The sequence below is a fragment of the Paenarthrobacter sp. NPDC058040 genome (assembly GCF_042885775.1).
In the GTDB taxonomy this organism is placed as follows: domain Bacteria; phylum Actinomycetota; class Actinomycetes; order Actinomycetales; family Micrococcaceae; genus Arthrobacter.
Window position 1 is genome coordinate 1 of record NZ_JBHVRN010000019.1, and the last position, 56,551, is coordinate 56,551.

The following is a 56,551-nucleotide window of genomic DNA, read 5'->3' on the forward strand; positions in this document are numbered from 1 at the left end:
GCGGCTATCCGGGCCATGGCCTACGACAGCGAGTACACCCCGGTCGTGCGCGCTCTTGAATGTCTCCGCGGTGTTTCAACGCTCACGGCCTTCGGTCTGGCCGTGGAAATCGGTGACTGGAACCGGTTCACCGGCCGGACGATCGGCGCTTATCTTGGCCTGGTGCCCAGCGAAAATTCATCCGGCCAGCACCGTTCCCAAGGCTCGATCACCAAGACCGGCAATACCCACGCACGCCGGCTCCTCGTCGAAGCAGCCTGGCACCATCGCCGTTCCTATACCCACCCTTCCCAAGCACTGCGTTCCCGTTGGGAAGCGGCAACCCCTTGGGCCAAGGCCCGCGGACGGGCGGGTAACAGACGACTGCACGAACGCTGGCTCAGCTACCAGGAACGCCGGAAACGTCCAGTCGTCGCCAACGTCGCGGTCGCTCGCGAACTCGCCGGCTGGTGCTGGTCACTGGCCAGCGAAGCCCAACGCACCGCGCAGCACCAAAACCCCTAAACGTCCGGGACCTCACCACCAGGGGGCCACCGGGTAAACCGGCAGCGCGTGGAGTGAACTCGCGACCCAACTATGAGCAACCTTTCAAGGCCACGCCCGACCCTAGAGAAGCGATAGCCTCCAGCCGGACACCTCGTCCTGCGGTAACCAACCCGCGCATATTAGTCTGACCACGCCGTCGCCCAACGACACGCTGGACCCCCACCCAGAGAACTCCCGGACCAAAAAGGAAGCGACCCCGGACCCAAACCGAGGCCGCTTCCCCACGCCCATTGACAAAAGAAACTACATATTAGTTGGGTTAAACGAAGCGGTCGCGGCCAGCCCGGTAACCGAAGAACGCAGCCAAGGACCCGACCACCAGGAACAGGATCCCTGCGGCAGCAAAGCCTCCCGTTGCTTGGTGGAGCTGCCCCACCATCAGGGTTCCCGTGGAACCCAGGCCATAGCCCACGCCCTGCATCATGCCGGACAAGTGCGCGGCCGTGTGGGCGTCCCGCGTGCGGACCATGATCATGGTCAGGGCCACGGCCGTGAGGGAGCCCTGTCCGAGTCCGAGCAGCCCGGTCCAGACCCAGATCAGCTCACTCGGACCGAAAATACTGAGGGCGAAGCCACCGCCCGTCATAAGCGCCACCACCGCGTTGATGACCCGCTGATCCTTGAACCTGGTTGCGAGCGCCGGCGCGAACAGCGAGCCGAGCATCTGCAGCACGATCGACACCGAGACGATCAGCCCCGCCGTGCCGCCGTCCACACCCCGGTCACGCAGGATCGGTGCGAGCCAGGCGAACACACTGAACGACATCATCGACTGCAGCACCATGAACGCCGTCACTTGCCAGGCCACCGGGGAGCGCCACACGTTCACGCCACCGTGGACGGCTTGGTGCTGCACCGAGGGCTGGCGGATTGCCAACGGCAGGAACAGCAAAAGCACGACGGCGGCAGGCACCGCCCAGAACCACAGCGCCGATGTCCAGTGGCCGGTTGCCGTAAAAACCGGATACGTGAAGCCGGCGCCGAGGGCTGCGGAGGCGCAGATGGCCGTGGTGTAGAGACCGCCCATGAGGCCCAGCCGGTGCGGGAAGTCCCTTTTGACCACGCCAGGGAGCAGCACATTGCAGAGCGCGATGGCTGCACCGCAAGCCGCCGTTCCCAGCAGGAGGCTTGGAAGGTGGCCAGCCCCAGGCAGCTCACTCGGGCGGATCAGGAGGCCCGCTGTCAGGACGGCCATGGCTCCGAGGAGCACCCGTTCTGCCCCGAACCTGCGGGCCAGTCTTGGCGCCAGGGGCGCGAAGACGCCCAGCAAGGTCACCGGCACAGTGGTCAGGACCACAACAGACCAACCCGGCAGACCGGCGTCGGACGTCACTTCGGGGAGTACCGCGGAGAAGCTGGAGAAGACGGTCCTCAAGTTCAAGCCAATGAGGATCAGGCACACCGCCAGGTAGACCAGGCCGCGTTTGCCTCGGATCTCCGTGGGAGATGCCGCGGGTTCTTCGTCGATTTCGGCGTCCACGGCAACCTCGGGCAGGGCACGTGTCCCCGCGGACTTCTCGATGTGCTTCTCAGTATTCACGGGCTTCTGGGAGGAGGTCACACGTCCTATTCTGTCAGTCGCCGTCTAAAGTCACTCCACGGTGACCATCACCGACGGCCAGCCTGAAGCCCCGTCAGGCACTGGATCGGCGCGCTTGTCAGTCTGGACTTCGCCTGTGCCATCGGTTGCCCGGGCCCTGACGTAGTGGATGCCCGGCGTGGCGTCCCACTCATAGGACCATTGGCGCCACGTGACAGTGGAAGCTTCGGCGGATAGGGTCGCTTCCGCCCATGCGCCGTCATCGATCTGGACTTCAACCTTGGTAATGCCCCGTGTCTGGGCCCACGCGACACCACCGACGGCAACTTTCCCCGCGGGCATCTTGGCAAAGGACGCAGGCACGTCCACTCTTGCCATCGTCTTGATGGGACCCCGCTCGGACCACCCCCGATCGGTCCAGTAAGCCTTGGCATCCGCGAAGCGGGTGACTTCCAGCTCAACCACCCACTTGGTGGCGGAGACAAAGCCGTACAGCCCCGGCACAACCATCCGCACGGGATAGCCATGTTCCACAGGAAGCGGTTCCCCGTTCATGCCAATGGCCAGCATGGCATCGCGGTCATCCCGCAGGACCTCCAACGGAGTGGAGGCGCTGAAGCCGTCAATCGACCTGGAAAGCACCATGTCCGCGCCATCCTTGGGTTTGGCCCTGGTCAGGACATCCCGGATGGGCAGGCCAAGCCACTTGGCGTTTCCGGCCAGCTTTCCGCCGACGGGGTTCGAAACACAGGTCAACGTGATGTGCGATTCGATGAGGGACGCATCCAAAAGGTCCTGGAAGTTAAGGGTGACCTCTTCTTCCACCATTCCGTGGACCCTCAATGTCCAGTCGGCGACGTTGATTTCCGGGACGCTCAAAGCCGTATCGATGCGGTAAAAATCCTTGTTCGGGGTCAGCCAGGGCGTCACTCCCTGCACCGGGGACTGGACGTCCGGCGGGACCGCGGCCGAGGTCTTGGCTGGCGCCGGCAGCCGGAGGGCATCCCGTGCTTGCGCGATGTTGCTCCGGGCGGAACTGAGCAATCGACCTCCGCCGGCAGCGATTCCGGCCGCCACCGCGGTGATCCCGGCAGCAGCGAAGAAACGACGGCGGCTTGTGCCATGGCTGCCAAGCCCGCCATCGGTGTCGGCTGCTTTGGCATCGGCAGTCTCCGGAGAAGTGTTCAACTGCCACAACGGCACCAGCAGAAGACGCAGGGCGACCAGGCCCGCGACAGTTCCCAGCACTGAAGGGATGGAGTTCGCTGGTCCCACGCCCGCGCGGGTCAGGACGCAGGCCACAATCACTGCTCCCATGAACAGCACGCCCACAACGCCCAGCGCCCACTTCCGGAATGCGACGATGCCCAGCACACAGGCCAGCACCGCGATGGTCAGGCCCATGCCCACGAACAGCGCAGCCTTGTCATTGGTACCGAACGTGGCGATCGCAAAGTCCTTCATCCACGGCGGCGTGAAATCGATGAACGTTGACCCCAGGGCGAAGAGCGGGGTTGCCCTGGCGGTGAAGAACGCGCCGATCAGCTCCGCAACAGCGAGCACGACGGCGGCCGACACGATGCCTGCCAGGGCGGCCATGACGTTGATGCCTTTGGTTGGGTGTGGGAGCTTAGCCATGTCAATGATTCGGAGCGGCCCCGTGCAGGGATTGGTCAAAGTATTCTGGAAGGGACATGAGTGAGACCCCAGAATCCCCGCGCCCCATTACTCCCGGCAGCCAGGCCTCCTTTGGCACCTACGGAGGCCGTCCGGTCAGCTTTGTGCGCCGCGGCACCCGCCTGCAGGGCCGCAGGCAGGCTGCGTGGGAAGAGCATGCCGAGCGGTGGGCCATCCAGGTGCCCCGCCACGTCGCCAACACCTCGGTCCACCCGGACTACATCTTCGACTCCGAGGCCGTGTTCGGCCGCAAGGCTCCCCTGATCGTCGAGGTTGGCTCCGGACTGGGCGATGCGGTTGTCCATGCCGCGGAGGAGAACCCTGACAAGGACTTCCTGGCAGTGGAGGTTTACACACCGGGCCTGGCCAACACCATCATGAAGATCAATGCCCGTGGGCTGACCAATGTGCGCGTGGTGGAAGCCAACGCTCCCGAGGTCCTCGAATCCATGCTTCCGGCCGGTTCGGTCAGCGAACTCTGGGTCTTCTTCCCGGATCCGTGGCACAAGGCCCGCCATCACAAGCGCCGCCTCATCCAGCCGGCGTTCGCTTCGGTCGCAGCGAAGGCCCTCGAAAAGGGTGGCTACTGGCGCATTGCTACCGACTGGTCCAACTACGCCGTGCACGTCCGTGAAGTCCTCGCTGACTCCACGGAGTTCGAAAACATGCACGAAGGCGAGCGCAGCGGCGAGGAAAGCCCCCTGACGCACGTCTGGCAATCCGGCGTCGAATCCGTGGTGGGAGGTGCGCCGGTCAAGGAAGGCCGGGCACCCGTCAGCACCGAACACACCGGTCCGAACGAGGGCGTGGATAACGAAGGTGGCTGGGCTCCGCGGTTTGAGGGCCGGATCCGGACCAGCTTCGAGAACAAGGCGCATGAGGCCGGGCGCATGATCTTCGACCTCACGTACCGCAAAATCTAGCGAACGGATTTCGGGGGAACCATGAGCTACCAACCGCCGGCTGAGTATTACCAGCAGCCGCCACGGACGCGCACGCTGGGGCTGGGCGCAGGCATCACGAGCATTGTGGCCGCCGTGCTTTCCCCTGTGGCTGCGGTGGTGAGCATCCCGTTGGGCATCGCAGCGTTCGCTTCGTCGATCAGCCGGTTCAATCAGGGGAACGACGCCTGGTGGGTCGGTGCCCTGGTGTTTGCCGGTGTGGCGGTGCTGCTGGCCATCGTGGCCATGGTTTCCGGGTTGGTCGCTGTGTTCCGGGGTGGGCGAATGAACGCTGGCCGGATCACAGGGATTATTGGCCTGTCCATCATGGCCGTGAACGTCTTCGGGGTGTCCTTCCTGGTGATCCTGCTGCTCGGTTCCGGACAGGGAGGCTGACATGCCCCAAGTGCGTGCCGAGCGGTTCATCCGATTGGATCCCGAGACAACCTTCGCCCTCTCCCAGACCACGGGCGCTTTCAGGCTTAAGTGGGATCCGTTCATCTCGGCCCAGTCCTTCGTCGATGGCGCAGCGGCTGCCGGGAAGGGTGTCCGCACCCGGACCGTTTCCCGAATGGGCCTGACGATGGTCACGGAATACGTCTCCTACACACCACCCCGTAACGTCGGAATGACCATGGTTGCGGGACCTTGGTTCTTCCATAACTTCGGAGGGGGCTGGCGGTTCACCCCGGAAGACGGCGGCACACGGGCCGTGTGGAAGTACACGTTCTCCTGCAGGCCGGCATGGCTGGCGCCCCTCGCTGAACGGATCGGCACTCTAGTGCTGGGCCGCGAGATCGAACGCCGGATCGAGGCCTTCGCGCAAGCCTGCGAAGACCCGACACTCGTGACCGAGCTGCAGGCCCAATCAGGGCACGGAGATTGACGCCACCGTCTTGTCCGAATCGTCCCTGAGCTCCACCCCGGCAATACCCGTTAGCTGAACCGGCGTGGCACCGGTGATCTTGATGCGCCCACTCGGCGTGGCCGTCCAGCCGCACGTGCGTTCCTCGGCTCCGTCACGGCCCTTGACCCACAGGTACAACGTCCCTTCAAGGGGCATGCTCCGGCCTTCAACGTCCAGCTCCGTCCCCCACGTTTTCTTGACCATGCCCACGGTCAATTGCAGGCCATCTCCCGACTGCACGGAATAGGTGGCGTCAGGCTTCGGTGGCTGGTTAAGGAGTGGACCTGCCAGGAAGCCCAAGGCGAGGCAGGCTGCGGCGACCGCGCCAACCACAGCCGCCCACCGCCGTCGTGATTTCCGCCTGCGGGCCGAAAGGTCAACCAGCAAAGTCTGTGGTGCCGGTTCCAACGGGGCGCTGGCGCTGCCCGCAGCGGCGAGGGCAACGGCGTCGGCTGCGGGGACGGCGTCGAGCAACGCCGGGAGGCTTTCGAGTTCCTCCAACTCCTGCCGACACGTGGCGCAACTCCGGAGGTGGTCCTCAAACGCGCGGGCCTCGTCCGCTTCCAGGCCGCCCAGGAGGTAGGCGCCCAGCAGTTGGTGGACGGATTCGCCGTTCATTTTTCCACCCCCATTTCATCAAGGATCGTTCGGAGGGCCTTCACTGCGTAGAAAGCCCTGGATTTCACGGTGCCGGCGGGAATGTTCAGCTGCAACGCTGCCTCCACCACTGTGTGCCGCTGGTAGTGCAAGGCAACCAGGACTTCACGGTGTTCGTGGCTGAGCCGCAGCAAGGCCTCCTCCATGAGCACGCGGTTGAGGAGTTCGTCCACGCGTTCTGTGGCCACATGGTCCGGCAGGTCATGCTCGCCCGTTTCAGTGGGGCGGCGTTGGGCCTTCCGGTAGTTGTCGATGATCACATTCCTGGCGGTCCTGAAGAGGTAGCTGCGCAGGCTTCCCGTGATCTGCGGGGCGTGCTGCCACACCTTCAGGATGGTTTCCTGCACCACGTCGTCCGCCAGGTGGGCGTCCGGCGTGCAGCTCAGGACGAAGCGTTTCAGGGCCGTGCCGTGGTCGCGGTAGATCGCTGCCACCACATCCTCGTCCAACGGCATGGCCACCTCCTTCGCTTTGTCATCCCATACGACGCCCCACGGCCCAAAAGGGTTCACTGTGAACCATTCTTCACCCCACGGCGTCGTACGGGTTAGCGCCGACCCGCCCGGCCGGCTCTAACCAAGGAGCTAGGGATGAACAAGCAACTCAGCATGGGAATCGGGGCATTGGTCCTTGCCGCCGCGTTGGCAGGATGTGGCGGAAGCCCCGGAACGTCCACCTCATCGTCAGCGGCGCCCGCCGCGACTTCCTCCGCCGCCGCTTCCAGCCCGGCCGCGGCTGCCGAGATGAAAGTGGCCTCTTCCAGCGCTGGCCAGATCGTGGTCGACAGCAAAGGAATGAGCCTCTACTTCTTCACCAAGGACGTCAAGGACTCGGGGACCAGTGCGTGCACCGGAGCCTGCCTCGCAGCCTGGCCGGTCTTTACGACGACGGCGGACACCCCCACAGTTGACGGCGTCACCGGCAAGCTGGGAACCATCGCGACGCCTGACGGGAAGAAGCAGGTCACGCTTAATGGCATGCCCTTGTACTACTACGCCAAGGACAAGGCCCCCGGAGACGTGACGGGCCAAGGCGTGAGCAACGTCTGGTACTTGGTCAGCCCGAGCGGCGAAATGGTCAAGGGGGCGGCCACGGGGTACTGATTGGTGATCAGCGCCTCGCATTTCCGTAGAGCTGCCGGACCAGGTGTTCGATGTCCGGCTCATGAAGGGATAGATCGGCGACGTCGGCGCTGCTGGAGATGGCGGCAAGGACGGTGGCAGCGGAGAGCTGGCGGGGGTCGAAAGTGATGCTGTGCCGGATTCCATCCGCCTCGATGCCTTGGTGCACCGCGCCCTCGGGAAGCGTCAGGAGTCCGGCCGAGTGCACCGGGGCGGCGAGATCAACCACCATGGTCCGCACGGCTCCGGCCACCTCGGACAAACCGGTGAGCGGCCCATCGTAGGCGATGGCGCCGTCGTCAACTACCAGTACCCGCTGGCACAGGCGCTGGATGTCGCTCATATCGTGTGTTGTCAGCAGCAGCGTGGTGCCGTTCTCCCGGCGCTCTGCGTCGAGGAATTGGCGAAGTTTCTCCTTGCTGATCATGTCCAGGCCGATGGTCGGTTCGTCCAGGATCACCAGTTCCGGCCGGTGCAGCAAAGCCGCTGCCACCTCGCCGCGCATGCGCTGCCCGAGGGAAAGCTGCCGCACCGGCGTGGAAAGGAACTCCCCCAAATCCATCTGCTCGGCGAGCTCGCGGAACCTGGGCCTCCAATCCGCCTCAGGCATACGGTGCATGGCACCGAGGATGGGGTACGAGTCCTGCAGCGGCAGGTCCCACCAGAGCTGCGACCGCTGGCCAAAAACGACGCCGATCTTCCGGGCCAGCGCCTTGCGCTGAGGCACCGGATTGAACCCGCAGACGGATACGCGGCCGGACGTTGGTACCAGGACGCCAGTAAGCATTTTGATGGTGGTGGACTTGCCCGCACCATTGGCTCCGATGTACCCCACTGCCTCACCCGGCTCCACAGAGAAGTCGATGCCCCGGACCGCGTGCACGGTCTTCTTGCGTCGTCGGAACCGCCCCGAGGACTCCATCACCTGGAACTCACGGCTCAGCTCTTCCACTTCAATAATTGGCATGTCAGCCTCCTGCGCCGGTGTACTTTTTGATGGCTGCCCGCCAGAGGAGCAGCATCAGCCCGCTCAGGACGACGGCGGTCGGCAGGCCCAGCCAACCCGTCCAGGCCGGGATTCCGGCTGGCCCGTCCAGGTCGAGTATCACAAGGCTGGGGGCGTAGGCCACGAGCGTTGCCGGGATGACAAAGGTGAAGAAAATCTGGACCGGGAAGAACAGCGCTGCCCCGGGCATTGAGGCCACGTATCGCCCACCATAGGTGAAGGCATTGGCGAATTGCCTGCCATCGAGGATCCAGAACTGCATCGCTCCGGCGCCGAGGAAGAGCGCACAGAAGATCATCGCTCCCGCAAGGGGTGTAATGGTGGCCAGCAGTACTTTTGCCGGGTCCCACTGGACGTCCGCGAGCAGCAATGCCACTACCAAGGCGGCGGCCCCAAACAACAACCGGCCAACCCTTCGCAATTGGAAATCCGAGGTTGCGAGCTGAAGAAGGACAGGAAGGGGCCGGACCAGCAGCACCTCCAACTTCCCGGACCTGATGGCCTCCGACATGGAGTCGGTCTCCCCCATCAGCAAGTCGCCGAGAGCGAACGCAACGGAAGCAAGCCCGAATACCAGAAGCGTCTGGGCCAAGGTCATGCCCCCGAACGTGGAGACGTTGTGAACGATCGCGTAGAGCTCCACGAATTCGGTCAATCCCAAGAGGACCTGGCCGGCGACATCAGAAAGGAAGCTGCCCCGGTAAGCGAGCTGAGAGCGCAGCCGTGCAGAGATGAGCAGCCTGAGGAGCAGCAGGTTGGTCACCGGCGCGTGGGGGTCGCGGGGTCCGAGGCGATTAGCCACCTTGTACCACCAACCTCCGCGAACCGAAGCGGAGCATGAGCTGGACGATGACCAGCAGCACAGCCAGCCACAGGAGTTGCACGCCAACCAATGCGAGGCCCGCTCCGCCCTCGGTCCGTCCGGCCAGGATGTCCACGGGCGTCTGGAACATCGACGGGAACGGCGTTGCCCGGGCGAAGTCGAGCAGCCACCCCGGGAACCATGTCACCGGGACCAGGAACCCGGACAACAGGTTCATCACCACCATGTACAGCATCCAGAAGCCCCGGATTTCGAGCACCCAGAAAGACAGGAGATTGATGGCGAAGAAACCAAGAAAGTTCAGGGACACAGCAGCCAGGATCGACACGAACCCCAGCAGGTACGGCCCTGGAGTGTGCGGCATCGCCAGCCCTGTGATCAAGGCCCCAACGATGAGCGGTGGCAATCCCCGCGGTAGGACGTCGAAGGCGGCGCGGCCCAGATCTTGTGCCCAATAGGAAGCGGTCAGGTTGACCGACCGGGAAAGGTCGACGGCGATGTCCCCGGACTTTACGCGACCGGCCAGTTCGGCGGAGCCAAAGAGCCCCAAGGGTGCCAGAAGCGCTTGGCCCAGCCACACGTAAGTGGCTGCCTCCGTTGCCGAGTATCCTCCGATGGCGCCACTCGTCGTCGAAATGGCGCTCAGCAGCAGCGATGCGCGGATGAGTCCGAAGATCGAGTTGGTAAAAGCGCCGGCGACGGCGGCAGTGCGGTAGGTGGAATGGCGCCGGAAGGACGATTTAGCCAATTCCCAATACGCACGCACTGGACGAGTCTAGTACGGTAAACAATCCCCGAACCCGGACGAGTGATCTCGTCGGCACGGCTTGTTCGCGGCCCAGCGGCTGGACGGCAGGCATCCGGAAGCGTGCGTCAAAGCGATGAAGGAGCAGCACGCGGAAGAAGTCTGCCGCCCAGCCGCGGCGAACGGCCTACGCCTCCACGAACTCGTCAGACTCTTCGAATTCCACGGCGGCGATGATTTCCTTCGTCTCCGGGTGGATCATGAAGGCTTCGTCTTCGTCCTCGATCATGATGTAGTCGCCGTGGTCGGTGGAGAAGTGCCATGCCAGGGTGGTGATGCCGTCGTGCTCGTAATTGGGATCGCCCATGGTGATCTTCTCCAGGGCGTAGCCAGCCACGTCGCACAGTTCGCGGATGATCACCTCGAACTCAGGAGCGTTGGCTAGGGCTTCTTCCTCCGCTTCGGCACGGCGCTCTTCCAGGTCCGGAATGAGGGCCACCCGTTCGGCGATGTGTGCTTCCAGCTCCTCATCGTCAAGAACCAGCAGGTCGGGCTGGCTGCGGAGGTAGTCGGCGTTGAGGTCCACGATGTCCTCTTCTTCAAGCAGCGCCTCGAACTCGCCGTCGAGCTCATCCAGCATCGCCACCTGTGCGGGAGCGGCCTCGGATTCGTCCAGTTCGCCATCCAAGTAGGCCTCGGCTTCGTCCTCCGTCAGTGCGTCGAAGGCCTCTGACGTGCGGTTGAAGAGGTCCAGGTGTCGCTTGGCGCCCATTCCCACAAGTCCGGCGCGGACGAAGGCGTCGACTTCTTCACGCTCGGGGGCGGTGAACACGTACTGGGCAAAACCGCCGGCCAATGCCTGAGTCAGGTAGAAGTCAACAAAGTAGCTGTTGAGTGCAGCCGGCGCGATTTCGTCACTATTGAGGAGCTCCGCGTACATCTCATTCACTACGTTGACGTTGGAATCCACTACGTCCCCATTGCCGGCTTCGAAGGCGGTCTTGTTCAGGACGACGGGGTACTCGTTGGTAGTCATGGGAAATCCTCACTGCTGAAAGCTGATGGTGCTCCGGACTCCTTCAACGTACGCGTGGGAATGGCGCCGCAAACAAGGTTGAGGTTAACGGTGGGCGAAGTTTGGGGGCTGCTCCGGGCTGACTAAGATTGAGCAGATAACCTCCTGCCGAAAGTAGCGCCCTGCATGCCGTCCCACCCCGATGACAATTGGGAACTGGCCATACAAACACCTGCCATTAACGACCGCTCCCTCGCGGCCGGGCTGGCCTATGCCATGGGCAGCCGCGTCACGGGAATTACGTTCGACTCAGCCACCGGGCTCCTGCTGGGCAAGGTCCGGGGGAACGGGCCCCAACCCTATTCAACGTCGGCAAAACTGGTCCGGAAACCCAGCGGCTGGAGCTGCACAGTAGGCATCTGCAGCTGCCCCGTCCGCAAGGATTGCAAGCACGTCGCGGCCCTCCTTTTCACTGCGGAAGACCATCCGAGCATCCGGGCCCAGCTCCTGGCACAGGCACCCGGGATGCAAACTGCCCGTGCGGACCAGGCCGGGTCCCGCCCCGCGTGGGAACTTGCCCTCAACAGGCTGATCGCCAAGCCGGGACCAACGCAAAGCCCAGCAGGAACGCAGCTTGCCCTGCAGTTCGAAGTGGAAGAACCGGCAGCCCACTTCTCCTACACAGGCCGGCGGGATCCCGTGCGCAGTGTCCGGCAGCTCAAGGTTCGTCCCATGATGATGGGCGCCAAGGGCAAGTGGATCCGTGGCGACGTCTCGTGGAACAACCTCAGCTACGTCAGCTTCCGCCGGGAGTTCAACGAGGCGCAGGTGGAGTGGTTGCAGACTTTCCTGGCCGCCCACGGCTCCCCCAACGGCCGCCAGCAACCATCCGGTGCCATGTGGTTGAGCCTGAACGACTTCACCGGCAAGAATCTCTGGACCCTCCTTGATGAGGCCACGAAGGCCGGCATTCCGCTCATTCACGCCGCTGGGAGCGAGCCTGTCCGCGTCGAGTCCCGGCCCGCCGTCGTCGGACTGAGTTTGGCGCGCCAAGACGCGAACGGAACCACGGGCGGAAAGCACGACGGCGGCCTGCAGCTTTCGCCGTCGGTGACCGTGGGTGGGGAGGAGGTTGACGCCGGAACGGTTGGCTTCCTGGGCAAGCCCGCCAACGGGATCTTCTTTACCCAGTCCGGGGCTGAGACGCTGCCAGGGGTGACGCCGCAGAAGAACCTGATCACACTGGCCCCGATCGACGGCGGCATCAGCGATGAGCTGCTCGAGTTCGTGACCGACGGCTCCACGCTGGAGATTCCGGCGGAGGACGAGAGCCGGTTCCTGACGTCGTTCTACCCGAAGCTGCGGCAATCCACGCCCGTCCAGGCTGCCGATGAGTCCGTGGAACTGCCCACGCTGGCGGTGCCCACGCTGTCCCTTCTGGCGAACTACGGTAACGACCACAAGGTCCGGCTCCACTGGGAGTGGCACTACACCTCGGGCACCCTGGTCACGGCGCAGCCGTTGTGGCGGCATCCCGACGACCGCGGCTACCGCGACGATGCTGCCGAGGCACGGATTCTTGAATCGCTCGGGCACCCGTGGGAGATCGTTCCTGCCTTGGCCGAATCCGCCACGGGTGGTTGGGGCGCGCCACGGCTCACGGCAACTGCCGAACTGAGCGGCCTGGACACTCTGGCCTTCACCGAAGAGGTGCTCCCGGCCCTGCGGGAACTGCCCGACGTGGTGGTTGAGACCTCCGGAGACATCGCCGACTACCGCGAGGCGGAAGAAGCTCCGGTGGTGTCCATTTCCACGAAGGAATCGGCGAGTGGCGACTGGTTCGACCTCGGCATCGTCATCACCCTCGAGGGGGAGCCTGTCTCCTTCGCCGCGGTCTTCTCAGCCCTCGCCGCCGGACAGACCCGCATGCTCCTGCCCAGCGGCGCCCACTTCTCCCTGGACCTCCCGGAACTCCACCAACTCCGCGACCTCATCGACGAAGCCCGCTCGCTGCAGGACAACCCGGACAACAAGGACGGCACCCTGCAGATCAGCCGCTTCCAGGTGGGTCTGTGGGACGAATTGGCCCAGCTGGGAATCGTGGATGAACAGGCGGCGGCGTGGCGTGAGTCGGTAGGCGGACTGCTCGACGACGCCGTGACCGGGCTGCCGCTTCCGTCCGGCCTTAACGCTGAGCTGCGTCCGTATCAGCTCGAAGGATTCAACTGGCTCAGCTTCCTGTACAAGCACAGCCTGGGTGGGGTCTTGGCCGACGACATGGGCTTGGGCAAGACCGTGCAGGCCATTGCGTTGATGTGCGCGGCGAAGGAACTGGCTGTTTCCAACGGGAATGACAGGGCTCCGTTCTTGGTGGTCGCACCCACCAGCGTGGTGAGCAACTGGGCCTCGGAAGCGCAGCGCTTTGCCCCGGGCCTTGTGGTTCGAACGGTGTCCGAGACTTTCGCCAAGAGTGGCCTGCTGCCGTCGGAAGCCATGGCGGGGGCCGACGTCGTCATTACCTCCTATGCGTTGTTCCGCATCGACTACGACGCGTACGCCTATTTCCAATGGGCCGGGTTGATGCTCGACGAGGCCCAGTTCGTGAAGAACCACCAGTCCAAGGCGTACCAATGCGCGCGGAAACTGCCGTCCCGGTTCAAGCTGGCCATCACCGGTACTCCGCTGGAGAACAACCTCATGGAGTTCTGGGCGCTCACCTCGATCGTGGCGCCCGGGTTGTTCCCCAGCCCCAAGAGGTTCGCCGAGAACTACCAAAAGCCCGTGGAGAAGAACGGCGACTCGGCGCAACTGGGCAAGCTCCGCCGTCGAGTCCGTCCACTCATGATGCGCCGCACCAAAGAGCAAGTCATCAAGGACCTGCCGCCCAAGCAGGAGCAAGTCCTTGAGGTGGTGCTCAACCCGCGCCACCAGAAGGTCTACCAAACGCACCTGCAGCGTGAACGGCAGAAGATCCTGGGGCTGATCGACGATGTCAACAAGAACCGCTTCACGATCTTCCAGTCGTTGACGCTGCTGCGGCAGCTGAGCCTGGATGCTTCGCTGGTGGATTCGTCGTTGGCCGCGGTGCGCTCGTCCAAGCTGGATGTGCTGTTCGAGCAACTCGAGGACATCATCTCCGAGGGACACCGGACCCTGATCTTCAGCCAGTTCACCGGCTTCCTGGGCAAGGTCCGCGAGCGGATGGATGCCGAGGGAATCGAATACTGCTACCTCGACGGCAGCACGCGCAACCGCGGCGACGTAGTGAGCGAATTCAAGAACGGAACCGCGCCGGTGTTCCTGATCTCGCTCAAGGCCGGTGGTTTTGGGCTCAACCTGACCGAGGCCGATTACGTCTTCCTGCTGGATCCGTGGTGGAACCCCGCTTCCGAGGCGCAGGCCGTGGACCGGACCCACCGCATTGGCCAGGCCCGGAACGTCATGGTTTACCGGCTGGTTGCGAAGGACACCATCGAGGAGAAGGTCATGGCGTTGAAGGCCAAGAAGTCGCAGCTGTTCGCGGATGTGATGGAGGGCGACGCGCTGGCCGGTGGTTCGTTGACGGCGGAGGACCTGGCGGCGCTGTTCGCGGAGTAGGTGCGGCTTTGCGGGCTGTAGAATTTCCTCTGGCCCCGCAAATATGTGGTTGCTGACACATCACCAGGGGGAGCCGCAGTGGCCATTCTGCCGTTTTCGAAGCATGCAACTTCTAGAAATTCGTTACGGGCCCTTTCCGCTGCATTCCTGACTGCTGGCCTAACGGTGGCGGCGCTCGTTGTAGCTGCCGTTCCGGCGCAGGCTGATGTTCGCGTCGCTGACATCGTTACCGGAAGCGGACCGGATAAAACGGTTGTGAACCCGATGACGAACAAGGTCTATGTCGCCCACCTTGGAAGCCACTATGTCTCCGTCATCGACGGTTCCACCAACGTCGCCACGAGCATTCCTCTGGGCGGCGGAACTTGGGCCTTGGCCATAAACACGGTCACGAACAAGATCTACGCATCTGTTGGCGGCAGTAGCGTCGTGATGATCGACGGTGCGACGAATGCAACCTCCGTCGTTGCCACAGGTCAGCAGATAGTCGCTTTGGCGACTAACGAGACCACCAACCAGATCTTCGCCTCGGATCCTGGCGCCGACAACGTGCAGATCATCGACGGGACAACCAAAGCGAAAGCGACGATTCCAGCGGGGACGAACTCGCGTGAACTCGCCGTGAACCCAACCTCAAACAAGGCCTACGTTGTCGATCCAGACGGCAATTCGGTGTACGTCATTGATGGGTCTAGCAAGACGTCAGAGAAGCTCCCGGTTGGTTTGCTCCCCACTCAAGTAGCTGTGAATCCACGCACCAACAAGGTCTACGTCACCACCGAAGGAGAGTCGGGAACCACGGGCCCGGGCCTGACGGTTATCGACGGGGCCACCAACACTACGGTGAACATCGCCCTCCGAAACACCCCGGGCGATGTGGCCATCAACAAGACCACCAACAAGGTCTATGTCTCGACGGGCAGTGAGCTGTCAGTCATCGATGGCTCTACCAACTCACTGTCCCGCATCAGCTTCCCCTTTGATGTCGATCATCTCCTGGGACTGGGCGTCAACGAGACGACAAACAAGGTGTACGCAGCCAATGAATGGCAGGCCAACGCCGTAGTCCTCAACGCCAGCACCGGGGTTTCCGCGGCGATCCCCACCGGTTCGTACCCGCAGATGGTCGCCGTCAACGAAGCCACAGGGTTGGCCTATGTGCCCAACCAGGGCTCGGGCACAGTTTCCGTCATCGACGGCGCAGATGCTCCTCCCACGTTCACTGCAAGCCAGCCCCCTGTAGCCGGGATGGTTGGTTCTGCCTACAGCTACACGTTCCGGGCCAAAGGCTCCCCGGCACCGAAGTTCACTGTTTACGCAGGTTCATTGCCTCCTGGCCTTTCCTTGAACCAGCAGACCGGTGTCCTGTCAGGTATCGCGAGCAAAGCCGGCACCTACAAAATTCAGATTGCCGCCACCAACGGAGTCAGTCCCTCGGCCTTCACCAAGTGGTTTACGATCACCGTGAACCCCGCCAAGAACGATTTCAACTCCGACGGCAAAGCAGACACGCTCGCACGCGACTCAGCCGGGAACCTGTGGCTCTACGCCGGAGACACTGGGGGGCACTTCTTACCCCGGACCCAGGTTGGCTCGGGCTGGAACGCCATGACCTCGCTAGTGGCACCCGGCGATTTGAACGGCGACGGCAAGCCAGACGTAATGGCCCGCGACTCCGCCGGCGTTCTCTGGCTGTATCCCGGCAACGGCTACGGCGAGTGGTACCCACGCATCCAAGTAGGCGCGGGCTGGAACGTCATGACCTCCATCCTCGGACCCGGCGACTTCAACGGCGACGGCAAACACGACATCCTGGCCAGGGACACCTCCGGCGTCTTGTGGCTCTACCCCGGCAACGGCGCCTCCGGTTGGCTCCCCCGTGTCCAAGTCGGCTCCGGCTGGAACGCCATGGACAAGATTGTTGGCCCCGGCGACTTCAATGGCGACGGCACGCACGATGTGATTGCCACAGACACCGCCGGAACGCTGTGGCTCTACCCCGGCAACGGCGCCTCCGGTTGGCTCCCCCGCGTCCAGGTGGGTTCAGGCTGGAACTCCATGACCGCCGTCGTGGGTCCCGGCGACTTCAACAGCAACTTCCCGCCGGATGGGACCGCTGACCTGCTGGCCCGCGATACCGAAGGTGTCCTGTGGCACTACCCCGGCGACGGCAGGGGTGGCTGGATGCCACGCTTCGCTGTGGGTTGGGGCTGGGGCGCCATGACGGCAGTTCTATAAGAGGTTCGACGGCGGTCTCCCGGAGGTGGGAGGCCGCCGTCGCGCTTGCGTCGCGTCCCTGCGTGCTTTACATCCGCGCCTTCAATGCCTGAGCTCACTGCGCAGTAGTAATAGACTGCTCTCATTCCAGGAAATCGAAGCAATGGCCCCAGGTGACAATGAATAGACAGGCAGAGAGTTCATTCGAGCTGCATGCCTGGGTGGACGAAAGCATGCGAACTGTAAGCGTCAAAGAGCCCGTGTACATGCTTGGCGCAGCCGTGGCTGATCCATCCTCTTGTGCTGTCATGCGTGATGACTTGCGCGCCATCCTGACTGGCGGTCCCAAGCTGCATTGGAGAGACATGGACAACCGGACCAAGAAGCTGTCCATCGATCTTTTAGGCAGCTTGGACGCAGCTCACATCGTCGTCGTGGCGGCCCCGCTGGAACCCCGGCGACAGGAGCGGGCAAGAGCAAAGTGCATGGAAAGGCTGTTTTCGGAACTCGGTACCTTGGGCGTTTCGTCGGTGTTCCTTGAGTCCCGCACTCCGTCCCTCAATGCGCGCGATATGCGTCTTGTCGATAAGCTGCGTGGTCGAAGGGTTATGCCTCAAACGCTTCGAGTGGAAATACGACTTCCCTCGGAAGAACCAATGCTCTGGATACCAGACCAAGTTCTTGGCGCCATTGGGGACGCTGAAGCAGGCGAGGCTAAATGGCTCGGAGCGTTCAGGGGCAATATCAGCCAGCACACCATCTGAATCGGGCGCAGAACGCGAAAGCCAGGTCCCGTCAATCGGCGGGGATCCTGGCTTTAACTTCCCAACCCCCCAGCAGGAGGCGGGCTACATCAATCGAACCCTAGCGCGCATGAACTGTCAAGGCGCCGCGTCGCCACAGCTTGACACTTGCTGGCGTCGCTTCAAGTCCGCCAAACCTCCGGCGAACACCGAGACGCCAATCGTCGCACCCACCACGGGGTTGGCAATCATGGCGAACGCCCCACCGATCATCACAGCCACTGCCGCCGCCAACAGTTTGGGTTTCAAAAGAGTCTCCAATCATCCTGTCCCTGTTCAAAGGTGATGTCCCCCTCACATCCGCCTGCTTGGTTGTGACGAACGTGGGGGAAACGTGACGGCTCAGTCGTCCAAACGAACCCCGCGCAGCATCAGCATTGTCCCGCCGACGGCCACTGCGGAAGCCAGGAACACTCCCGCCGCACCAAGCCCCACGGCAACCACGCCGATTGCACTCGGCAGGACCACTTGGCCCACGCGGTTTCCGGCCAGCCGCAGCGCCAGGGCACGCCCCCGCTGACCCGATGGTGCCTGCGCGGAAAGCCAGGACATGGTGAGCGGCTGACCTATGCCGAGTCCCAGCCCGAGGAACGCCATGACGACGAACAGCAGCCATTCAGGCATCGGAATCGCGGCCACAGCCAAGGAAACCGTGGACACGGCGAGGCTCAGCACCAGCAGTTTCAATCTGCCCAAGGTTCGGGAGACCCGCCCTAAACCGAGCCGGGAAACCATGGAGAAGATGGCACGCACTGTCAGCATCAGGCCCACGGTGGCTGCGGAGATGCCGCGTTCGGCCCCGAGAGCCGGCAAGTAAACGACGGTCAGATCCACTACCGCCAACACCGTGGCGCTGGTTGCCAAGGCACGTGCCACGCCGGGCGCCCGCAGCAGTGAAAAGGCGCTGCCCCGCGGCCCTTCCGTACCTCGGGCGGAACGCTTCCCGCCGGCCACTTTCGAAGACACCAGGAACGTCGCACCGAACAGCGCCATCCCCATGGCTACGGCAAGGATGAAGATCGCCTGCGTATCCGGCCGAACAGAGGCGCCGCCAACCAATGAAATAGCCAACGGCCCCAGCGCCTGCCCAAGGGATGCGGCGAACGTCAGATACCCGAATGCCGAGTCGAGACGCGAGGAAACGGCATTGTTCGCCACCACGGCTTGCTGACCCACAACGCAGGCCAACTGGCCGGCGCCCAGCAGCGCAGTGCCGGCGATCAGTGCCGCAACGGATGATCCCCAGAGCAGCAGGAACGTAGAGCATAGAAGCACGACGGCGGACCCCGCCGCCATGAGCCGACGCTCACCGAGGCGGTCCACCAGTCCGCCGATCGGCAGGGCGAGCAGCAACGGAAAAACGGCATAGCTGGCCGCAAGGACACCGAGGGCGAAAGGCGGCACGTCGAGTTCCAACGCACGGTATGTTGCCGCTGGCCGCACAAGGAAGGTTATGGCCTGGATCAACGCCGAGTGGATGAGAAGTGCGGTGGAGGAGCGTCGTCCGAGTTCACCGATCATTCGACGTCAAGACCTTTGTCTGAGATCACGCGCAAGGTTTCGTCCCGTGCGCCTATGACGTGGTCGAACGCAATCTTGGCCGCTTTGTCCGGCTGCCGGGCGGCGATGGCCTCAACCAGCAGACGATGATTGGCCAGGGCTTCGTCGCGACGTTCCGGTGCATTGTTGGTGAAGTACCTGTAGCGCTCCACGTGGCTGGCCACCTGCTCATGCAACCGCTGGGCCCAGGAGTTGCCGGCGATGTCCGCGATGGTGGCGTGCAGGGCAACCCCATACTTCATGGCTTCGTCCGCGAATCCGACCATCGCCGCGTTGCGTTCAAGGATGCCCCGCAGCTTTTCGACGTCGTCATCAGTTGCTCGCGCACACGCTTCCCTGGCCATCAAAGACTCCAGTGCCGCCCGGACGTCGTACAGCTCGGAGATGACGTTCTCGTCCAGCTGCGGCACGAGCACTCCCCCGGTGGGCTGCTGCTCCAGGAGGCTCTCGGAGATGAGCCTGCGAAGGGCTTCGCGGAGGGGTGTCCGGCTGACTTGGAGCGCTGCGGCCATCGCGGGCTCGTAGATCCGAGTCCCGGGCTTGAGTTCAAGGTTCAGGATCTGGCGCTTGAGCTCGCTGTAGACGTGGTTCGCTCCCGTGTTCCGGGCCGGTGATTCTGCCATTGCGCCGCCAAAGAAAGAAGGTGTACTTGTATACATCTATACACGTAGGCCCTCAACCAGTGCAACGAAGGGGATCACTTCGGACCAACCCTGATCGACCCCGTTCGAGTCCCTTGTGACACCCCAAGCTGCCCCATAATCTCGGCTTGCCGGCCTTCCCAAGGATGCCGGGCAGCAATCCACTCAAGCCCCGATGACGAGGTACCCGTATGCCGATTCGACGAATCCGAAGGCCTGTCGCCGCCCTGGCCGCAGCCGTCACAGCAGCCACGAGCCTGGCGCTCCTGCCCGCAGCCCCCACTGCCCAAGCCGCCGACGCAACTCCGGTGACGATCACCCCGAATCCGGCCAGCCGCAGCGAGGCGTTCGAGGGTTGGGGCACCAGCCTGGTCTGGTTCGCGAATGCGACGGCGGGCTACTCCCCTGAGTTGCGGGAGGAGCTGTACCAGAAGGTCTTCGGCGAGGACGGACTCAACCTCAACATCGCCCGTTACAACGTCGGCGGCGGCAACGCATCGGACGTTGCCAATTACCTCAACGACGGCAGTGCTGTGGAGGGATGGTGGAAGCCTGCCGCTGAAGCGCAACCCGGCCAGCCGGCGTCGAACCTTTACAACCCTGACGGCAGCGTTGACAAGACCCAAGCCAACAAGCTCGCGTTCCTGAGCGCGTGGAACCCGGACGACCCCGCCTCCTACAACCCCGACGCAGACCAGAACCAGCGTTGGTGGGTAGAGCGCCTCGCCGCAGACCAGCAGATCACCCACTGGGAAGCCTTCAGCAACTCGCCGCCCTGGTTCATGACCAAGAGCGGATACGTGTCCGGCCAAGTGAACACCAGCAAAGGCGAAAACCTGCTGCCCGAAGCGGAAGGCAAGTTCGCCGCGTACATGAGGCACGCCGTCGAACTTCTGGAAGCTGGCAGCGGCATCAAAGTGGATACCATCGATCCGTTCAACGAGCCGAACTCCGGCTACTGGGGCACGGATATCAACGCAGCCACGGGCAAACCGCCCACCACGTACACGCAGAAGCAGGAGGGCGCCCTGATTTACCCGGCCGCGCAGGACCGCGTCACCAAGCTGCTCGCGGCCGAATTGGAGAACAGCAGCACGGATGCCGTCATCTCCGCAATGGACGAGACCGACCCCACCAAGTTCATGACCAATTGGAACGGTTACAGCCAGGCGGCCAAGGACGCCGTTTCGCAGCTCAACGTCCACACCTATGGCACCAACGACCGCAGGCGGGTCCGCGATCTGGCCAACGCCACGGACAAGCCCCTGTGGATGAGCGAAGTGGGCGGATTCTGGGCCGGGAACCCGGCGCTCGGCGATTCCACCAGTGGTTGGGACCGCTCCAACATCACCAACGGCCTGGGCATCGCGAGCCGCATGGTCAACGATCTCCGCGAACTGGAACCCAACGCCTGGGTGTTCTGGCAGCCTGTGGAAGACACGTACAAGCAGGAGAAGGGTGACAAGGGCTGGGGTTCGATCTACGTCGATTTCGACTGCAACTACGCCGGACGCGAGGGCTACTCCAACCGCCGGCTCAACGACGGCGCCGCCCTGGATGCCGCCAAGTGCAAGGTCCTGACCAACCAGAAGTACAACACCACCCGGAACTTCACGCACTACATCCGCCCCGGCGACTTCCTCATCCAGAACAACGACGCCAAGACCGCCAGCGCCCTCCGCGCGGACGGCACCGGCGCCACGCTGGTCCACTTCAATGACACTCCGACGGCGGAAAAGGTCACCATCGACCTCAGCCGCTTCGGCAGCATAGCGCCCGGCGCAAAAGTCACACCCGTGGTCACCACCAAGTCGCCCTTGGATGACATCGAGAAGAACGCACTTGTTGCCGGCGAGCCGGTCGCTGTCGATGCCGCCGCGAAGTCCGCGACGCTGGAGGTTCCTGCCGCATCAGTGGTGACGTTCGTCGTCGACGGCGTCAGCGGGGTTTCGGACGACGCCGCACCGGTGCAGGACGGCCATAAATACCACCTCATGGGTGAGGCGAGCGGGAAGTACCTGACGGCTGGTTCCGCAGCGGCGTCCATCCAGGACCTTGGTACCGATGCTGCAGGTGTTGCGCCGCAGATCTGGAACTTCAAGGCCGTTCGCTCGGACGACGAATTCGCCAATGACCGCCGCTGGGTGGTCTCTGCTTCGGATGGTCGCATCCTGACGGGCACCGGAGGTGTACTGAATGGGACCCAGACGGGGTCTGCTTCGCTTGCGGCTCTTTCACTCGATCAGGCCAAGGCCACTCCTTCTGCACAGTGGATGGTCACGACGGAAAACGGTAAGCAGTGGACGTTGGTGAACGCCGGTGCCGCGATTGCCCTGCAGGTTTCCGGCAGCCAAGCCGGAGTGGGGTTGGCTTCCTCCACGGGAACCACGGCAACGGCACTGGCCAGTCCGCACCAGGCGTGGGCGTTCACGGACATCGCGGACCTGAAGCTGCTGGGGGTCGCTCCGTTGGAGGCGAGCACACCCGTTGGGACGGCCCCCGCCCTGCCAACCACCGTCACGCCCGTGTACAAAACAGGTCCGGGCAAGCCGCTGCCTGTGACATGGAATTCCGTCGATCCAGCACTGTGGCAAAAGGCCGGGAAAGTCACGTTGTACGGTTCCGGCGTTGATCCATACGGCCAGACCTTTGAGGCAGTACTGACCGTCACAGTTGGCGACTACATCGCGACAGATCCGGCGTCCGTGACGGTTGGCATTGGATCTGCGCTTGCCGCCGTGCAGGCTGCGGCTCCGCCCACCGTTCCCGGCCAAATCGCAGACGGCCCGGCACGCAATGCCCTGGCTGTCGCATGGGATTGGTCTTCGGTGTCCGAGTCCGCCTTGCAGTCCGCTGGCACCTTAACCGTCCCGGGCAAGGCGGGGTCCCTTGATGCCGCCCTGACCGTCATCGTGGTGGACAGAGTCCCCGTAGCCAACATCTGCAAGGACGATGCCGCCACCACCGTCACCGCGAGCTATACAGAAGGCTCGTACATCGCCACGAACACGTGCGACGCCAACAGCTCCACCCGCTGGTCCAACTGGGTCAGCGGTGGCCGGACCGGGGACTCGCTGACCTACGGACTTGCCCGCGACTACACAGTCTCCGCGGTGACCGTCACCTCCGCCGAGAAGGCCGCGCAAAGCCTCAAGGTCCAGTACCAGAACGCTACGGGCGAGTGGAAGGATACCTCGGCAGGAGTCATTACCGGGCTCTCGACCACGCAGCCGGCGATCGTCCGATTCGATCCCGTGACAACGCGGGGCATCCGGGTTTCTTTGGTCACCACCGGTTCGTACACGAAGGTTGCCGAGGTTGCCATCTCCGGTTCACGTTTGGCCGAAGCCGGGCTCGCCGATCTCGGCCGGCTCCTGGTCAACCAGGCATCAGTGGTCGGGTTCGCTCCCGGTACCGCCGCTTACCGGGCGTTGACGACGTCGGCGACTCCCGCCGTCGTTGGCTACCCGCTGGACACCAACGCGAAGGTGACAGTCCAGCAAGCAACAGCGGAAAGCCCGACGGCGGTGGTCACCGTGACGGCGCCCGACGGAACCGTGAAGGAGTACCGCGTGGACGTATCCACGGGCAAGGAAGGGTGCAAGAACGACGGGTGGAAGACCAGCCCTTCGCCTGTCTTCACGAACCAGGGGCAATGCGTGAGCAGCTTCGCGGCGGGTAAGTAGCCCTGGCGTTGTAGCGAGGCCCCCTCGGGACGTGTTCCGTGAGGGCCTCGCTGCCTGCCTCAGTTCCGCACCCAGCGGTACGGCGTCGTCGTCGATACCTTGACCAGGCCCGAGCGTTCGAGGATCGGCCGGGAGAACTCGGTGGAGTCGCTATTGATGAGCGTTTTGCCCTTGGCCAAAGCTGATTGGGCCCGGCGGGCGGTCAGGGCACGGTAGATCCCGCGGCCCCGCCACTCAGAACGTGTGGCACCTCCCCAGATTCCGGCGAAGTCCGTGCCGGGAACGGGTTCCAGACGGCCGGCGCTGATGATGCGGCCCTCCGCTTCTGCGACCCACAATTCAATGCTCTCGTCCTGAGCGAGCCGGCGAAGCAGGGCGTTGGCCATCTGGTCCGAGACCGGCTCGCCGAACACCTCGTCCTGCATGGCACTCATGGCCCGCACGTCAGGTTCGTTCAGTACTTGGCGCAGGGTCACGCCGTCGGGAAGTGGCACGTCCGTGCTTAAAGCGCGAGCCTCGCCGATCATGATCGACTCCGGCGGATCTGCGGTGAAGCCGTTCTCCAGGAGTGCTTCGTGGAGTCCGGGGGCATGATCATGGCCGCGGGACTTCCATTCCACCTTGGTGATTTCCGGATCGCCCTCGAAGTAGGCCACGGCGTCCGAGACGAGCCTGAGGACTCCGCCTGCGTCGGCCCCGCCCAAGTCCCGGTACGTGATGAAACCCCGGCCACCCAGGAACGTCACCAACCGAAGGGGTCCGTGCTCGGTGACCGTGAGGGCACTCGGGGTCTCCGCGTCGGTGCGAAGTTGTTCGTCGTAGGCAGCAAGAAGGCGGGCTGTGAGGTCGGGCTGGGTCATTCCGAGAGCCTACCTGCGCCGAGGCCGAACATTCTGCTGGATCATTCCTGAATCATCAGCCGTCCACCGCGTCAGTTCAAGGTTGGCGCCGGGTGAGGGACGGAATGATCCAGCAGAATGTCGTTGAATCGGTTGAGCAGATCGGCCGGAGCCCGCCTCCCGTCGGGGAACACGAAATCCCCGTCCTCGTACCGAACGCGCGCGTCCCCTGAAGCACCTCCCGCACCGGCAAGAACCACGACGGCGGCATAGTCGCCGTCGTGCGCAGTGCCCGCGGTTCCCACCCATGGAATGGTGAGTTCCGAGCCCATCGGGTGCACGCCGGGGCGGACGAAGGTACCGGAGTCATCAAGGACATTGCCGAATCCGGGCACAGCCTGGACCGAGCTCACCACGGACGATGCCGCATCCACCGGCCATCCACCGATCCGCAGCGAAGCCGGCAGGCCCCCGGGACGCACCCGGACCAGCCGCAACTCAACAGCACCACGAGTCGCGGAGACCACCGTCACGGAAGGCCCGGGAGTTGCCGTGCCAGAAGCGCCGCTGCCGTGGTCCGGGCCGGCGTCGGGATCGGGCTGGATCCAGTTGGCCGTGAAGCGCGAAGCACCTACCAAGATGCCATCCGCGGAGTACGTGCCGAGGTGCTCAAAGCCGGTCCGGTGCGTCAGCGCGCCGCCGGGGCCAACAAACACCACGGCGTTGTCCAAGGACTCCGGCGTCAGGTCCGGGAACGTATGCGTCGAGTAACCCATCCGGGCATACAACGGAGAATCCGCCAAAGCTTTTCCGGGGACAGCGTGGTCCGTCCCGTGGTTCCGGATCCGGACAACCCCGTCCGCCCGGGTGCCGTCAACCTGCCATCCGGGCGCTGCGATGAGCCGCTGGGTATCGGCAACTTCCACCGGCAAAGGGGCTTCCACCGAAGTCCACGCCGGATGGTCTGCAGGCAGGGCGAGGCCAAGCATCCCCTTGGCGGCCCAGTACGGCGAGCCGAAACCGGAGTAAGCCTGCTTCATGCCTGGGAACTCGCCGTGGAAGCCAATGGACAAGAGCCCGTCCGACGTCATGGAACCATTGCTGGCAAAGTAATCCAACATCCCCGAGGACGCCCGGCGCGCCAAGCCGGGAGCCAGGCGTGTGTGCCCGGACATCTCCCCCACCCAGAATGACGCCGCAGCGGCGAACCGGTAGATCAGGCTGCGGCCCTGGATCAGCGGAGCACCGTTCGCCCCTACCAGGAACGAAAAGTCGTCGAGGAAATCAGCCAGCCGGTCGCCGTCGAGCTTTTTGCGGGCTGCGACGCGCGGATCGTCAGGCGCCATCAACGCCCAAAGCTGCGGGTACACCTGGAAGGCCCACCCCACGTAGTGGTCGTATGCCCGCTCCGGGCCATCGGCGAACCAGCCGCCACCGCGGTAGAGGGAATCGTGGATGGCGAGCCCGGCGTCAATGTCCTCGTCGGAGTACCGTCCGCCGACGGACGCCAGGAACGTCTCCACCACAATTTGGAACCATACCCAGTTGATGGGTGGGTATTCCTCGCCGATCACGGTTTCGAACCAGGCGATGAGTTGCTCCTGCACGCGCTGCGACAGCTTGTCCCACAGCACGTCGCGGGTCAGCGCCAGGCCAACGGCCAACGACGCCGCCTCCACCTTCGCCTGCCCCAACTCGCCTGGCGTCGGCCACCGGTGGGGATTCGCGGGGTTGGTCCCTGCATCGAGCCCGGCCGCATACCACTCGGCGATCCAGCCTGTGCCGGAAGGATCTCCGGCAATCCGGAACGAAGCCAGGAGGAACGTCCGGGCGAAGGCTTCGAGAGAGTCACTCCCCCGGCCATACCGGCTGTTCGGCCCGGGCAGGTAGATGTTGGCGTGGTCCTGGGAGCCAAAACGGTGGACAGAGCGGAGCATGTGGTCCGCGTAGGCACACCAATGGTCGCGGGTGAGGCCGGTGTACGGGGAAAGGGAGTGATCCAGGGGAGGCAGGACAAGGGCCATCAGAGTGAACCCTCCAAAACGGCGCGCGGGGCACCCAACGACGAGTCCCGCACAATCAGTTCCGGGTTCAGGTCGATCCGGTGGACGGGCCGCATCCTTCCTTCGGCCAGCCGGGCAGCCATGAGCTGAACCGCTACCTTGCCTACATAGCTCTTGGGCGGCCGCACCGCGGAGATGGCGGGTTCGGCGAGGTAGGCGACCTCGTCGTCATAACCAACGATTGCCATTGAACCCGGCACGTCCACGCCGCGGTCCACGCAGTGCTGCACGAACGGCACGGCCTGCGTATCGGAGTGCACCAACATGGCGGTGGTCCCGGAAGAACTGCACAGCTCGAGGACGCGATCGAAGTGCTTGGCCCGGTCGCCGTTATCCATCTTGGCCGAGTCCTCGTGTATGGACTTGTCCAGGGGGATTTTCAGCGCGGCCATGGCTTGCTTCCAACCACGGACAACGTGCGGGCTGGTGGGGCTGGAGGAATCGGTGAGGCAACCGATCATCCGGTGCCCTTCCTGCCACAGGTGCCGCACAGCCATCCCCGCACCGAACGCGTGGTCCGTCGCGACCCACTCCAGCTTGTGCGCGGGAATCTCCGAAGGCGAGCGCCGTTCCGCCAAGACCACGGGGATAGGCAGGGCGTTGAGCCAGCGCAGCAGTTCTTTTCCGTGCTCTCCGCCCATGTCCGGAGCGACGATGAGCCCGTCAATGTTTTGGGTGTCAAGGAGGGCCTGGACGTGGCGCCGGTTGTCGGCGGCATCGTAGGCGGAGCCGCGGACCAGGATGCGGAGGTTCTGCGCCTCCGCTTCCCCGCGGGCGCCACTGATGACCTGCGGCCAGTAGTAGTCCAAGGACGGAACCACCATGCCGATGGAGTAGCTGTGGGCTGCGGCCCGGCCGGCTGTGGAGCGGTCCAGCGGGCTGGGCAAAGTCGCGCCACCGTGCACGCGGGACACGAGGCCCTCGTCGGCCAGGATGTTCACGTCGCGTCGGATGGTCAACTCGCTGACGCCCAGCTTTGCGGCGATATCGCGGACGGTGATGGCTCCGTGCGCCCGGAGTTCGTCCATCAACCGTTCCCGGCGTTGCAGCGAGAACAGCGACTTCCCGCCGGATTCCTGGCCTGGTTCAGTGCTCATGATGTTGCCTCCACGGTGAGGGTGAATGCGCCGGAAGCGCGGGTTTCGGCGGGCATGCGGAAACGCAGCCGTGTTAGCTTTTCGCCCCAGATATCGCCCAGCAGCGGATCGTCCAGGTGCCATTCGTCCACCAGTACGACGGCGGTTGCGGGCTTCCAGCGCAACTGGACTCCGCGGCCACCCGCCACAGTGGGGATGCCCTCGGGGGTGATGGTCGCCGTCGCGTCCTGGCCCAAGCGGACGGTGCCGGCTACGAGGTAGGTGATGTCGACGTCGTGCGTTCCATCAGGTGGAGGCGACGGCAGGTTCCAGCGGTCATCAATAACCACGGTCCCGGCCTCCCGGTTCAGCAACGACGTGCGGATCCACTGCTCGGCGTGACCCAGTCCGTAGGCAAGGCCGAGCCCGAGGGCCAGCGTGGGCTCCTCGGACGTTGGCTCTTGGAGGATGGTTGCCGCGAACTCCGGGCCGGTCCCTTGCTCAAAACCGAACGGCGCCGGGACGTTGTGCCAACCGCTCTGCATGGCCCTGATGTTGTAGCGGTCCGGCCCGAATGTTTGGGCGGTGTACGTGGGTTGCCCGGCGTCGACCAGAAGGGGCACGCCGTCCATGGCGACCACTACTGAGCCGACGTCGCGGTGGTTGTGATGCTCGCCGTTGTGGCCACCCTTTGCCGCAAGAGTGAGCCCGTCCAGGGAACCAGGGTCCTGGCGCGCAACCATGATCTGGACGGAAGGCAGCCACGTCCCCCAACTGGGTCGCATTTGTGCGCGTTTTGAGCCCTGAAAACGCGCACTATTGCGACCCAGTTGGGTGAGGACGCGGCCAAGTCCGGAAGCTGGGTCGGGTTCGGGGCGGGTGAAGGAAGCGGCGAGTTCGGCGGCCTGCGAATCCCCAAGGCGCCCGGCCCAGCCGTGCAGCATGTCCCACGGGAGCGAAGCGGCGGCCCGGGCGGGTCCGTCGGCGACGTTGAGGAACCACGATCCCCCCAAGTGCATGCTGCTTGGGAACGCTACCAAGGCCCGGACAACCGGCAGGTCCGGGCTCAGCACACCCCCGCTCGCTTCCTCCAACAGGGCAAGGCCTTCCAGTGCCCGGCCGGCCCCGTTCCACCAGTAGGCAAAGCCTTCGTCAATGGCCCCGTCGGCCGGGATGGAGGCGAGGAACCGGTCCAGCCCTTCGATGCAGCGGGCTATGACCTCCGCCTGCAGTTGGGCATCGTCCACCAACAAAAGCGCCGCAGCGATGATGTTCGAATGAATCCAAGGATTCCAGTTGTGCACGTCCCCATGCAGGCCAAGCCAGTGCCAATCCAGGCGGTCCAGGAAGGGCCGGATCACACGCTGGTGGGCTTCCAACCGGATGCGTTTCCTGAGGCCGGGCGCCCGCTCATCCAGCTGAGACCCGAGGACGTGGTCCAACCAGGCGAGCTGAGCCACCACCTCCCCGGCACCGAGATCCAGGTACGGGCGCAAGCGGTCAGGAACCACCTCGCCTGAACGCTCGAACACGTCGTCGTGCGCTGCCCAGCTCCAGGAGCTTTGCTCGCAGAGGAGGAATGCGCCGTCGATCACCTCGTCGAGCCAAGCCTCGCCGGCGTCGGGGCCAGCGCCGGCGTCGGAACCAGCTCCGGCGTCGGGACCAGGCATGGCAGCCATCACGACGGCGCGCGTCAGCCGCTGCTGCCGGGCCACCACGAGTCCCTCGTAGGCCGTGCGGTTTCCGTCGCGGAAGTAACGGGCGTAGTGGGAGACCATCGGCTGGGGCCAGGGGCTGCCCTTCTCCGCTTCAGCCTGGGCGCGCAAGTCCATCAGGGGACGTGCAGCGGAGGGCTGCCATCCGGCGACGGACGCTGGACGGATGGTGAGCCGGGCGCGGCAGCCGCGGAGCGAGGAGAGCAGCGCGGGGACCGACGCTGCAACGCCCCACGCGGCTCGCAAAGGCTGGGCGTCAACGGCGACGCTGCCAACGGGTGTTGCCATGGGATTCTTCTCTCAGATGTTCGAATGTGATCGTTTTAGATCAAGCTCGATTGAGTTGAATGAACTGTCTTGTTCATGAGTATGTACTGATTATTAGATGTGATGCAACACATAAATAACCGGTCGAACAGGCCGGCCGAAAATCGAAGGGAGGGTCCCTGAATGTCGCTCAAGCCCCAGGCACTGCTGGTCATGAATAGCGGAACCTTCGCTGACCAGTTCGATTCCGCACGACTGGAGCGGCTGGCGGAAATGGTGGATCTCGGCGGGCAGCTGTGGACGGATTCCTTGGATGCACCCGAACTCGCGGGTCGTCTGGAAGAGGTGGAAATCCTCCTCACAAGTTGGGGTGTACCCCGCCTGAACGCCGAGCGCCTGGAACGCATGCCCAAGCTCAGGGCAGTCTTCCACTGTGCAGGGACAGTTCGCAGCTTCGTGAGCGAGGCGCTGTGGGACCGTGGCATCACCGTCACCAACGGAGCTGACGCCAACGCAATCCCGGTGGCGGAGTTCACATTCGCTTCGATCGTGCTCGCGGGCAAGAAAGCACACGTTCTTTCCAACGATGCCCGCACGTTCCGGGACGACTGGGATTACGTCACGGCCCGGGGCGAACTCGGCAACATCGGCCGCGTGGTGGGAATCATTGGCTTCTCCCGCATCGGCCGCCGCGTGGTCAACCTCGTCCAGCAACTCCAGGACGTAACGTGCCTGGTCAGCGATCCCCACGCCGATGCGTTGGAAGTCGCAGAGGCAGGCGGAACCTTGGTGACGTTGGACGAACTGCTGCGGAAGTCCGACGTCGTGAGCCTCCATGCGCCGGCCCTGCCGGAAACGCGCAACATGATCGGCACCCGCGAACTGCAATCCATGAAGGACAACGCCACCCTCATCAACACGGCCCGCGGTTCACTGGTGGACACGGCAGCGCTGGAAACCGAATGCAGCACAGGTCGAATCACCGCCCTGCTGGACGTCACCGAACCCGAACCGCTCCCCGCCGGCTCGATCCTGTATGACCTGCCCAACGTGATCATCACCCCGCACATCGCCGGCTCCCTCGGAACCGAAACCCGGAGGATGTCCGACGCCGCCCTGGACGACCTTGAACGGTACCTCGCCGGCAAGGACCTTCTGGCCCAAGTGGTACACGCGGACCTGGGCCTGAGCGCCTAAGTCCACGGAAGCAAACCGCCGCAAGTGCGGCAGACTTAAACCCAGTACTAAGGAGAACGCAATGAAGCGCACAACCCTCGCCGCGATCGCCCTCGCGGTGACCGCAGGGCTTGGACTCGCCGGCTGCTCAGGCGCAGCGGGCCCCGCCGACCAACCGGCGGCAAACGGGAAAACCAAACTGACCGTCTCCGTCTGGAACTACGAGGGAACCCCGGAGTTCAAGGCACTGTTCGACGGCTACGAGGCGGCCAACCCGAACATCGACATTGAACCCGTGGACATCCTTGCCGACGATTACCCCCAGAAGGTCACCACCATGCTGGCCGGCGGGGACACCACGGACGTCCTCACCATGAAGAACGTCATCGACTACTCCCGCTATGCCAGCAACGGCCAGCTGCAGGAGATCGGCAACGTAGTGGACAAGGTGGGCAAGGACAAGCTCGCGGGCATCGACGCCTTCGATGTCAACGGCAAGTACTACGCCGCCCCCTACCGACAGGACTTCTGGCTCCTTTACTACAACAAGGACCTGTTCAAGGCGGCAGGCGTGGAGGATCCCCAGGACCTGACCTGGGACGAGTACACGGCCTTGGCCAAGAAACTCACCACCGAGGCCAACGGCAAGAAGGTCTACGGCACGTACCACCACATCTGGCGCTCGGTAGTGGAGGCCATCTCCGCGGCCCAGAACGGCAAGGACCAGAACAGCGGCGACTACGGCTACTTCGAGGACCAGTACAACACCGCCCTGGACCTGCAGAAGAGCGGCGCAACCCTGGACTTCGGCACTGCCAAGAGCCAGAAGACCAGCTACCGCACCATGTTCGAAACCGGCCAGGCCGCCATGATGCCCATGGGCACCTGGTATGTCGCAGGCATCCTGCAGGCCAAGAAGGACGGCAAGACCAACGTCAACTGGGGCTTGGCTCCCATGCCGCAGAAGAACGACGACGGCAAGGTCACCACGTTCGGTTCACCCACGGCTTTCGCCGTGAACAAGAACGCAGTGCACTCCGACGAGGCTAAAAAGTTCATCGAATGGGCCGCCGGTGAAGAAGGCGCCAAGGCCATCTCCAAGATCGGAGTGGTCCCTGCCCTGCAGAACGACGCCGTGAAGGACGCGTACTTCAAACTTGACGGCATGCCCACGGACGAACTCTCCAAGAAGGCCTTCACCCCGGACACCACCGCCTTGGAAATGCCGGTCAGTGACAAGTCCGCAGCGACGGACAAGGTCCTCAACCAGGAGCACGAGCTCATCATGGTGGGCGAGCGCTCCGTCACGGATGGAATTGCTGAAATGGGCAAGCGCGTCAAAAGCGAAGTCCTCGGCCAGTAAGGCTCCTCAATGAGTGCAGAAACAATCTCCAAGCCCGTTGCCCCGGCTGTTGCCGGCCGGGGCAACAGGAAGCAGGCCAGGCGCAACACCCTGATCGGTTGGACGTTCATCCTCCCGAACTTCATTGGCTTCCTGGCCTTCACCCTGATTCCCGTCCTCGCGGCCTTCGCCCTTTCCTTCATGGAATGGACGTCGTTCAGTGCCCCCAAATGGGTGGGTCTGGCGAACTTCCAACGGATGTTCGCCTCCGACTCCTTCTGGATCGCCCTCCGCAATACTGTGGTCTACGCGCTGGGACACGTCCCGCTGACCATGGCCCTGGCGCTGATTTTGGCGATGCTGCTGAACCGGAAGCTCAAGGGCATCGGCTTCTTCCGGGTAGCCATCTTCTTCCCCTACATCACCTCCCTGGTGGCTGTCGCCGTCGTCTGGAACATGTTGTTCAGCCCGGACAACGGCCCCATCAACCAGTTCCTCCACGCAGTCGGCATCGCCGATGCGCCGGGCTGGACCTCCAGCTCAGACTGGGCCCTGCCTGCAGTAATCATCACCAGCGTGTGGCGGGACATGGGCTACTACATGGTGCTGTACTTGGCCGGACTCCAGGCCATCCCGACTGAACTCTACGAAGCCGCGGAAGTTGACGGAGCCAGCGCGTGGCAGCGCTTCTGGAACGTCACCATCCCATCCCTGCGGCCCACCACATTCTTTGTGGTGGTGATGCTGACCGTATCCAGCTTCAAGGTGTTCGACCTGATCGTGGTCATGACCAACGGTGGCCCGGGACGATCCACCACGGTCCTCTCCCAGCTCATCTACCAGGAGGGCATCGGCGAAGGTAAGTTCGGGTACTCCTCGGCCATTTCACTGGTCCTGTTCATCATCGTGCTGACGGTTACCGTCCTGCAGTTCAAGATCCAACAGCGGAGGGAACGCTGATGACCAACATGGCCGAAGATCTCAAGGCCGAGGCACAGTTCGCCGGGTCGGGCCTGGCACCCGCCGCGGAAGACCGCCGTCGGACTGTCCGCAAGCGGTCCCCGCGCGAACAGAAGAAGCGGACCACCAACGTGGTCATCTACGGCGTCCTCGTGGTGCTGGTGGTGGCGCTCATGGTGCCGTTCATCTGGATGATCTCCTCCTCGCTGAAGGAGAACAACCAGGTCCTCTCGGTTCCCATCCAGTGGATCCCCACCGAGTTTGTGTGGAGCAATTACACGGACATCTGGACCCGCATCCCCATGATGGGCTACCTGCAGAACTCGCTGTACCTTGCCGTGATCATCACGTGCCTCCAGGTGCTCACGGGCTCGCTGGCCGCCTACGGGTTCTCGAAGGTCCGTTTCCCGGGCCGCGACGTGCTGTTCCTGGCCTACATCGGCACCATCGCCGTCCCGTGGCAGGCCTACATGGTGCCGCAGTACATCATGATGCAGCAGCTGGGACTGACCAACAGCTTCAATGCGTTGATCCTCCTGCAGGCGTTCGGCGCGTTCGGGGTGTTCCTGATGCGCCAGTACTACATGACCATCCCGGACGAACTCTGCGAAGCCGCCCGCATCGACGGCCTCAGCGAGTACGGGATTTGGGCCCGCGTGATCCTGCCGTTGTCCAAGCCGGCGCTGGCCAGCCTGGCCTTGCTCACGTTCGTGAACACGTGGAACGACTACATGGGTCCGTTCATCTATCTCACGTCCAACCGCCTCTGGACTGTCCAGCTGGGCCTGCGATCCTTCGTGGGCCAGTTCGACGCCGAGTATGCCATGATCATGACCGGCTCGGTGATTTCCGTGATCCCGATCCTGATCATCTTCCTGATCGGCCAGCGCTATTTCATCCAGGGCATCGCGACCAGCGGAATGAAGGGATGAGTGCTGTGGGATCGCCGCGGAAGCGACGCTGGACAGGGCCGGGTTTCGAAACCTTCGGCAGCATCTTCGGTTTCGTCTACACCTTCCTGGCCGGGAACGTCCTCCTCGCGGTGGCCAACGCGCCGCTGGTGCTCTGCCTCGCTTTGGTGGCAGACCCGGCGGCGGGCTGGTCGTTCTTCCTTGCACTCTCGGTCACCATTGCGCCATCGCTCGCCGGCGTCTTCGCGGCCTTCCGGTCCCTGAACGACGACGGCGGCGCGGTCACGCCGTTTGCCGCCTTCCTTTCCGGGTACAAACGCAGTTTCACGAAGGTCGCACCGCTCGGCCTGGGTGCCGTGGCCCTGCTGCTGTTCCTCGGCGTGGACCTGGTCATCATCCAGTCCCTTCCGGGCGCCGCGCTGTTGGTGCCGCTCATTGTCGTAGTAGCCGCCGTGACGGTGAGCCTGACCGTGACGGCGATTGCCGGCGTCGTACTTCTGCCCGAGGCGAGGCTGAAAAGCGTCCTCAAGGCCGCACTGTTCCTGGTGGTGCAGCGCTGGTACCTGAGCCTGGCGATGCTGGTGCTCCTGGGCATCATCGTGTCCGCGGCCGTCTTGCAGCCTGTCCTGGGCATCGCGCTCGCGCCGGCGCCGCTGCTCTTCGTGATCTGGAGCAACGCCTCGTACGCATTCCACTCCGTGCTCCGCACCCCCCTGGCTTCCTGAGGACCTACGTGTACACCTTCGCAATCGGCGATCGGGACTTCCTCCTGGACGACGAACCTTTCCGCATTCTCTCCGGTGCCATCCACTACTTCCGGGTACACCCGGACCTGTGGGCGGACCGGATCCACAAGGCACGGCTCATGGGGCTCAACACCATCGAGACCTACGTGCCGTGGAATGAACACGCCCCTCATCGTGGTTCTTTTGTTGCCGATGGCGGGTTGGACCTCGGCCGGTTCCTGGACCTGGTGGCGGCCGAGGGCATGCGTGCCATCGTCCGGCCCGGCCCCTACATTTGCGCCGAGTGGGACAACGGCGGACTGCCCGCGTGGCTGTTCACGGACCCCTCCGTTGGTGTCCGGAGCAGCGAGCCCGGGTACCTCGCAGCCGTGACCGGCTTCCTGGAGTCGGTGTTGGCCCTCGTGGAGCCGCGGCAGATCACACGCGGCGGGCCGGTGATCCTGCTGCAGATCGAGAACGAGTACGGCGCCTACGGGAAGGACAAGGCGTACCTGCAGCACTTGGTTGATGTGGCGAAGCGTTCCGGTGTGGACGTTCCCCTGTTCACCTGCGACCAGCCGTTCGGGACGATGATCGAGGACGGATCACTGCCGGAGCTGCACAAGACCGGGACGTTTGGCTCGCGTTCTGTTGAGCGGCTCGCCTTTCTGCGGGAACGCCAGCCCACCGGGCCCCTGATGTGCGCCGAGTTCTGGAACGGCTGGTTCGACAACTGGGGCACCCACCACCACACCACCGACGCCGGTGCTGCCGCCGCCGAACTTGATGCGCTGCTTGCCGCGGGGGCGTCGGTGAACGTCTATATGTTCCACGGCGGCACCAACTTCGGATTCACCAACGGGGCGAATGACAAAGGCATCTACGAGCCGACCATCACGTCGTACGATTACGATGCTCCGCTGTCCGAAGACGGTCATCCGACGGAGAAGTATTTTGCGTTCCGGGATGTCATTGCGAAGCATTTCCCAGTGCCTACGGAAGTCCCTGCCGGGCGGCCTTCGCTGGAGGCCTCCGTGGTCACGATGGACCGTACGGCTCCCCTGACCCCGGTTGCGTTGTTAGCTGTGGCCGGTCCTGTTCCGCCGGTCGAAGTCACCGGCCAGTACCGCGGGCTCTACACGTACGAGGTTTCACTGGAACACGGAGGAGTGCTGACGTTCGCCGGGATCCGTGACCGGGCGCAGTTCTTCCTCAATGACATTCCCCTTGGTGTGTTGAGCCGCGAACTGGGCGAACGCTCCGTGGTGATTCCTGGCGGCGGCCGGCTAAGGGTGCTGCTCGAGGACCAGGGGCGGGTGAACTACGGCCAGCGGATCGGCGAAGCAAAGGGGCTGATTGGACCTGCCTTGTTGGATGGCAGCGAGGTGCTTGATTGGGAGATCGGCGCCATGGACCTGGCATCCCTGGACGGGTTCCGCGCTGCCGCTGTGCCCTTGGATGGCCCAGCTGTTGCGGGCCCGTCCATCTCCTTCGGCACTTTTGAGGCTGACGGTCCTGGCGACCGTTTCCTCCGCCTCGACGGATGGACCAAGGGCAACGCGTTCATCAACGGCTTCAACCTGGGCCGCTACTGGAGCCGCGGACCCCAACGGACCCTCTACGTCCCCGGCCCACTGATCCGGGAAGGTGCCAACGAGCTCGCCATCCTGGAACTGCACGGAAGCGCGACGCGCGAGGTAAGTTTCGCCGTCGGACCTGACCTTGGCCCCACCGAAAAGTAAAACGCTCTCTCACCAAACGCCCCCTTCAGCCGATCGCTCTCTCACTTGAAGAGAGAGCGATCGCGTTTAAGGGGTGTTAGGTGAGAGAGCGTCCGAAGGGGGTGGGTGCTACTGGGCGCCGCGGCAGAGCTGGCCGTACTTGCTGCCGGCTTCCTGGAAGGACTTGGTGAGGTCCCCGAGCTTGGCCTCATCCGGGTTTTCCTTGGCTTGTTCGTCGAGGTAGTCCAAGACGGAGGTCACTACAGGCTTCATATCGTCGGAGGCCACGCCCTCAAGGGGACGGATGGCGTTGGCCACTCGGTTGGCTGCCGTCTTGTTCGTGTCCTGGCCGAGTCCTGATACGGCGGCCGTCATTCTGTCGCAGGTCTGTGCCGTGGTCAGCTGCGGTGCTGAACAAGCGGAAGCCGAGGCAAGCAGCCCGGCAGCGATCAGGACGGTGGTGAGTTTCTTCATGATTCCCTCAATGGTCGGCGTCCCTTCGATTGTAAAGGGCGTTTCAGGCAGCCAGTTGCACGGTTGGTGCGACGTGACACGATGCCTGACCATGCTTCGCGCTGGCCTAGGCTGGGGGACATGGCGATCATCCACAAAGCAACCCTGTCCCCCACCAAGCTTGAACTCATCGCTGAATACCTGCCCACGCAGCCGTGGTTCATCCAGGACGGCGAACCGGAGCTCATCGGTGCCTACCGCTTTGATGACCCTGCCGGCGAGGTGGGCATCGAAACCCACGTAGTTGCCGCAGGCGAACGCGTCTACCAGGTTCCCCTGAGCTACCGAGGACACGAACTCGGTGGCGCCAACGAGTGGCTCATCGGCACCATGGACCACTCGGTCCTGGGTAAGCGGTGGGTCTACGACGCCTGCGGAGACCCCGTCTACGTCAAGGCCCTCGCCACCGCGATCCTCACCGGCCAGCCCGAAGCAGCCCTGCTGGTTGACGGCGAGTCCGAACCGCGCCCCAGCACCGTGACCGTCAAAGGCAGTGGAAAGCTCGATGGCGACCTGCCCGCGTTGAGCGCTTCGGCGCCGGTATCGGGCAGCGGCGTCACGATCATCGATGCGGGAGCGCTGCGGTTGAAGGTTAACCGCGTTGTGGACCCCGCCGCCGATGCTTCCGCCAACACCGCTGCCGCGCCGGAGCTGCACGCCGAACTCGCCCTGCATGGCTCGTGGGCAGGTTTGGACAACCCCGTGGAGCTGGCCTCGGTGGTCCGCAACTGAGGCTTGCCGTCCGACCTGTTCGTGACAGTGGGCGGGGCGTAGGCTGGCACACGGGGCCATCTACTCCGTGAGGGGTTCATCGTGTACACAGCCAAGTCAATTGTTCCCGCAGTCCAGGACCTCGCCGCTGAGTGGGTTAAGCATGCGGCGGAGGGTACGGCTGCCCAAACTGACGCAGTGGTGGACTGGGCGCTGGCCCGGATCAACCACGCCGACGTGCCCTCCGTGGTGCACGGCGTGATGATGACGCTGACCGGGAACCGCAAGACCGCCAAGCGGGCCAGGCGTGCGGCCGAGACGGCAGTGAAGCGGGCAACCCGGGCCCTCCGGCGCAGCAAGCCCGGAAGCAGGTCCGGTGGGGCTGGCTGGGTGGCTTTGATCGCGGCGGTCGGCCTATGCGTTGGAGCCGCCCTGGCGTGGCGGATGATGGTGCCGCAGGATGAGCCAGCTCCTGTTCCCGCAGGCTCCGCTTCGGGTGGCTCCGTCCGTCCGGGCCCGGCCTCGCCGGACCAGGACGCCACGAACATGGACAAAGTTCCCTTCAACCCTGTTCCGCCGGTGGAGTGAACTAGATACCCTGGGCTGGCCCGTTGTCATTTCGGCGGGCGCGCCTCCTGAGCACCAATCTGCCCAGGAGCAGATACGCGCCGCCACCGGCAATGAGGAACCCAGCCACGCCCACAATGAGGATCTGGGTGATGATTCCCGTGATGACCAGCGCGAAGCCGGCAAGGACGGCCAAACCACCCAAGACTATGCGGGCCCCCGTGCCCCGCAGTCGACCGGACCTGAGCTGAAGGTCCAAGTCCGGGTCAGTTGCAGCGAGGCCACGCTCCAACTCCTCGAGGCTCCTGCGCTCTTCATCGGACAACGACACCGGAATCCATCCCCATTCAACGCCACCGGCGCTTACATTCCACCCTGAAGCACGTGCCCTGCTTGCCGTGCCATGCCTTTATTATCTGTCGATTCCGGGGCGCTAGCCACAGGCCCGCCCTTCCGTCACCGCGACACTGTGACAAGCTAGGGAAGGGACTCCCCACAGCATGACGTACGGACAACCAACTGGAAGGCGATTCTTCCCATGGCACGACGATCTGCAAAAATCCCGAACAGGCCGACTCTGAAACCGTCGCCACGACGCGGCCGCACGGCTTGGCTGGTCGTCATGGGACTGCTCGCGGGCATTGCCGGCGGCGCCTTCGCCTGGCGCATGTTTGCCCCGGAAGGAGAACCTGAAAAGCGACCGTTGCCGGCGGATGATGCCCAGCCGCAGGACCTGGTGGTCCCGACTGAGCCGGTGGAAATCTCTACCCGCATGCGGCCGGGCGAATGGACCGAAGAGTCCCTCTTGGAGCACATCGAGGACTACAAGCAGCAGATCCGGGACATGGGCGCGTCCGAATCCCAGATCATCACTGAGGTTGAACGCACGGAAGAGGGCGCAGCAAAGGTAGTGGTCAGGTGGGACAGGTCGGCCTAGTTTCTGGCCGCTAGCGCTGGCCCTCTCCCGGCCGCGGTCGCCATACGACGACGGCTTGGGACCGGGCGCGCGGGCGCTGGCCACGGGCAAGGCTCACGACGTCGCCGGCTGCCCCCGCCGCGAAGATCCGAGCGTCCACGGGCGCACGGCGTCGCGAAAGTTCCTCAGTGAGTTCAGCCACTCGGTATTGGAGCGCCGCCACCTGGTTCTCAAGGTCCAGGATGCGCTTGATGCCTTCCAGGGAGACGCCCGACTGCGAGAGGCGCTGCACTTCCCGCAGCTTGTCCACATCGTTCTGCGAATATCGGCGGGACTTTCCCGGAGCACGGCTGGGCGAGACGATGCCCAGGCGGTCGTACTGGCGCAACGTCTGCGGATGCATGTCGGCAAGCTCCGCAGCGACGGAGATGACGAAGATCGGCTGGTTGACGTCGATGGCCATGACCATCTCCTTACAACCGGGCCTTCGCGGCCAGGTCGCGACGCGGGTTGGCGTCGGAGGTGGCAGCAGCAAATGCCTTCACGGCCTCCTCCGCTTCCTTGCTCAGGTTTTGGGGAACCGCGACGTCGATGGTCACCAGCAGGTCGCCGGTCGCCTTGGACGTCTTCACGCCCCGGCCCTTCACACGCAAAGTGCGGCCTGCGGGTGTGCCCGCCGGTACGCGCAACTTGACCGTATCGCCGTCGAGCGTTGGTACTTCAATCGTGGCGCCGAGCGCTGCCTCGTCGAACGTGACAGGCACGTGGATGCGGATGTTGTCGCCGTCGCGCTGGAAGAAATCGTGGGGCTTCACGCTCACCGTGATGATGAGGTCGCCGTTGCCTGCCGGGCCAACGTTGCCTTTGCCGCGCTGACGGACCTTCTGGCCGTCCTTGATGCCGGCGGGAATCTTCACGTCGATCACGTTGCCGTTGCTCTCGCGCAGGCTCACCGTGGTGCCCTTGATGGAACCGGCGAAAGAGATGGACGTGGTGGCCGTGCGGTCCGAACCCTTCTGCGGGGCCCGCTGGAAGCCGGTCTGGCCGCCACCACCGAATCCGCCACCGAACAGGTCGGCGAACTCCGGCGGGATCCCACCGCCCTGCGGCTGGCGTGCACCTGCTCCGCCGCCGAAGAGGCCACCAAACAGGTCCTCGAACCCACCGTTGGCCCCAGCGCCGCCACGGCCACCGGCGCCCGGAGCGAACCGGGCACCGCCCATGGCGCGGATGGCGTCGTACTGCTGCCGGTCCTCGGGGCTCGACAACACCGAGTAAGCCTCGGAGATGTCCTTGAACTTCTTCTCCGCGGCTGCATCCCCCGCATTGGTATCAGGGTGATACTGCCGGGCGAGCTTGCGGTAAGCCTTCTTGATATCCGCGTCGGAGGCGTCCTTGGCGACACCAAGGATCGCGTAAAAATCCTTTTCAACCCAGTCCTGGCTGGCCAAGAGCGTTTCCTTTCGTTGTGGGAACGAGATGGCAGTTCATGACAATGTTTCACTCAAACACTGTCACGAACTGCCATCTCGAAGGGGTACTAAGCGGGAACCGCGACGATCACTTGGGCTGCCCGCAGGACACGCTCGCCTGAGCGGTATCCGGAGCGCAGCACCTGGCTGACCGTGTCAACCTCGATGTCCTCGCCAGGCTGCTGGATGAGTGCCTCGTGGATGGTGGGGTCGAATTCGACGCCCGTTTCCGCGATGCGTTCCAGCCCGTACGTCTTCAGCGCGTTCTCCAGCTTGGTGGCGATGGCGGCGAAGGGGCCGTCTTCGAGGTCACCGTGCTGGCGTGCGGCGTCGACGTCGTCCAGCACCGGGAGCAGGGAGTTCAGGACGCCGATGACGGCCATCTCCCCCGCTACGGCGCGGTCGCGTTCGACGCGCTTGCGGTAGTTGACGTACTCAGCCTGCAGGCGAAGGAGGTCGTTGCGGAGCTCCGCTGCCTGGGCTTCTGCCGCGGCACCGGGGGCTACCGACTCTTCAGCCGGAACCTCTACGCCGTTGAGGATTTCCTCAGCCTGGGAGAGGGCGTCGCCGTCGGTGGGAGCGCCAGCTTCGCCTTCAGGGTGGCGGGCCGCACCGGTCTCCGGGTCAACCTTGCGGTTGTCCCGGATCACCGGCTTGCGCTGCTCGTTGCCTTCAGAGTGCTCTGCTTCGTTGCCGTGATGAGGCATGGTTACTTCTTCGCTTCGTCTTCGTCGATGATTTCGGCGTCGACGATGTCCTCGTCAGCTGCCTTGTCACCGGCCGGAGCACCTTCAGCGCCGGCGCCGGGGGCGTCAGCTGCTGCAGCCTGCGAGTAGATTGCCTCGCCGAGCTTGGTCTGGGAAGCCTGGAGCTTCTCGAACGCCGTCTTCACGGCTGCGTCGTCGGTGCCCTCCAGCGCGGACTTGAGGGAGTCGACGTCGGCCTTGACCTCGGTCTTGACCTCTTCAGGCAGCTTGTCCTCGTTTTCGGCGATGAGCTTCTCCACCGAGTAGGCGAGCTGCTCGGCAGAGTTACGGGTGTCCGTAGCTTCGCGGCGTGCCTTGTCCTCTGCAGCGTGCTCTTCGGCTTCACGGACCATGCGGTCGATGTCGTCCTTGGACAGTGCCGTGCCACCGGTGATGGTCATGGACTGTTCCTTGCCGGTGCCCTTGTCCTTCGCGGACACGTGGACAATGCCGTTGGCGTCGATGTCGAAGGTGACCTCGACCTGCGGGACGCCACGCGGTGCCGGGGCGATGCCGGTCAGTTCGAACGTGCCCAGCGGCTTGTTGTCGCGGGTGAATTCACGTTCGCCCTGGAAGACCTGGATGGCCACGGACGGCTGGTTGTCGTCAGCGGTGGTGAAGGTCTCTGAACGCTTGGTGGGGATAGCGGTGTTGCGCTCGATGAGGTGCGTCATGACGCCACCCTTGGTTTCAATGCCGAGCGAGAGCGGCGTGACGTCGATGAGGAGGACGTCCTTGCGCTCACCCTTCAGGACACCGGCCTGGAGCGCGGCACCAACGGCCACAACTTCGTCCGGGTTGACGCCCTTGTTGGGCTCCTTGCCGCCGGCGAGTTCCTTGACGAGCTCGGAAACAGCAGGCATACGGGTGGAGCCACCGACGAGGACGATGTGGTCGATGTCCGAAACCTTGATGCCGGCTTCAGCGATGACGTCGTGGAACGGCTTCTTGGTGCGGTCCAGCAGGTCCTTGGTGAGGTCCTGGAACTTGGCACGGGTCAGCTGCTCGTCCAGGTGGACCGGGCCGTCGGGGGTGACGGACAGGTACTGGAGGGAGATGTTGGTGCTGGTGGAGGAGGACAGTTCCTTCTTGGCCTGCTCAGCAGCTTCGCGGAGGCGCTGGAGGGCGATCTTGTCCTTGGAGAGGTCGATGCCCTTGACCTTGAGCTGGCTCAGGAGCCACTCGACAACGCGGTTGTCCCAGTCGTCGCCACCGAGGCGGTTGTCACCGGCGGTTGCGCGGACCTGGATGGTGGAGAAGTTGTCTTCGTCCTTGCCAACTTCGAGGAGGGAAACGTCGAAGGTACCGCCACCGAGGTCGAAGACCAGGATGAGTTCGTCTTCCTTGCCCTTGTCCAGGCCGTATGCCAGTGCAGCCGCGGTGGGCTCGTTGACAATGCGGAGGACGTTGAGGCCAGCGATTTCGCCGGCTTCCTTGGTGGACTGGCGCTCGGCGTCGTTGAAGTAGGCCGGAACGGTGATCACAGCGTCGGTGACCTTTTCGCCCAAGTAGCTCTCGGCGTCGTTCTTAAGCTTCATGAGGATGCGCGCGGAGATTTCCTGCGGCGTGTACTTCTTGTCATCGATGGCGACGGTCCAGTCAGTGCCCATGTGGCGCTTGACGGAGGCAATGGTGCGGTCGATGTTGTTGACGGCCTGGCGCTTGGCGATCTCGCCGACCAGGACTTCGCCGGACTTGGAGAACGCGACGACGGACGGCGTGGTGCGGCCGCCTTCTGCGTTGGCGATGACGGTGGGCTCGCCACCTTCAAGAACAGAGACCACGGAGTTGGTGGTTCCGAGGTCGATACCTACTGCACGTGACATATCTTGTTTCCTTTCAATGACCGATGTTGAAGATTGCACCCGGACAGCACTCCGCTGAAGCGGTTTGCTTGGTCGGGGACCCACTCAACAATCGGCTAGTTGAGCGTTCTGCACTCAACTGTACTCAGCGTCGGAAAGATGTCAATCCAAACTTGAGTCGAGTGCGCTCAACTTTGAATTCTGGCGGCCCGGAAACCCCGGAATCACGCGGGACACAGGGCTGGTTTCGCTCAGCGTGAACTGGCAGACTGACCTTCACATGCACTCGGATCGGCTCGATTCCATGGAGGCGCCGTGCTCGCGAGACATCCGTTCGTCGTCGTTGCCGTGGCGCTGGCCGTCGCGTGGTACTTCCTGGTTGGCGCCGTTGACCGCGGGCTTCTTGTGAGGCAGTCATCCATATCAATGCCTTGTCTTGACGAGTACCTTCCATCCGGCACCATCTACACGCCCGAGGGCAGCCCGTCACTGCCGTCCGGAGACTACCGGTTCTTCCCGCTCGGAGTCGACTGCACGTTCCGTATGACCAACGGCACGACACAAAATTCATTCCACCCCCACTATCCGCAGCTTGTCCTGGGACTGTTTCCACTCGCCTCAGTTGCGGGATTTGTCACGACGCGGGCAATCGTGATGCGCAAACGGGCGCGATTTACTCCGACCGGGTGGTGACGCCCGCATCCGCGCGAGCTTGCGCGTCGTCCGGGGTTTCGACGGCGTCAAGCGGCTCCGGTTTGTACACCCACGCCACCAGCACCACCGAGATAATCATCAGCAGGAACCACGCCAGCAGTTTGTCGATCGAGACCGCCTGCCATCCGTTCAGCTGGTTCGGATACAGCCATGCGCGCGACCATGTGCCGATGTTTTCCGCGAACCAAATGAACAGGGCCACCAGCAGGAAGGACACCAGAATGGGCATCCGGAACCGCTTGCGGAACACCCGGAAGTGCATCACGCACCGTCCGTAGACAATCACGACGGCGGCAAGCAGCACCCAGCGCGCGTCGTAGATGAAGTGGTGCGAGAAGAAATTGATGTAGATCGCAGCCGCCACGATGGCCGTGATCCAACGACGCGGGTACCGGTCGAAGCGGAGGTCAAAAAGTCGGAACACCCGTACCATGTAGGAGCCAACGGCCGCGTACATGAAGCCACTGAACAACGGAACCGCCCCGATCCGGAGGACTCCCTCGGCTTCGTAGGCCCATGAACCAACGTCCGTCTTGAACAGCTCCATGACCGTCCCCACAACGTGGAACAGCACAATCACGCGTAGCTCACGCAGCGTTTCGAGGCGAAACACGACCATCAGCACCTGGATCACGACCGCCGAAATGGTCAGGAAGTCGTTGCTCGCCAGGCCGGCGTCGGCGGGGTACCAAAGGCGGGCGCAGATGATCACCCCCAGCAGCAGCGCACCGAACACGCACGCCCACGCCTGCTTCAGGCCGAAAACCACGAACTCCGTGAGCCTGCCTCGGAAGCGACCGCCTCGGGAGCGATCCAGGTACGAATGCGCGAGCCGATCGATCCGCTCCTCAACCGGCGTCGAATTACGCATTTTCCACCTTGCGCTCCCGCGCGGGTGCCAGCGTTCCCAAGCAGTAGTCCTTGGGCCAGTGCCTGATCCGCTGCGGCAGGCGCGGGTAGAGGACCGAAAGTACCCGCATGGTCCGGTCAAACCGCCTGGCAGCGGCTGGCTCCCATGAGAAGCCGAAGCCTTCGCGGAGATGATCGGGCAAGAGGCCCACCGTCAGCAACCGGGCAAGGGGCATGGCCAAACGCATCAACGCAGGACCACGCACCGGATACAGCAGATCCCGGGCGATCCTGCGGGCCTTCTCATCCGGCCGCAGCAGGTCCATTTGCCCCTGCCAATACTCGGCAAAGGCGGCACGATCGGCCGGCCACATCTCCGCCGGAAGCTGCAGGGCTGTCCCGATCCGCGCATAGTCCCGGTACATGCGGTCGGCGGTCTCGTCGTCGAGCGTTCCGTGAACTTGCTCGTAAACCGTCACAGCGGTGTCGTAGAGGGTTGCGACCACCCACAATTGCGAGGATGCGTCGAAGGCGTTGTAACCCTTGGAGGTGCCGTCGCCGCTCCGCCTGACGGGCGCGTGGGCGCGGTTGACCGCCCGGCGGACGGCTATGAGCTGCTCCTCGGTCCCGTACACGACGGCGTACACGTAGGTCAGGGTCGCCCGCAGCCGGTCCTGTGGCCGGTCTACGAAATTGCTGTGCTCCGCGACGCCGTGACCTACCCTCGGGTCGGCGATCTGAAGCAAAATGGCACGCCCGGCTCCCGCGAGCAAAACGCCCTCCGCGCCAATGTCAGCCAGTCCACGAGCCATCCGAATACTCTACTTCCGCCCCTTACAAGCCCGCGACTGCCTGCAGCACGGACAGCTGATGCTCAAAGAGCTCATCGCGGGCAGCAAAGGTGTCCGGGCCGTATTGCCCAAACACCTCGAAGCTCACGGCCCCGAACAGCGAAGTCCAGGCCAGCACGCCCCGCGCGAGCGACGCATCCGGCGCCGCGAGACCCATCTCCGCCCGGATATCCGCCAGGTCTTTCGCCAGCGCCGGAGGAATAACGACGGCGGGACCCACCTCCGCGGTCAAGGCACCGGCGCGGTAGGCCGCGTCGAAAATCCCGACAAGGCGGACGATGACGCGCGTGCCCGGAATAGTCGTGCGCTCCCCCGGCGCCTGGTAGCCGGGCACGGGGCTGCCAAACAGGAGCGCGTAGCTCGCTGGCTCACGCAATGCCCACGATCGGACGGCTTTGCCGAGGGCGTGGAACTGGGCGGCGAATTCGGTGGCCGGAACGGCGTCAACGGCTCCATCCACCTCATCACCCAGCTCGTTGTAGGCGTCGATAAGGAGCAGGGTGAGGAGGTCGTCACGGTTTTCGACGTACCTGTACACGGCGGAGGAAACGACGCCGAGATCCCGCGCCACAGCCCTGAGCGAAAGCGCTGCCGCCCCATGGACCGCCAAGTGCTCACGCCCCAAGCGAACAATGTCGGCAATGGTCTGGGTGCGGGCGCGCTCTCGAGGTGTCGGCGGCTTGGCGTTCTCAGGCATGTGAACAGCTTGCCACAAAAGAGAGCAGCAGAAACAAACAAGAGCACCGCTCTTGACTTGCGTGCATCTCGGGGTTCATTCTGGATTCGAGAGAGCACTGCTCTCGCAAATTCTTCCGAAAAGAAATGAGCACACCATGTACGTCGTCACCGGAGCAGGACCCGTCGGCTGGACTGTCGCCGAACAACTCGCAGAGCAAGGGCATGAGGTACGTGTGCTGACACGCTCAGGCAGCGGACCCGATCATCCTTTGGTGCAACGGATGCGGGTCGATGCCTCCGACGCCGGGCAATTGACTGAGGCGGTGCAAGGAGCCGAGGCCGTGTTCCATTGCATTCACGGGTCCAAATACCGGGCCAAGGAGTGGGCGGCCGAACTCCCCCAAGCCGAGCGCGTGGTGATGGACGCAGCGGCGGCCGCGGGCACCGTCGTCGTATTTCCTGAAAGCCTGTACTCGTACAGCGAACCGGACCGCGTCATGACGGAGGCCGGCCCTCGGGAGGCGACGGGCGGCAAGCGGGCCGTCCGGACGCAACTGCTCAAGGCGCGTGACGCGCACGCGGCGAACACGGTGAGCGTGGTGGCTGGCGACTTTTTCGGACCACGCGTAAAGATGGCCCACGGCGGGGAGCGGGTGGTGCTGCCCGTCCTCGCGGGAAAGCCGCTTCAGGTGATCGGGAGCGCGGGGCAGCCCCACTCCTTCACGTACGTCCCTGATCTGGCCGCAGCCATGATCGCCGCGGCGCAGGACCCCCAGCTGTGGAACCGCGTTCTCCACGCGCCCACCGGCCCGGCCGTAACGCAACGCGAACTGGCTGCAGCTTTTGCGGAGGCGGCCGGCGTGAAAGCACCAAAAGTGAGTGCCATTCCGGGATGGGTCTTGCGGGCGCTGGGCGTCTTTTCGGTGGACATGCGCGAGTTGGCGGAAATGCTGTACCAGTTCGAGCAGCCCTTCGTCATGGATTCGAGCCACAGCCAGCAACTCCTGGGCCTCGAGCCGACTCCCTTGCCCGCGGCTGCGGCAGCGACCGTGGCGTGGTGGCGTTCCACCCGCCGGACAATGGCATGAATTCCATACTGACCGCCACACGCCATGCAACTATTGCCATAGGTCCAGCTTTAGCCAATCCAGAGGGAATCCCATGCTTGCCTCCGGAGAAAGGAGCGCGGAGCCATCCGGAGCTCGGACGGTGATATCGAACTTCTTGACTTGCGTCTTGAAGCTTAGATGCCAATTGGTCCCAGCGGTGTGGGATCGGAGCATGAACGCCAGGACGGCTGCGTAGATATAGAGTCTCTGATGCCCTTTGGGTGTAGCCGTAAAGCCCGGCTCATTGAGATGCGCCAAGAGGACTCCGTCAGTGTCGTGGGCGCCGATGGAAATTGCTCTCTTGAAGGAACGGTTGAATAGCCTGGCACCATGCGCACAAACGTTTCGGAAATCGACCATCGTGCGGATCACCGCTCCGAACCGCCGGGGGTGGGCAAACCCAAACATGCGGGCCACGGCACGGGCGTCCGGTGTCTGCATCAACTCGAAAAGATAGGGCAAGCTTCCGAAGCTTAGTACCTCAGTGACGGCCCAGATCGGCACAGGCTGACGCGGGTACTTCAACACATGGTGCTTGATGAAATCCTCGTCTTCCGCAGCCGCCCGCACCGCATCCTGCCACGTCGTGGTCCATGCATCGAACTTCGTGTGCTGCCCCCTTGGTTGATCGCAGCTATGTTCGTCCAAGAACTCTCTCGACGCATGGGCGGCGATATCCTTCGCAGCAAGAGTATGGGCGATCGCCGCCCGCAGACGGACTTCGAAGTCCAAAAGGCCGTCCTGACAGACCCGTAGCAGCCGGGAGTCGAACGCCTCCAGAGCCATGACATCACCAATGCCCGCACCACTTACATAGTCATCCGAGCGGTACTGGTGCAGCTTCGAATCGACCTCCTGTGGTGGCAGGAACTCTCGGAAGACATACCGGTACGCGCCGGAGCGAAAGTAGCCAACACGAGTGAGGAAAGTAAGCGCGGCCGCTCGATCAGGAACCGCAAGACCACGGTCTTCAAGCTGCCGAAGCAGCTCTTCGCGCTCTTTGAATTCCTTCGTGTACTCCAAACCCACCACAAGTCCTTGTTAACGAAAATTGCCCCCTTGAGCCGCGGCTCAGAGGGGGGCAATGTCTGATGGTTTGAAGCTAACACATTTGCCCGCGCGTGGGGTAACCCGCCAGCGCGTGGCAACATTCTCCTGCCGTGTCCGGCATGAGCTAACAACCTTTGTCACACCATTAACCATCCATTCACACCAGCCTCGCACCCTGTCAACTAAGGTTCCTTAGCGTCGAGGGCATGGAAAACATCACCCGCAGATCCCTCATTTCCGCCGGCCTCGGCGCCGGTTTGGTTGCCGCTGTCCCCGTCAGCGCGGTGGCCGTTTCAACAGCGGACGACGCCGGTCTCCGCACCGATCCGTTCACCCTCGGCATCGCGTCGGGCGAGCCGTGGCCCGACGGCTTCGTGATCTGGACGCGCTTGGCCCTCAACCCCGTGGCGGAGGATGGCCTGGGCGGGATGCCCTCACGCAACGTCGCTGTCGCTTGGGAAGTCGCCGAAGACCAGGCCATGCGCCGGGTAGTAGCCCGCGGCGTCGAGAGTGCACGGATCGAAACCGCCGACTCAGTGCACGTCGAGCTCAAAGGCCTCAGGCCAGGCCGCGAGTACTTCTACCGCTTCCGCACTGGGCGCCACTTCAGTGCCGTGGGACGCACCCTGACCAGCCCCGCTCCCGGGGAGACGCCGGCTGCGCTCGCCATGGCCTTCGCCAGCTGTGCCCAGTACGAGCACGGCTACTTCACCGCCTACTCGCGCCTCGCCGAGGACCACCCGGACCTTGTGCTCCACTTGGGCGACTACCTCTACGAATACAAGAAGGGAAGCTACGTCATCGGCGGCGGCAACCCGCGCGATCACGAGGGCCCCGAGACGGTCTCACTGGCCACCTACCGCCAGCGTCACGCCCAGTACAAAGCCGATACCGACCTGCAGGCCGCACACGCAATCGCCCCCTGGTTGGTTGTCTGGGATGACCACGAGGTGGACAACAACTGGGCCGACGACATCCCGGAGAACAACGACCCTGCCCAGCTCAACGACACCACCGAGCACTTCCGGCAGCGTCGTGCCGCAGCATTCCAGGCGTACTACGAGAACATGCCCCTCCGACCGTCGCAACTCCCGGCCGGCTTCGACATGAAGATCTACCGGACCATCCAGTGGGGCCAACTCGCCAACTTCCACATGATGGACACCCGGCAGTACCGCGACGACCAGCTGGCCGGGGATGGCTGGCGGAAGAACGTGGCCGAGCGCCTGGACGAGGACCGCACCATCACCGGAGCCGAACAGGAAAAGTGGCTGTTGGACGGCTTCAAGAACTCCACCCAGCGCTGGGACATCCTGGGCCAGCAGGTGTTCTTCGCCGAGCGGGACCGCGACAAGGCACCCGAAATCGACGACGTCTCCATGGACGGCTGGGACGGGTACGCCGCCTCCCGCCGCCGCATCACCCAAGGTTGGCTGGACGCGAAGGTGCGCAACGCCGTCGTACTTACCGGCGACGTCCACCGCCACTGGGCCACCGACCTCAAGGTCGATTACAAGGATCCGGCGTCGCCCGTGGTCGGTTCGGAACTCGTGTGCACGTCCATCACGTCAACCGGCGACGGCACGGGATCCACTACCGACCCCACCATGGCCTGGAACCCGCACCTGAAGTTCTACAACGACAACCGCGGCTACGTGAACACCCGCATCACCAAGGACCAGCTGACGGCGGACTTCCGCGTGCTGGACTACGTCACCAAGCCGGGCGCGCCGGCCGCCACGAAGAAGTCCCTCGTGATCAACGACGGCGTGCCCGGCCTCGCCTGAGCCCTGGTTCGGTTGTCCCGAAGACGTTTTCTATCGAATGGAGTTACCCCTGTTTCCCCAGTGACTACGCGCAACTGCGGGAGTAACCTATTCCCAGTTACGTTTGTGGATCACCTTAAAGCTGGGGTTCTGCCGTGGGCTATGTACGATCGTCGCTGTCCGACCTTCTCGGGGTCCTTTCCGACGCCGTCGCTCCCCAACGCGTAAGGTTCGACGACGGCTCCCCCACCGCCGGGGTCCCGGCACCCGACGCACCCGTGGTGGTTCACGCCGTCGCACTTAACAGGGTGGGCAGATCGCGCCGCGACGGTCCCGTGCTGGACCTGGAGTTGCGCGTAGCCGTGGAATGCCACGGCCCCGAGCAACTGGACAACATGGAACAACTGCTCCTGTCCGTCGAACGCCACAGCCAATACTCCATCGTTTCCAGCAACGAATACCGACCCGGCGAGTACCAGGAGAGCATCGTCGACGGACTGGGTTTCCTGGTCCGGATCCCCGTAGCCCTGCGCTTCGAAGAACCCTCCGGACCACCTGTCCTGGAGCCGCTCATCGCAAAGACCGGCGTTGCCCGCCGCATCCACGGACGCTTGGTGGACGTCCACAACAAAGGCATCCCCGACGCCTACATCCACGCCCATTCCTCCGCCACGGCCGTCGTCAGCGATGCGACCGGCCACTTTGAGGTCCTGGCCTCGGCGGACGAACTCCAGCACTTTGCCGTAGCGGTACGCGGCACTGAACGGGAAGTCTCGGCCAGCACCAGCAGCCTGCCGGTCATTATCCGGTGGACCTGAACCCGCTTGTCTGCGGGTAGGAAAGAGAGCGCACCATGGCGAACTATCAGGCGCCAGGCGTTTATGTACAGGAAGTACCCAGCGGCGCCCGAGCGATCGGGCAAGTCAACACGAGCATCGCGGGGTTCGTGGGCCTTGCCCCGGATAAGAACGCCTTGGTGGGTGAGCTGCGCGTGCTGGACAACTGGACACAGTTCGTGGACCAATACGTCGGCAACGCGGCTGAGGGGACGCCCCTCTCCAACGCTGTCTACGGCTTCTTCTCAAACGGAGGAAGCCGTTGCTATGTGGTGAACATCGGACCGGACGGCAGCCTCACCGGCACGGCTGCTGCGCCGAACGGTCTCACCCTTTTCGAAGCCGTTGACGACATCTCCATGGTGGCCGCCCCCGGCTACGCCACCGCCGAGGCCTACGCTGCGCTGCAGGAGCACGTGGAACACCCTTTGCGGCAGGACCGCATGGCGATCATGGACACGATCGAGAAAGTGGACGACGTCGGTGCGCTCACCCGGGCGGCGACGTCCGGAGTTCCGGATTCCACGTCCAAGAAGAACACGCCGTCCGCTGACGCCTCCGCTGAGGCCGGCGAGCAGGAAGACCTCGGCGCACCCCAATCCCCCGGCGGTTACACGGCGCTGTACTACCCCTGGATCGTGATGGTGGACCCCGTCTCCGGCCAAAAGGTGACCCAACCGCCGTCGGGCCATATCGCGGGAGTGTGGGCGCGCGTTGACGCGACCCGCGGCGTGCACAAGGCACCGGCGAATGAGCCGATCCAGGGCGCGCTCGACCTTGTGCGGCGCGTGAGCCGGGGTGAGCAGGAGGTCCTGAACCCGGCCGGCGTGAACTGCATCCGGTACTTCCCCGGCGAGGGCATCCGCGTTTGGGGCGCGCGGACCAAAGCCCCCGAAGCCAGCGAATACAGGTACGTCAACGTGCGCCGGCTGACCAACATGATCAAGGAATCCGTGGCGGATGGCACACGCTGGGTGGTCTTCGAACCCAACGACCACACGCTGTGGAAGTCCATCCGCCGTGACATCGGAGCGTTCCTGACCAACGTATGGCGGGACGGGGCCCTTCTCGGGACTACTCCTCAACAGGCGTTCTTCGTGAAGTGCGACGAGGAAACCAACCCGCCCGAGGTCCGCGACGCCGGGCAAGTAGTCACGCTGATTGGCATCGCACCCGTGAAGCCGGCCGAATTCGTGATCTTCAAGCTCATGCAATCGGCGGACAACACCAGCCAGACAGAAAACGCAGGAGCCTGACATGACAACCCCAACCCCGGCCGCCCAGCCCGGCAACGTCGTGGACCCGTACCGTGCGTACAACTTCAAGCTCGTCATCCAGGGCGTGGTCCAGGGACACTTCACCAACGTCGAGGGCCTGGGCTTGAAGATCGGCCGCATTCTCTATCGCTCCGGTGGCGAAAACAGCACAGTCCGCGTGATCCCCGGGCAGGTGGAGTACACCCCGGTCACGTTGAAGTACGGGCTCACGGACTCCACGGAAATGCTGCGATGGCTGTTCAAGGCCGTCAACGGAACCGTGGAGCGTCGGAACGTGTCCATCGCCATGCTCAACGACGCCGGCTCTGCTGAAGTCCGCCGCTGGAACCTCCTGGGCGCCTGGCCTTGCGACTGGTTCGGCGCACCGCTGGACGCCTTGGGCAAGGACCTCGCCATCGAGACCCTCAGCATCGCCTACGACCGCCTGGAGCTCGACGATGCCCGCGCTCCCGTCGCCTGACTTCGTTTCGTGGCGGCGAGCGCTGGCCGTACGGTTGCGCCGGGCGGCAGCCTGGGTTGAGCCTGCTGGTTCCGAGGCCGCTTCCGTCCGTGGTTCCTTGGAGGACAGTACGACGGCGGCCGGCGGCTTCAATCTCGACGGCGCACCCGAGCACTGGGTTGCCATGCTCCGCGACGCCGGCCTGGCCCCACGCGTTGCACCCACCCCGGTTGATTCCCTTCCCCTTGCGAGGCCCACTCTTCGTGCTATTCGCCGGCTTTGGGGCGCAAAGCAGGCCCCGCAAGATGTGGGCCCGCAAGCGCTCCCCTCACAAGCATTGGGAGCCTCCCCCGTTGTGAGGCCCACCCTTCGTGCTATTCGCCGGCTTTGGGGCGCAAAGCAGGCCCCACAACGCACTCCTGTGCTGAGCCTCCGCGCTGCCGCCCGCCGGGAAACACCCCCAGACCCACCCGTTGCGAGGCCCGCTGTACGCCCCAACGAGCCGACATTCCGCGCAAAGCAGGCCCCACAAGCGGAGCCCCGTCTCGCCCTCCGCGCCCCACTCACTCCACCAAGCCCACAAGCACCGGCAAAGTCTTGGGTTGTGAGGCCCGGTCTGCGGCCCAATGAACCAGCGAAGCACGCAGAGCTGGCCCCACAAGCCGCTCCCGCCGATCCCCCACACGTTGTGAGGCCCGATTTACGCGCTATTCCGAGTCCAGGGGACGCACAGCGGGCCTCACAAGAGAAGCCGCGACTCACCCTCCGCACGTCGCGCCCACCCAGCACACCCAGCCCACCAAGCACACCCAAGCCACCAAGCACGGCCGACGTGCTGAGGACTCCGAGCACCCCTTTCACTCCACCAACTCCACCAACCCCAAACCCACCCACTGTGGGGCCCGCTTTACGCCCCAACGAGGCAACAAAGCACGCAGAGCGGGCCCCACAACGGAGGACCCAGCACGCCCCGGAGCCAGCCCACGCAGGGGTTTGGCCGGAACTTGCCCCACGGCCCACCCCACCCCCTCCAAACCCGGCCACAACAATGACCCACGCCCTGGCCCGCCAATCACGGCTCCAACAGGAACAGGGAGCGCTCTGATATGGAACGGGTCGCCTTCCTGATCGAGGACACCGGGGAGCACCTCGGTTGCCTCCTCAACCCCGAGACCGTGGTGATGCAGCGCTCGGCAGGCGTGGAACCCCGAAGGAGTGCAGGCGGGAAGCTCAGCGGCAGCGGTTTGGCGGACGACCCCCTCCTCTTCACCGGCGGCGGCCACACGGAATTGCGGCTGGATCTCCTGTTCGACGTCGACCTCGCGCCGGCGTCGCTCCATGTGCAGGACGTGCGCCAGATGACCCGCCCCATCTGGGCGCTCGCTGAAAACAGCGCCGAAGTGGAACGGCAACGGAGGCCGCCGTCGGTCCGTTTCGTCTGGGGCCGCGCGTGGAACGTGCCGGGCATCGTCACGGAAGTGGCCGAGCGCTTCGACCGGTTTGCCCCGGACGGTTCGCCCCTGCGCTCCTGGATGCGGATGGTCTTTGTGCGCGTCGGCCAGGCCGCGGACGAGGAAGGCGGCGAGAACTACGAACTCGCCCAGCGCCTGCCGTCCGTAGACCTGACGGCCCCACCCGTGGACACACTGCAGGTCACCGGTGACGGCAGCACGGACCGGGATGCGTTAAACCCCGACGGCGGCGACCTCCTTCCAGAAGTACCTCCGGCCGAGTTGGGGCGGCTGTCCGTGGAAGCCTTCGGCACACCCCTGCTCTGGAAACTGCTCCTTGAATACAACAACATCGACGATCCCGCGCACTTCAACGGACCGCTCGCAGTCCCTCCGGCAGGTGAAGCCCTATGAGGCAGCTCCAGGGCCTGCCCGAACTGATCGTCACCCTAGGAAGGCGACGGCTCAGCACCGCGGAAACAGCCGCCATCGTGTCAGTCAACGTCCTCAGTTCCCTCGCCAGGCCAGCGCAATGCCTGATCAGCTGGCGCCCGGGCCCCGGAAGAACCGCCGCAGCCCGTGGCGGAGTGGACCCCGCGCCCGGCGATGCCCTCCGGGTGGAACTGGGCGGGCAACGCACCCCACTCTTCGCGGGCGAAGTAACCGTGGTGGAGTACAGCTACGGAGCAGACCTCGGCCAGGAAATCCGCATCAGGGCCTACGATGCCTTGCATCGCCTCCGGAAACGCCAATTCACCCGCCTCCACGCAGACGCGGACCTGGCAACCCTGGCCAAAACACTCTGCGACGGCACGGGGCTCAGCGTGGTTGGCGGTGGCGAGCGCCTGGGAAATGTCTACCAATGCGCCCGCACCGACCTGAGCCTCCTGGTGGAACAGAGCGCCAGGGTTGGCACCTACCCCGTGGTCCACGACGGCACCCTGACCCTCACAGGACTCGACGGCGAGGGCGAAGCCGTGGAACTGGCCCTTGGAGCGAGCCTGCACTCGGCCGAAATCGAAGTCAGCCAGGAACCTGCCTACGCCAGTGCCACAACCAACGGCTGGCGGTCGGAGGACGCGTCCACCCATCGAGCCACAACCACCACCTCAAACACCAAAGCCCAAGTCACGGCCGACCCGGGCTTCGCGAGCGTCGGCGCCGGCGGCAACTACGCGAGGGACAACGAACTCCTGGACAGCACCGCGCTCGCGGACAGTTTGGCCCGCGCTGAACTGGACATCAGGACCGCCGGGCAGGTCACCGGGGTCTTCGTTGCTGAGGGAAACCCGAGACTGAGGGCCGGCGGGAGGGTCAGGATCACCGGCGTGGCATCAAGCATCGAGGGCACCTACCTCGTTGCCAGTGCCTCGCACAGAATCGACGGAACCGGCTACGAAACCACAGTCACCACAAGACCACCAGCACCAACAACGGAGCGGAAACCGGACGTCTTTACACTCGGGGTCGTCGCGGGCACTGAGGATCCTGAAGCCCGCGCCCGCGTCACGGTCCAACTCCCCGCCTACCCTGAACTGCAAACGATGTGGGCTCCCGTACTCACGGCCGGCGCAGGCCCGGACAAGGGCCTCGTAGTCCTTCCGGCGAGCGGGGACAACGTACTGGTCCTTCTCCCCGCGAGCGACCCCGCCCAGGCAATCATCCTCGGCGGCCTCTACGGAAGCGAGCAGCCACCGGACCACAACGTCGGCACTCCGCGGAACAGCCGCTACACCTTCCGGAGCGCTGACGGCCAGGAGCTAAGGCTCGACGGCGGTGCCCGCACCGTCAGCTTCACGGACGGGCACGGGTCATCCGTCGAGCTCGGCCCGGACAAGCTCAGGATCACCGCCGCCACGGACCTGGTCCTGGAAGCCCCGGGCAGGGCCATGAAGATCCGCGCCAAGACCGTCGACTTCGAGGAGGCCTGACTCACCGTGAAGATCCTCGTCAAGGAAGCCATCCTGCGTTGCGGGCACGACGGCAAAGTGGAAAACGTCCCCTCCCAACATTGGGTCCGCGTAGCGGGATCCGAAATCCTGGTAGCAACGGATCCGCAAGGCCGCGACATCAGCATGTGCCCGAACATCGGCATCAACATCAAGCCGTGCAACAAGACCCTGCCCGTGACCAAGGGCTATTCCACATTCATCAAAATCGCCGGTAAAGCGGTGTGCCTGGACACGGTGGAGGGTTTCACGGACGGGACTCCCCCTGGCGCCGTGAAGTACAACGTCCGCCGTCCGGGCCAAACATTTGTGGAGTCCGGCTCATGAAAAGGGCAACGGCATGAGCGCCCCAAGGTACAAGTCCGTGGCCTTCATCCACCCGGACTTCGACGCCACCGCCGGACTTCCCGGGCTGAGGATCACCCCTGCGGGCAGGCTCGCGACGGTCACGGACGCGGCCTCGGTGCGGCAAGCCCTTCTCCTCCTGCTCAGCACCCGGCCGGGTGAGCGCGTGAACCGCCCGACGTACGGCTGCCATCTGTTCCGCCTCGCGTTCGCCCCGGCCGATGACACCA

General features: G+C 64.0%; 53 protein-coding genes (1 of these 53 cut by a window edge). 28 read left to right on the top strand and 25 right to left on the bottom strand.

Annotation, left to right across the window (positions count from 1 at the left end):
• The coding region (locus ACFVSJ_RS21785; protein ID WP_387439186.1) for a transposase at positions 1 to 504 on the top strand (504 nt) is incomplete at its 5' end.
• Positions 505 to 805: 301 nt separating this feature from the next.
• On the opposite strand, the gene ACFVSJ_RS21790 is transcribed toward ACFVSJ_RS21785, so the two are convergent.
• Both ACFVSJ_RS21790 and ACFVSJ_RS21795 read right to left on the bottom strand, forming a co-directional pair.
• On the bottom strand, positions 806 to 2,068 hold the full coding sequence (locus ACFVSJ_RS21790) for an MFS transporter (protein WP_387439271.1): 1,263 nt from the start codon (positions 2,066 to 2,068) through the stop codon (positions 806 to 808).
• Between the two features lie 69 nt (positions 2,069 to 2,137).
• The gene (locus tag ACFVSJ_RS21795) at positions 2,138 to 3,724 is read right to left on the bottom strand and encodes a molybdopterin-dependent oxidoreductase (protein ID WP_387439187.1); all 1,587 of its coding nucleotides are present in this window, start codon (positions 3,722 to 3,724) and stop codon (positions 2,138 to 2,140) included.
• A gap of 56 nt (positions 3,725 to 3,780) precedes the next feature.
• Here ACFVSJ_RS21795 and trmB point away from each other — a divergent pair, with 56 nt between their 5' ends.
• Genes trmB through ACFVSJ_RS21810 form a run of 3 tightly spaced genes read left to right on the top strand, consistent with a single transcriptional unit; the run spans position 3,781 to position 5,590 of the window.
• Positions 3,781 to 4,686, top strand: coding sequence for a tRNA (guanosine(46)-N7)-methyltransferase TrmB (trmB, locus tag ACFVSJ_RS21800; RefSeq protein ID WP_387439188.1), 906 nt, complete (start codon positions 3,781 to 3,783; stop codon positions 4,684 to 4,686).
• 21 nt (positions 4,687 to 4,707) lie between these two features.
• Entirely contained in the window at positions 4,708 to 5,100 is a 393-nt protein-coding gene (locus ACFVSJ_RS21805) for a hypothetical protein (protein ID WP_387439189.1), read from the top strand.
• Between the two features lies 1 nt (position 5,101).
• Positions 5,102 to 5,590, top strand: a complete 489-nt coding sequence (locus ACFVSJ_RS21810; protein ID WP_387439190.1) for a type II toxin-antitoxin system RatA family toxin — start codon at positions 5,102 to 5,104, stop codon at positions 5,588 to 5,590.
• On the opposite strand, the gene ACFVSJ_RS21815 is transcribed toward ACFVSJ_RS21810, so the two are convergent.
• Together ACFVSJ_RS21815 and ACFVSJ_RS21820 are read right to left on the bottom strand one after the other, a co-directional pair.
• Positions 5,573 to 6,229 carry an anti-sigma factor family protein gene (locus ACFVSJ_RS21815; protein ID WP_387439191.1) on the bottom strand — a complete coding sequence of 219 codons (657 nt, stop codon included), beginning with the start codon at positions 6,227 to 6,229 and terminating at the stop codon, positions 5,573 to 5,575. The genes ACFVSJ_RS21810 and ACFVSJ_RS21815 overlap by 18 nt on opposite strands.
• A complete protein-coding gene (locus ACFVSJ_RS21820) occupies positions 6,226 to 6,723 on the bottom strand; it encodes a sigma-70 family RNA polymerase sigma factor (protein WP_387439192.1) in 498 nt (165 codons plus the stop codon). Before ACFVSJ_RS21820 ends, ACFVSJ_RS21815 begins: the two co-directional genes overlap by 4 nt.
• Positions 6,724 to 6,858: 135 nt before the next feature.
• Here ACFVSJ_RS21820 and ACFVSJ_RS21825 point away from each other — a divergent pair, with 135 nt between their 5' ends.
• Positions 6,859 to 7,371, top strand: a complete 513-nt coding sequence (locus tag ACFVSJ_RS21825; RefSeq protein WP_387439194.1) for a hypothetical protein — start codon at positions 6,859 to 6,861, stop codon at positions 7,369 to 7,371.
• Positions 7,372 to 7,378: 7 nt separating this feature from the next.
• Here the strand turns inward: ACFVSJ_RS21825 and ACFVSJ_RS21830 are convergent, their stop codons facing one another.
• The 4 genes from ACFVSJ_RS21830 to ACFVSJ_RS21845 form a co-directional block, all read right to left on the bottom strand.
• The gene (locus ACFVSJ_RS21830) at positions 7,379 to 8,356 is read right to left on the bottom strand and encodes an ATP-binding cassette domain-containing protein (RefSeq protein ID WP_387439195.1); all 978 of its coding nucleotides are present in this window, start codon (positions 8,354 to 8,356) and stop codon (positions 7,379 to 7,381) included.
• Between the two features lies 1 nt (position 8,357).
• Positions 8,358 to 9,197 carry an ABC transporter permease gene (locus ACFVSJ_RS21835; protein WP_387439197.1) on the bottom strand — a complete coding sequence of 280 codons (840 nt, stop codon included), beginning with the start codon at positions 9,195 to 9,197 and terminating at the stop codon, positions 8,358 to 8,360.
• A complete protein-coding gene (locus tag ACFVSJ_RS21840) occupies positions 9,190 to 9,984 on the bottom strand; it encodes an ABC transporter permease (RefSeq protein WP_387439199.1) in 795 nt (264 codons plus the stop codon). Before ACFVSJ_RS21840 ends, ACFVSJ_RS21835 begins: the two co-directional genes overlap by 8 nt.
• Positions 9,985 to 10,150: 166 nt before the next feature.
• Positions 10,151 to 10,999: a hypothetical protein gene (locus ACFVSJ_RS21845; protein WP_387439200.1), complete on the bottom strand. Its 849-nt coding sequence runs from the start codon at positions 10,997 to 10,999 to the stop codon at positions 10,151 to 10,153.
• 165 nt (positions 11,000 to 11,164) lie between these two features.
• Between ACFVSJ_RS21845 and ACFVSJ_RS21850 the strand changes: the two genes are divergently transcribed.
• The 3 genes from ACFVSJ_RS21850 to ACFVSJ_RS21860 all read left to right on the top strand — a co-directional run bounded on the left by ACFVSJ_RS21850 (position 11,165) and on the right by ACFVSJ_RS21860 (position 17,556).
• A complete protein-coding gene (locus ACFVSJ_RS21850; RefSeq protein ID WP_387439201.1) occupies positions 11,165 to 14,575 on the top strand; it encodes an SNF2-related protein in 3,411 nt (1,136 codons plus the stop codon).
• A 264-nt stretch (positions 14,576 to 14,839) separates the two neighbouring features.
• Complete coding sequence (locus ACFVSJ_RS21855; protein ID WP_387439272.1) at positions 14,840 to 16,813, top strand: FG-GAP-like repeat-containing protein; 1,974 nt, start codon at positions 14,840 to 14,842, stop codon at positions 16,811 to 16,813.
• 287 nt (positions 16,814 to 17,100) lie between these two features.
• A complete protein-coding gene (locus ACFVSJ_RS21860) occupies positions 17,101 to 17,556 on the top strand; it encodes a hypothetical protein (RefSeq protein ID WP_387439202.1) in 456 nt (151 codons plus the stop codon).
• 117 nt (positions 17,557 to 17,673) lie between these two features.
• On the opposite strand, the gene ACFVSJ_RS21865 is transcribed toward ACFVSJ_RS21860, so the two are convergent.
• The 3 genes from ACFVSJ_RS21865 to ACFVSJ_RS21875 all read right to left on the bottom strand — a co-directional run bounded on the left by ACFVSJ_RS21865 (position 17,674) and on the right by ACFVSJ_RS21875 (position 19,778).
• Positions 17,674 to 17,844, bottom strand: a complete 171-nt coding sequence (locus ACFVSJ_RS21865) for a hypothetical protein (protein ID WP_387439203.1) — start codon at positions 17,842 to 17,844, stop codon at positions 17,674 to 17,676.
• A gap of 93 nt (positions 17,845 to 17,937) precedes the next feature.
• Positions 17,938 to 19,116 (bottom strand): MFS transporter, encoded by a 1,179-nt coding sequence (locus tag ACFVSJ_RS21870; RefSeq protein WP_387439204.1) that lies wholly within the window; start codon positions 19,114 to 19,116, stop codon positions 17,938 to 17,940.
• Positions 19,113 to 19,778: a GntR family transcriptional regulator gene (locus ACFVSJ_RS21875; RefSeq protein ID WP_387439205.1), complete on the bottom strand. Its 666-nt coding sequence runs from the start codon at positions 19,776 to 19,778 to the stop codon at positions 19,113 to 19,115. The genes ACFVSJ_RS21870 and ACFVSJ_RS21875 overlap by 4 nt, the downstream gene beginning before the upstream one ends.
• A gap of 209 nt (positions 19,779 to 19,987) precedes the next feature.
• Here ACFVSJ_RS21875 and ACFVSJ_RS21880 point away from each other — a divergent pair, with 209 nt between their 5' ends.
• Entirely contained in the window at positions 19,988 to 23,482 is a 3,495-nt protein-coding gene (locus tag ACFVSJ_RS21880; RefSeq protein WP_387439206.1) for a discoidin domain-containing protein, read from the top strand.
• Positions 23,483 to 23,541: 59 nt separating this feature from the next.
• Here ACFVSJ_RS21880 and ACFVSJ_RS21885 read toward each other — a convergent pair whose 3' ends face one another.
• The 4 genes from ACFVSJ_RS21885 to ACFVSJ_RS21900 form a co-directional block, all read right to left on the bottom strand.
• Positions 23,542 to 24,342, bottom strand: a complete 801-nt coding sequence (locus tag ACFVSJ_RS21885) for a GNAT family N-acetyltransferase (RefSeq protein ID WP_387439208.1) — start codon at positions 24,340 to 24,342, stop codon at positions 23,542 to 23,544.
• Positions 24,343 to 24,413: 71 nt separating this feature from the next.
• Positions 24,414 to 26,345, bottom strand: a complete 1,932-nt coding sequence (locus tag ACFVSJ_RS21890; protein WP_387439209.1) for a DUF2264 domain-containing protein — start codon at positions 26,343 to 26,345, stop codon at positions 24,414 to 24,416.
• Positions 26,345 to 27,481: a LacI family DNA-binding transcriptional regulator gene (locus ACFVSJ_RS21895; RefSeq protein WP_387439210.1), complete on the bottom strand. Its 1,137-nt coding sequence runs from the start codon at positions 27,479 to 27,481 to the stop codon at positions 26,345 to 26,347. Before ACFVSJ_RS21895 ends, ACFVSJ_RS21890 begins: the two co-directional genes overlap by 1 nt.
• Positions 27,478 to 29,463, bottom strand: a complete 1,986-nt coding sequence (locus tag ACFVSJ_RS21900; protein ID WP_387439212.1) for a heparinase — start codon at positions 29,461 to 29,463, stop codon at positions 27,478 to 27,480. Before ACFVSJ_RS21900 ends, ACFVSJ_RS21895 begins: the two co-directional genes overlap by 4 nt.
• 162 nt (positions 29,464 to 29,625) lie before the next feature.
• On the opposite strand from ACFVSJ_RS21900, the gene ACFVSJ_RS21905 reads away from it, so the two are divergent.
• From ACFVSJ_RS21905 to ACFVSJ_RS21930, 6 genes are all read left to right on the top strand, one after another.
• Positions 29,626 to 30,639, top strand: a complete 1,014-nt coding sequence (locus ACFVSJ_RS21905) for a hydroxyacid dehydrogenase (RefSeq protein WP_387439213.1) — start codon at positions 29,626 to 29,628, stop codon at positions 30,637 to 30,639.
• Positions 30,640 to 30,700: 61 nt separating this feature from the next.
• Positions 30,701 to 31,981, top strand: coding sequence for an ABC transporter substrate-binding protein (locus ACFVSJ_RS21910; protein ID WP_387439214.1), 1,281 nt, complete (start codon positions 30,701 to 30,703; stop codon positions 31,979 to 31,981).
• A 9-nt stretch (positions 31,982 to 31,990) separates the two neighbouring features.
• Positions 31,991 to 32,920 (top strand): carbohydrate ABC transporter permease, encoded by a 930-nt coding sequence (locus tag ACFVSJ_RS21915; RefSeq protein WP_387439215.1) that lies wholly within the window; start codon positions 31,991 to 31,993, stop codon positions 32,918 to 32,920.
• Complete coding sequence (locus ACFVSJ_RS21920; RefSeq protein WP_387439216.1) at positions 32,920 to 33,852, top strand: carbohydrate ABC transporter permease; 933 nt, start codon at positions 32,920 to 32,922, stop codon at positions 33,850 to 33,852. The genes ACFVSJ_RS21915 and ACFVSJ_RS21920 overlap by 1 nt, the downstream gene beginning before the upstream one ends.
• Before the next feature lie 5 nt (positions 33,853 to 33,857).
• Entirely contained in the window at positions 33,858 to 34,556 is a 699-nt protein-coding gene (locus ACFVSJ_RS21925) for a DUF624 domain-containing protein (RefSeq protein ID WP_387439217.1), read from the top strand.
• A gap of 8 nt (positions 34,557 to 34,564) precedes the next feature.
• Complete coding sequence (locus tag ACFVSJ_RS21930; RefSeq protein ID WP_387439218.1) at positions 34,565 to 36,298, top strand: beta-galactosidase family protein; 1,734 nt, start codon at positions 34,565 to 34,567, stop codon at positions 36,296 to 36,298.
• Between the two features lie 108 nt (positions 36,299 to 36,406).
• Here the strand turns inward: ACFVSJ_RS21930 and ACFVSJ_RS21935 are convergent, their stop codons facing one another.
• Positions 36,407 to 36,751, bottom strand: coding sequence for a hypothetical protein (locus ACFVSJ_RS21935; protein WP_387439219.1), 345 nt, complete (start codon positions 36,749 to 36,751; stop codon positions 36,407 to 36,409).
• 120 nt (positions 36,752 to 36,871) lie between these two features.
• Here ACFVSJ_RS21935 and ACFVSJ_RS21940 point away from each other — a divergent pair, with 120 nt between their 5' ends.
• Both ACFVSJ_RS21940 and ACFVSJ_RS21945 read left to right on the top strand, forming a co-directional pair.
• Positions 36,872 to 37,522, top strand: coding sequence for a hypothetical protein (locus ACFVSJ_RS21940; protein ID WP_387439220.1), 651 nt, complete (start codon positions 36,872 to 36,874; stop codon positions 37,520 to 37,522).
• Positions 37,523 to 37,603: 81 nt separating this feature from the next.
• Positions 37,604 to 38,089, top strand: a complete 486-nt coding sequence (locus tag ACFVSJ_RS21945; protein WP_387439221.1) for a hypothetical protein — start codon at positions 37,604 to 37,606, stop codon at positions 38,087 to 38,089.
• Between the two features lies 1 nt (position 38,090).
• On the opposite strand, the gene ACFVSJ_RS21950 is transcribed toward ACFVSJ_RS21945, so the two are convergent.
• Positions 38,091 to 38,399 (bottom strand): DUF3040 domain-containing protein, encoded by a 309-nt coding sequence (locus ACFVSJ_RS21950; protein WP_387439222.1) that lies wholly within the window; start codon positions 38,397 to 38,399, stop codon positions 38,091 to 38,093.
• A 207-nt stretch (positions 38,400 to 38,606) separates the two neighbouring features.
• Here ACFVSJ_RS21950 and ACFVSJ_RS21955 point away from each other — a divergent pair, with 207 nt between their 5' ends.
• A complete protein-coding gene (locus ACFVSJ_RS21955; protein WP_387439223.1) occupies positions 38,607 to 39,005 on the top strand; it encodes a hypothetical protein in 399 nt (132 codons plus the stop codon).
• Between the two features lie 10 nt (positions 39,006 to 39,015).
• Here the strand turns inward: ACFVSJ_RS21955 and ACFVSJ_RS21960 are convergent, their stop codons facing one another.
• From ACFVSJ_RS21960 to dnaK, 4 genes are all read right to left on the bottom strand, one after another.
• Positions 39,016 to 39,447 (bottom strand): heat shock protein transcriptional repressor HspR, encoded by a 432-nt coding sequence (locus ACFVSJ_RS21960; protein WP_387439224.1) that lies wholly within the window; start codon positions 39,445 to 39,447, stop codon positions 39,016 to 39,018.
• A gap of 10 nt (positions 39,448 to 39,457) precedes the next feature.
• Complete coding sequence (locus ACFVSJ_RS21965; protein WP_387439226.1) at positions 39,458 to 40,435, bottom strand: DnaJ C-terminal domain-containing protein; 978 nt, start codon at positions 40,433 to 40,435, stop codon at positions 39,458 to 39,460.
• A gap of 89 nt (positions 40,436 to 40,524) precedes the next feature.
• Positions 40,525 to 41,163, bottom strand: a complete 639-nt coding sequence (locus ACFVSJ_RS21970) for a nucleotide exchange factor GrpE (RefSeq protein ID WP_387439227.1) — start codon at positions 41,161 to 41,163, stop codon at positions 40,525 to 40,527.
• A 2-nt stretch (positions 41,164 to 41,165) separates the two neighbouring features.
• A complete protein-coding gene (gene dnaK / locus ACFVSJ_RS21975; RefSeq protein WP_387439228.1) occupies positions 41,166 to 43,028 on the bottom strand; it encodes a molecular chaperone DnaK in 1,863 nt (620 codons plus the stop codon).
• Between the two features lie 294 nt (positions 43,029 to 43,322).
• On the opposite strand from dnaK, the gene ACFVSJ_RS21980 reads away from it, so the two are divergent.
• Complete coding sequence (locus ACFVSJ_RS21980; protein ID WP_387439230.1) at positions 43,323 to 43,700, top strand: hypothetical protein; 378 nt, start codon at positions 43,323 to 43,325, stop codon at positions 43,698 to 43,700.
• Here the strand turns inward: ACFVSJ_RS21980 and ACFVSJ_RS21985 are convergent.
• Genes ACFVSJ_RS21985 through ACFVSJ_RS21995 form a run of 3 tightly spaced genes read right to left on the bottom strand, consistent with a single transcriptional unit; the run spans position 43,681 to position 46,118 of the window.
• On the bottom strand, positions 43,681 to 44,592 hold the full coding sequence (locus ACFVSJ_RS21985; protein ID WP_387439231.1) for a DUF817 domain-containing protein: 912 nt from the start codon (positions 44,590 to 44,592) through the stop codon (positions 43,681 to 43,683). The two genes, ACFVSJ_RS21980 and ACFVSJ_RS21985, sit on opposite strands and share 20 nt — an antisense overlap.
• Positions 44,585 to 45,382, bottom strand: a complete 798-nt coding sequence (locus ACFVSJ_RS21990) for an oxygenase MpaB family protein (RefSeq protein ID WP_387439232.1) — start codon at positions 45,380 to 45,382, stop codon at positions 44,585 to 44,587. The genes ACFVSJ_RS21985 and ACFVSJ_RS21990 overlap by 8 nt, the downstream gene beginning before the upstream one ends.
• Positions 45,383 to 45,404: 22 nt before the next feature.
• The gene (locus tag ACFVSJ_RS21995; protein ID WP_387439233.1) at positions 45,405 to 46,118 is read right to left on the bottom strand and encodes a TetR/AcrR family transcriptional regulator; all 714 of its coding nucleotides are present in this window, start codon (positions 46,116 to 46,118) and stop codon (positions 45,405 to 45,407) included.
• Positions 46,119 to 46,254: 136 nt separating this feature from the next.
• Between ACFVSJ_RS21995 and ACFVSJ_RS22000 the strand changes: the two genes are divergently transcribed.
• On the top strand, positions 46,255 to 47,187 hold the full coding sequence (locus tag ACFVSJ_RS22000; protein ID WP_387439234.1) for an NAD-dependent epimerase/dehydratase family protein: 933 nt from the start codon (positions 46,255 to 46,257) through the stop codon (positions 47,185 to 47,187).
• 30 nt (positions 47,188 to 47,217) lie between these two features.
• On the opposite strand, the gene ACFVSJ_RS22005 is transcribed toward ACFVSJ_RS22000, so the two are convergent.
• Entirely contained in the window at positions 47,218 to 48,237 is a 1,020-nt protein-coding gene (locus ACFVSJ_RS22005; RefSeq protein ID WP_387439236.1) for an Abi family protein, read from the bottom strand.
• A 227-nt stretch (positions 48,238 to 48,464) separates the two neighbouring features.
• On the opposite strand from ACFVSJ_RS22005, the gene ACFVSJ_RS22010 reads away from it, so the two are divergent.
• The 8 genes from ACFVSJ_RS22010 to ACFVSJ_RS22045 form a co-directional block, all read left to right on the top strand.
• Complete coding sequence (locus tag ACFVSJ_RS22010) at positions 48,465 to 50,045, top strand: alkaline phosphatase D family protein (RefSeq protein WP_387439237.1); 1,581 nt, start codon at positions 48,465 to 48,467, stop codon at positions 50,043 to 50,045.
• 134 nt (positions 50,046 to 50,179) lie between these two features.
• Positions 50,180 to 50,842, top strand: a complete 663-nt coding sequence (locus ACFVSJ_RS22015) for a hypothetical protein (RefSeq protein ID WP_387439238.1) — start codon at positions 50,180 to 50,182, stop codon at positions 50,840 to 50,842.
• A gap of 35 nt (positions 50,843 to 50,877) precedes the next feature.
• Positions 50,878 to 52,116 (top strand): phage tail sheath family protein, encoded by a 1,239-nt coding sequence (locus ACFVSJ_RS22020; RefSeq protein WP_387439239.1) that lies wholly within the window; start codon positions 50,878 to 50,880, stop codon positions 52,114 to 52,116.
• A gap of 1 nt (position 52,117) precedes the next feature.
• Positions 52,118 to 52,597, top strand: coding sequence for a phage tail protein (locus ACFVSJ_RS22025; RefSeq protein ID WP_387439240.1), 480 nt, complete (start codon positions 52,118 to 52,120; stop codon positions 52,595 to 52,597).
• A gap of 1,085 nt (positions 52,598 to 53,682) precedes the next feature.
• Positions 53,683 to 54,441: a hypothetical protein gene (locus ACFVSJ_RS22030; protein ID WP_387439241.1), complete on the top strand. Its 759-nt coding sequence runs from the start codon at positions 53,683 to 53,685 to the stop codon at positions 54,439 to 54,441.
• Positions 54,438 to 55,958, top strand: coding sequence for a phage baseplate assembly protein V (locus ACFVSJ_RS22035; RefSeq protein WP_387439243.1), 1,521 nt, complete (start codon positions 54,438 to 54,440; stop codon positions 55,956 to 55,958). Before ACFVSJ_RS22030 ends, ACFVSJ_RS22035 begins: the two co-directional genes overlap by 4 nt.
• A 6-nt stretch (positions 55,959 to 55,964) precedes the next feature.
• Positions 55,965 to 56,303, top strand: a complete 339-nt coding sequence (locus ACFVSJ_RS22040) for a hypothetical protein (protein ID WP_387439244.1) — start codon at positions 55,965 to 55,967, stop codon at positions 56,301 to 56,303.
• A gap of 13 nt (positions 56,304 to 56,316) precedes the next feature.
• Positions 56,317 to 56,551, top strand: partial view of a GPW/gp25 family protein gene (locus ACFVSJ_RS22045; RefSeq protein WP_387439246.1) — the 5' portion only. Its footprint extends 200 nt past the window's final position; only the first 235 of its 435 coding nucleotides appear in the window; its start codon is at positions 56,317 to 56,319; its stop codon lies beyond the right edge, outside the window.

Excerpts from the sequence above, each read along its gene's own strand:
- ACFVSJ_RS21795 (WP_387439187.1), bottom strand. The coding sequence starts at position 3,724 with ATGGCTAAGCTCCCACACCCAACCAAAGGCATCAACGTCATGGCCGCC.
- ACFVSJ_RS21935 (WP_387439219.1), bottom strand. The coding sequence starts at position 36,751 with ATGAAGAAACTCACCACCGTCCTGATCGCTGCCGGGCTGCTTGCCTCG.
- ACFVSJ_RS21850 (WP_387439201.1), top strand. The coding sequence starts at position 11,165 with ATGCCGTCCCACCCCGATGACAATTGGGAACTGGCCATACAAACACCT.
- ACFVSJ_RS21940 (WP_387439220.1), top strand. The coding sequence starts at position 36,872 with ATGGCGATCATCCACAAAGCAACCCTGTCCCCCACCAAGCTTGAACTC.
- ACFVSJ_RS22035 (WP_387439243.1), top strand. The coding sequence starts at position 54,438 with ATGAGGCAGCTCCAGGGCCTGCCCGAACTGATCGTCACCCTAGGAAGG.
- ACFVSJ_RS21900 (WP_387439212.1), bottom strand. The coding sequence starts at position 29,463 with ATGGCAACACCCGTTGGCAGCGTCGCCGTTGACGCCCAGCCTTTGCGA.
- ACFVSJ_RS21825 (WP_387439194.1), top strand. The coding sequence starts at position 6,859 with ATGAACAAGCAACTCAGCATGGGAATCGGGGCATTGGTCCTTGCCGCC.
- ACFVSJ_RS21910 (WP_387439214.1), top strand. The coding sequence starts at position 30,701 with ATGAAGCGCACAACCCTCGCCGCGATCGCCCTCGCGGTGACCGCAGGG.
- dnaK (WP_387439228.1), bottom strand. The coding sequence starts at position 43,028 with ATGTCACGTGCAGTAGGTATCGACCTCGGAACCACCAACTCCGTGGTC.
- ACFVSJ_RS21805 (WP_387439189.1), top strand. The coding sequence starts at position 4,708 with ATGAGCTACCAACCGCCGGCTGAGTATTACCAGCAGCCGCCACGGACG.
- ACFVSJ_RS21985 (WP_387439231.1), bottom strand. The coding sequence starts at position 44,592 with ATGCGTAATTCGACGCCGGTTGAGGAGCGGATCGATCGGCTCGCGCAT.
- ACFVSJ_RS22030 (WP_387439241.1), top strand. The coding sequence starts at position 53,683 with ATGGAACGGGTCGCCTTCCTGATCGAGGACACCGGGGAGCACCTCGGT.
- ACFVSJ_RS21890 (WP_387439209.1), bottom strand. The coding sequence starts at position 26,345 with ATGGCCCTTGTCCTGCCTCCCCTGGATCACTCCCTTTCCCCGTACACC.
- ACFVSJ_RS22025 (WP_387439240.1), top strand. The coding sequence starts at position 52,118 with ATGACAACCCCAACCCCGGCCGCCCAGCCCGGCAACGTCGTGGACCCG.
- ACFVSJ_RS22010 (WP_387439237.1), top strand. The coding sequence starts at position 48,465 with ATGGAAAACATCACCCGCAGATCCCTCATTTCCGCCGGCCTCGGCGCC.
- ACFVSJ_RS21875 (WP_387439205.1), bottom strand. The coding sequence starts at position 19,778 with ATGGCAGAATCACCGGCCCGGAACACGGGAGCGAACCACGTCTACAGC.
- ACFVSJ_RS21970 (WP_387439227.1), bottom strand. The coding sequence starts at position 41,163 with ATGCCTCATCACGGCAACGAAGCAGAGCACTCTGAAGGCAACGAGCAG.
- ACFVSJ_RS21920 (WP_387439216.1), top strand. The coding sequence starts at position 32,920 with ATGACCAACATGGCCGAAGATCTCAAGGCCGAGGCACAGTTCGCCGGG.
- ACFVSJ_RS21880 (WP_387439206.1), top strand. The coding sequence starts at position 19,988 with ATGCCGATTCGACGAATCCGAAGGCCTGTCGCCGCCCTGGCCGCAGCC.
- ACFVSJ_RS21815 (WP_387439191.1), bottom strand. The coding sequence starts at position 6,229 with ATGAACGGCGAATCCGTCCACCAACTGCTGGGCGCCTACCTCCTGGGC.
- ACFVSJ_RS21915 (WP_387439215.1), top strand. The coding sequence starts at position 31,991 with ATGAGTGCAGAAACAATCTCCAAGCCCGTTGCCCCGGCTGTTGCCGGC.
- ACFVSJ_RS21995 (WP_387439233.1), bottom strand. The coding sequence starts at position 46,118 with ATGCCTGAGAACGCCAAGCCGCCGACACCTCGAGAGCGCGCCCGCACC.
- trmB (WP_387439188.1), top strand. The coding sequence starts at position 3,781 with ATGAGTGAGACCCCAGAATCCCCGCGCCCCATTACTCCCGGCAGCCAG.
- ACFVSJ_RS21830 (WP_387439195.1), bottom strand. The coding sequence starts at position 8,356 with ATGCCAATTATTGAAGTGGAAGAGCTGAGCCGTGAGTTCCAGGTGATG.
- ACFVSJ_RS21955 (WP_387439223.1), top strand. The coding sequence starts at position 38,607 with ATGGCACGACGATCTGCAAAAATCCCGAACAGGCCGACTCTGAAACCG.
- ACFVSJ_RS21860 (WP_387439202.1), top strand. The coding sequence starts at position 17,101 with ATGCGTGATGACTTGCGCGCCATCCTGACTGGCGGTCCCAAGCTGCAT.
- ACFVSJ_RS21810 (WP_387439190.1), top strand. The coding sequence starts at position 5,102 with ATGCCCCAAGTGCGTGCCGAGCGGTTCATCCGATTGGATCCCGAGACA.
- ACFVSJ_RS21870 (WP_387439204.1), bottom strand. The coding sequence starts at position 19,116 with ATGATCGGTGAACTCGGACGACGCTCCTCCACCGCACTTCTCATCCAC.
- ACFVSJ_RS21905 (WP_387439213.1), top strand. The coding sequence starts at position 29,626 with ATGTCGCTCAAGCCCCAGGCACTGCTGGTCATGAATAGCGGAACCTTC.
- ACFVSJ_RS21990 (WP_387439232.1), bottom strand. The coding sequence starts at position 45,382 with ATGGCTCGTGGACTGGCTGACATTGGCGCGGAGGGCGTTTTGCTCGCG.
- ACFVSJ_RS21885 (WP_387439208.1), bottom strand. The coding sequence starts at position 24,342 with ATGACCCAGCCCGACCTCACAGCCCGCCTTCTTGCTGCCTACGACGAA.
- ACFVSJ_RS21895 (WP_387439210.1), bottom strand. The coding sequence starts at position 27,481 with ATGAGCACTGAACCAGGCCAGGAATCCGGCGGGAAGTCGCTGTTCTCG.
- ACFVSJ_RS22000 (WP_387439234.1), top strand. The coding sequence starts at position 46,255 with ATGTACGTCGTCACCGGAGCAGGACCCGTCGGCTGGACTGTCGCCGAA.
- ACFVSJ_RS21820 (WP_387439192.1), bottom strand. The coding sequence starts at position 6,723 with ATGCCGTTGGACGAGGATGTGGTGGCAGCGATCTACCGCGACCACGGC.
- ACFVSJ_RS21845 (WP_387439200.1), bottom strand. The coding sequence starts at position 10,999 with ATGACTACCAACGAGTACCCCGTCGTCCTGAACAAGACCGCCTTCGAA.
- ACFVSJ_RS21855 (WP_387439272.1), top strand. The coding sequence starts at position 14,840 with ATGACGAACAAGGTCTATGTCGCCCACCTTGGAAGCCACTATGTCTCC.
- ACFVSJ_RS22020 (WP_387439239.1), top strand. The coding sequence starts at position 50,878 with ATGGCGAACTATCAGGCGCCAGGCGTTTATGTACAGGAAGTACCCAGC.
- ACFVSJ_RS21960 (WP_387439224.1), bottom strand. The coding sequence starts at position 39,447 with ATGGCCATCGACGTCAACCAGCCGATCTTCGTCATCTCCGTCGCTGCG.